The sequence below is a fragment of the Nodosilinea sp. AN01ver1 genome (assembly GCF_050565655.1).
Lineage (GTDB): Bacteria > Cyanobacteriota > Cyanobacteriia > Phormidesmidales > Phormidesmidaceae > Nodosilinea.
This window is the reverse complement of sequence record NZ_JBNXVS010000032.1, coordinates 1-55,965: the sequence shown is the minus strand read 5'-3', so window position 1 is coordinate 55,965 and position 55,965 is coordinate 1. Positions and strand designations below refer to the sequence as shown.

51 protein-coding genes and 1 pseudogene (1 of these 52 only partly in view) are annotated in these 55,965 nt (G+C 58.7%); 22 read left to right on the top strand and 30 right to left on the bottom strand.

The window, feature by feature from the left end; genetic code table 11:
• Positions 1–95, bottom strand: partial view of a peptidoglycan editing factor PgeF gene (gene pgeF / locus ACQ4N7_RS20860; protein WP_430713420.1) — the 5' end (the start) only. 718 nt of this gene lie to the left of the window's left edge; 95 of the gene's 813 nt are visible here — the first part of the coding sequence; the start codon lies at positions 93–95; its stop codon lies beyond the left edge, outside the window.
• A 374-nt stretch (positions 96–469) separates the two neighbouring features.
• Between pgeF and ACQ4N7_RS20855 the strand changes: the two genes are divergently transcribed.
• The 3 genes from ACQ4N7_RS20855 (at position 470) to ACQ4N7_RS20845 (ending at position 3,214) form a co-directional block, all read left to right on the top strand.
• Entirely contained in the window at positions 470–1,240 is a 771-nt protein-coding gene (locus ACQ4N7_RS20855) for a biotin--[acetyl-CoA-carboxylase] ligase (protein WP_430713419.1), read from the top strand.
• A 108-nt stretch (positions 1,241–1,348) separates the two neighbouring features.
• Positions 1,349–2,743: a peptidoglycan DD-metalloendopeptidase family protein gene (locus tag ACQ4N7_RS20850; RefSeq protein ID WP_430713418.1), complete on the top strand. Its 1,395-nt coding sequence runs from the start codon at positions 1,349–1,351 to the stop codon at positions 2,741–2,743.
• A 45-nt stretch (positions 2,744–2,788) separates the two neighbouring features.
• Positions 2,789–3,214, top strand: a complete 426-nt coding sequence (locus ACQ4N7_RS20845) for an acyl-CoA thioesterase (RefSeq protein ID WP_430713417.1) — start codon at positions 2,789–2,791, stop codon at positions 3,212–3,214.
• Between the two features lie 106 nt (positions 3,215–3,320).
• Here ACQ4N7_RS20845 and ACQ4N7_RS20840 read toward each other — a convergent pair whose 3' ends face one another.
• On the bottom strand, positions 3,321–3,848 hold the full coding sequence (locus tag ACQ4N7_RS20840) for a pentapeptide repeat-containing protein (protein ID WP_430713416.1): 528 nt from the start codon (positions 3,846–3,848) through the stop codon (positions 3,321–3,323).
• 458 nt (positions 3,849–4,306) lie between these two features.
• On the opposite strand from ACQ4N7_RS20840, the gene ACQ4N7_RS20835 reads away from it, so the two are divergent.
• Entirely contained in the window at positions 4,307–5,296 is a 990-nt protein-coding gene (locus ACQ4N7_RS20835; RefSeq protein ID WP_430713415.1) for a methyltransferase domain-containing protein, read from the top strand.
• Here ACQ4N7_RS20835 and ACQ4N7_RS20830 read toward each other — a convergent pair.
• Positions 5,257–6,339, bottom strand: coding sequence for a class I fructose-bisphosphate aldolase (locus ACQ4N7_RS20830; protein WP_430713414.1), 1,083 nt, complete (start codon positions 6,337–6,339; stop codon positions 5,257–5,259). The genes ACQ4N7_RS20835 and ACQ4N7_RS20830 overlap by 40 nt on opposite strands.
• Before the next feature lie 132 nt (positions 6,340–6,471).
• Positions 6,472–6,849, bottom strand: a complete 378-nt coding sequence (locus tag ACQ4N7_RS20825) for a hypothetical protein (RefSeq protein WP_430713413.1) — start codon at positions 6,847–6,849, stop codon at positions 6,472–6,474.
• Between the two features lie 196 nt (positions 6,850–7,045).
• On the opposite strand from ACQ4N7_RS20825, the gene moaA reads away from it, so the two are divergent.
• Positions 7,046–8,032, top strand: a complete 987-nt coding sequence (gene moaA / locus ACQ4N7_RS20820) for a GTP 3',8-cyclase MoaA (protein WP_430713412.1) — start codon at positions 7,046–7,048, stop codon at positions 8,030–8,032.
• Here moaA and ilvA read toward each other — a convergent pair.
• From ilvA to gyrA, 5 genes are all read right to left on the bottom strand, one after another.
• Positions 8,029–9,540: a threonine ammonia-lyase, biosynthetic gene (ilvA, locus tag ACQ4N7_RS20815; RefSeq protein ID WP_430713411.1), complete on the bottom strand. Its 1,512-nt coding sequence runs from the start codon at positions 9,538–9,540 to the stop codon at positions 8,029–8,031. The genes moaA and ilvA overlap by 4 nt on opposite strands.
• Positions 9,541–9,683: 143 nt before the next feature.
• Positions 9,684–9,821 (bottom strand): hypothetical protein, encoded by a 138-nt coding sequence (locus tag ACQ4N7_RS20810; protein ID WP_430713410.1) that lies wholly within the window; start codon positions 9,819–9,821, stop codon positions 9,684–9,686.
• Between the two features lie 113 nt (positions 9,822–9,934).
• On the bottom strand, positions 9,935–10,444 hold the full coding sequence (locus ACQ4N7_RS20805) for a hypothetical protein (protein WP_430713409.1): 510 nt from the start codon (positions 10,442–10,444) through the stop codon (positions 9,935–9,937).
• 58 nt (positions 10,445–10,502) lie between these two features.
• Positions 10,503–11,804 (bottom strand): ABC transporter ATP-binding protein, encoded by a 1,302-nt coding sequence (locus ACQ4N7_RS20800; RefSeq protein ID WP_430713408.1) that lies wholly within the window; start codon positions 11,802–11,804, stop codon positions 10,503–10,505.
• Positions 11,805–11,959: 155 nt separating this feature from the next.
• Positions 11,960–14,488: a DNA gyrase subunit A gene (gyrA, locus tag ACQ4N7_RS20795; RefSeq protein WP_430713407.1), complete on the bottom strand. Its 2,529-nt coding sequence runs from the start codon at positions 14,486–14,488 to the stop codon at positions 11,960–11,962.
• A 394-nt stretch (positions 14,489–14,882) separates the two neighbouring features.
• On the opposite strand from gyrA, the gene ACQ4N7_RS20790 reads away from it, so the two are divergent.
• Positions 14,883–15,284, top strand: a complete 402-nt coding sequence (locus ACQ4N7_RS20790; protein ID WP_430713406.1) for a response regulator — start codon at positions 14,883–14,885, stop codon at positions 15,282–15,284.
• A gap of 362 nt (positions 15,285–15,646) precedes the next feature.
• Here ACQ4N7_RS20790 and ACQ4N7_RS20785 read toward each other — a convergent pair whose 3' ends face one another.
• The gene (locus tag ACQ4N7_RS20785; protein WP_430713405.1) at positions 15,647–18,328 is read right to left on the bottom strand and encodes an MGH1-like glycoside hydrolase domain-containing protein; all 2,682 of its coding nucleotides are present in this window, start codon (positions 18,326–18,328) and stop codon (positions 15,647–15,649) included.
• Between the two features lie 260 nt (positions 18,329–18,588).
• Here ACQ4N7_RS20785 and ACQ4N7_RS20780 point away from each other — a divergent pair, with 260 nt between their 5' ends.
• Positions 18,589–19,293, top strand: a complete 705-nt coding sequence (locus tag ACQ4N7_RS20780) for a TVP38/TMEM64 family protein (RefSeq protein WP_430713404.1) — start codon at positions 18,589–18,591, stop codon at positions 19,291–19,293.
• Positions 19,294–19,362: 69 nt separating this feature from the next.
• Here ACQ4N7_RS20780 and xseB read toward each other — a convergent pair whose 3' ends face one another.
• From xseB to ACQ4N7_RS20760, 4 genes are all read right to left on the bottom strand, one after another.
• Positions 19,363–19,581, bottom strand: a complete 219-nt coding sequence (xseB, locus tag ACQ4N7_RS20775) for an exodeoxyribonuclease VII small subunit (protein ID WP_430713403.1) — start codon at positions 19,579–19,581, stop codon at positions 19,363–19,365.
• 47 nt (positions 19,582–19,628) lie between these two features.
• Entirely contained in the window at positions 19,629–20,870 is a 1,242-nt protein-coding gene (gene xseA, locus ACQ4N7_RS20770) for an exodeoxyribonuclease VII large subunit (protein WP_430713402.1), read from the bottom strand.
• 163 nt (positions 20,871–21,033) lie between these two features.
• On the bottom strand, positions 21,034–22,905 hold the full coding sequence (locus ACQ4N7_RS20765) for a diguanylate cyclase domain-containing protein (protein ID WP_430713401.1): 1,872 nt from the start codon (positions 22,903–22,905) through the stop codon (positions 21,034–21,036).
• Between the two features lie 244 nt (positions 22,906–23,149).
• Positions 23,150–23,425, bottom strand: a complete 276-nt coding sequence (locus ACQ4N7_RS20760; RefSeq protein ID WP_430713400.1) for a hypothetical protein — start codon at positions 23,423–23,425, stop codon at positions 23,150–23,152.
• A 158-nt stretch (positions 23,426–23,583) separates the two neighbouring features.
• Between ACQ4N7_RS20760 and ACQ4N7_RS20755 the strand changes: the two genes are divergently transcribed.
• Positions 23,584–24,144, top strand: a complete 561-nt coding sequence (locus tag ACQ4N7_RS20755) for a CPBP family glutamic-type intramembrane protease (protein WP_430713399.1) — start codon at positions 23,584–23,586, stop codon at positions 24,142–24,144.
• A gap of 131 nt (positions 24,145–24,275) precedes the next feature.
• Complete coding sequence (locus ACQ4N7_RS20750) at positions 24,276–26,165, top strand: AAA family ATPase (RefSeq protein WP_430713398.1); 1,890 nt, start codon at positions 24,276–24,278, stop codon at positions 26,163–26,165.
• A 173-nt stretch (positions 26,166–26,338) separates the two neighbouring features.
• Here the strand turns inward: ACQ4N7_RS20750 and ACQ4N7_RS20745 are convergent, their stop codons facing one another.
• From ACQ4N7_RS20745 to petH, 10 genes and pseudogenes are all read right to left on the bottom strand, one after another.
• Positions 26,339–26,908 carry a hypothetical protein gene (locus tag ACQ4N7_RS20745; protein ID WP_430713397.1) on the bottom strand — a complete coding sequence of 190 codons (570 nt, stop codon included), beginning with the start codon at positions 26,906–26,908 and terminating at the stop codon, positions 26,339–26,341.
• A gap of 89 nt (positions 26,909–26,997) precedes the next feature.
• The gene (locus tag ACQ4N7_RS20740) at positions 26,998–27,459 is read right to left on the bottom strand and encodes an MATE family efflux transporter (RefSeq protein ID WP_430713434.1); all 462 of its coding nucleotides are present in this window, start codon (positions 27,457–27,459) and stop codon (positions 26,998–27,000) included.
• 73 nt (positions 27,460–27,532) lie between these two features.
• A pseudogene (locus tag ACQ4N7_RS20735) lies at positions 27,533–28,249 on the bottom strand (MATE family efflux transporter); the annotation flags it as partial.
• 116 nt (positions 28,250–28,365) lie between these two features.
• The gene (locus ACQ4N7_RS20730) at positions 28,366–29,472 is read right to left on the bottom strand and encodes a hypothetical protein (RefSeq protein WP_430713396.1); all 1,107 of its coding nucleotides are present in this window, start codon (positions 29,470–29,472) and stop codon (positions 28,366–28,368) included.
• A gap of 2 nt (positions 29,473–29,474) precedes the next feature.
• Positions 29,475–30,194: an ABC transporter ATP-binding protein gene (locus tag ACQ4N7_RS20725; RefSeq protein WP_430713395.1), complete on the bottom strand. Its 720-nt coding sequence runs from the start codon at positions 30,192–30,194 to the stop codon at positions 29,475–29,477.
• Positions 30,195–30,198: 4 nt separating this feature from the next.
• Positions 30,199–30,474, bottom strand: a complete 276-nt coding sequence (locus ACQ4N7_RS20720; RefSeq protein WP_430713394.1) for a BrnA antitoxin family protein — start codon at positions 30,472–30,474, stop codon at positions 30,199–30,201.
• Complete coding sequence (locus ACQ4N7_RS20715) at positions 30,437–30,712, bottom strand: BrnT family toxin (protein WP_430713393.1); 276 nt, start codon at positions 30,710–30,712, stop codon at positions 30,437–30,439. The genes ACQ4N7_RS20720 and ACQ4N7_RS20715 overlap by 38 nt, the downstream gene beginning before the upstream one ends.
• A gap of 70 nt (positions 30,713–30,782) precedes the next feature.
• Positions 30,783–32,561: an ABC transporter ATP-binding protein gene (locus ACQ4N7_RS20710; RefSeq protein ID WP_430713392.1), complete on the bottom strand. Its 1,779-nt coding sequence runs from the start codon at positions 32,559–32,561 to the stop codon at positions 30,783–30,785.
• Between the two features lie 408 nt (positions 32,562–32,969).
• Positions 32,970–34,280: a homoserine dehydrogenase gene (locus tag ACQ4N7_RS20705; protein WP_430713391.1), complete on the bottom strand. Its 1,311-nt coding sequence runs from the start codon at positions 34,278–34,280 to the stop codon at positions 32,970–32,972.
• A 114-nt stretch (positions 34,281–34,394) separates the two neighbouring features.
• Positions 34,395–35,654: a ferredoxin--NADP reductase gene (gene petH / locus ACQ4N7_RS20700; RefSeq protein WP_430713390.1), complete on the bottom strand. Its 1,260-nt coding sequence runs from the start codon at positions 35,652–35,654 to the stop codon at positions 34,395–34,397.
• Between the two features lie 735 nt (positions 35,655–36,389).
• Here petH and ACQ4N7_RS20695 point away from each other — a divergent pair.
• Positions 36,390–37,394 (top strand): phosphoribulokinase, encoded by a 1,005-nt coding sequence (locus tag ACQ4N7_RS20695; RefSeq protein WP_430713389.1) that lies wholly within the window; start codon positions 36,390–36,392, stop codon positions 37,392–37,394.
• Positions 37,395–37,507: 113 nt separating this feature from the next.
• Positions 37,508–37,912, top strand: a complete 405-nt coding sequence (locus ACQ4N7_RS20690) for a DUF2721 domain-containing protein (RefSeq protein ID WP_430713388.1) — start codon at positions 37,508–37,510, stop codon at positions 37,910–37,912.
• Between the two features lie 154 nt (positions 37,913–38,066).
• Here ACQ4N7_RS20690 and ACQ4N7_RS20685 read toward each other — a convergent pair whose 3' ends face one another.
• Entirely contained in the window at positions 38,067–38,618 is a 552-nt protein-coding gene (locus ACQ4N7_RS20685) for a hypothetical protein (RefSeq protein ID WP_430713387.1), read from the bottom strand.
• A 205-nt stretch (positions 38,619–38,823) separates the two neighbouring features.
• On the opposite strand from ACQ4N7_RS20685, the gene ACQ4N7_RS20680 reads away from it, so the two are divergent.
• The gene (locus ACQ4N7_RS20680; protein WP_430713386.1) at positions 38,824–39,012 is read left to right on the top strand and encodes a CPXCG motif-containing cysteine-rich protein; all 189 of its coding nucleotides are present in this window, start codon (positions 38,824–38,826) and stop codon (positions 39,010–39,012) included.
• A gap of 12 nt (positions 39,013–39,024) precedes the next feature.
• Positions 39,025–40,464 (top strand): ion transporter, encoded by a 1,440-nt coding sequence (locus tag ACQ4N7_RS20675; protein WP_430713385.1) that lies wholly within the window; start codon positions 39,025–39,027, stop codon positions 40,462–40,464.
• Positions 40,465–40,532: 68 nt separating this feature from the next.
• On the opposite strand, the gene ACQ4N7_RS20670 is transcribed toward ACQ4N7_RS20675, so the two are convergent.
• Both ACQ4N7_RS20670 and ACQ4N7_RS20665 read right to left on the bottom strand, forming a co-directional pair.
• Entirely contained in the window at positions 40,533–42,476 is a 1,944-nt protein-coding gene (locus ACQ4N7_RS20670) for an iron uptake porin (RefSeq protein WP_430713384.1), read from the bottom strand.
• A gap of 339 nt (positions 42,477–42,815) precedes the next feature.
• Entirely contained in the window at positions 42,816–44,249 is a 1,434-nt protein-coding gene (locus ACQ4N7_RS20665) for a uracil-xanthine permease family protein (RefSeq protein WP_430713383.1), read from the bottom strand.
• A 490-nt stretch (positions 44,250–44,739) separates the two neighbouring features.
• On the opposite strand from ACQ4N7_RS20665, the gene ACQ4N7_RS20660 reads away from it, so the two are divergent.
• The 3 genes from ACQ4N7_RS20660 (at position 44,740) to ACQ4N7_RS20650 (ending at position 47,193) form a co-directional block, all read left to right on the top strand.
• Positions 44,740–45,588 carry an antibiotic biosynthesis monooxygenase family protein gene (locus tag ACQ4N7_RS20660; protein ID WP_430713382.1) on the top strand — a complete coding sequence of 283 codons (849 nt, stop codon included), beginning with the start codon at positions 44,740–44,742 and terminating at the stop codon, positions 45,586–45,588.
• A gap of 109 nt (positions 45,589–45,697) precedes the next feature.
• A complete protein-coding gene (locus ACQ4N7_RS20655) occupies positions 45,698–46,489 on the top strand; it encodes a YoaK family protein (protein ID WP_430713381.1) in 792 nt (263 codons plus the stop codon).
• Between the two features lie 86 nt (positions 46,490–46,575).
• Positions 46,576–47,193, top strand: a complete 618-nt coding sequence (locus ACQ4N7_RS20650) for a hypothetical protein (protein ID WP_430713380.1) — start codon at positions 46,576–46,578, stop codon at positions 47,191–47,193.
• A gap of 182 nt (positions 47,194–47,375) precedes the next feature.
• Here ACQ4N7_RS20650 and ACQ4N7_RS20645 read toward each other — a convergent pair whose 3' ends face one another.
• Complete coding sequence (locus tag ACQ4N7_RS20645; RefSeq protein ID WP_430713379.1) at positions 47,376–47,579, bottom strand: hypothetical protein; 204 nt, start codon at positions 47,577–47,579, stop codon at positions 47,376–47,378.
• A 205-nt stretch (positions 47,580–47,784) separates the two neighbouring features.
• On the bottom strand, positions 47,785–49,011 hold the full coding sequence (locus ACQ4N7_RS20640) for a DUF4336 domain-containing protein (protein WP_430713378.1): 1,227 nt from the start codon (positions 49,009–49,011) through the stop codon (positions 47,785–47,787).
• Between the two features lie 221 nt (positions 49,012–49,232).
• Between ACQ4N7_RS20640 and msrB the strand changes: the two genes are divergently transcribed.
• The 4 genes from msrB to ACQ4N7_RS20620 all read left to right on the top strand — a co-directional run bounded on the left by msrB (position 49,233) and on the right by ACQ4N7_RS20620 (position 53,280).
• A complete protein-coding gene (gene msrB, locus ACQ4N7_RS20635; protein WP_430713377.1) occupies positions 49,233–49,763 on the top strand; it encodes a peptide-methionine (R)-S-oxide reductase MsrB in 531 nt (176 codons plus the stop codon).
• A 177-nt stretch (positions 49,764–49,940) separates the two neighbouring features.
• A complete protein-coding gene (locus ACQ4N7_RS20630; RefSeq protein ID WP_430713376.1) occupies positions 49,941–50,387 on the top strand; it encodes a hypothetical protein in 447 nt (148 codons plus the stop codon).
• Positions 50,388–50,742: 355 nt separating this feature from the next.
• Entirely contained in the window at positions 50,743–52,092 is a 1,350-nt protein-coding gene (locus tag ACQ4N7_RS20625; protein WP_430713375.1) for a cytosine deaminase, read from the top strand.
• Between the two features lie 186 nt (positions 52,093–52,278).
• Entirely contained in the window at positions 52,279–53,280 is a 1,002-nt protein-coding gene (locus ACQ4N7_RS20620) for a DnaJ C-terminal domain-containing protein (protein ID WP_430713374.1), read from the top strand.
• Positions 53,281–53,532: 252 nt separating this feature from the next.
• On the opposite strand, the gene ACQ4N7_RS20615 is transcribed toward ACQ4N7_RS20620, so the two are convergent.
• Positions 53,533–53,946, bottom strand: coding sequence for a hypothetical protein (locus ACQ4N7_RS20615; RefSeq protein WP_430713373.1), 414 nt, complete (start codon positions 53,944–53,946; stop codon positions 53,533–53,535).
• A 187-nt stretch (positions 53,947–54,133) separates the two neighbouring features.
• Here ACQ4N7_RS20615 and ACQ4N7_RS20610 point away from each other — a divergent pair, with 187 nt between their 5' ends.
• Positions 54,134–54,778 carry an RraA family protein gene (locus ACQ4N7_RS20610; RefSeq protein ID WP_430713372.1) on the top strand — a complete coding sequence of 215 codons (645 nt, stop codon included), beginning with the start codon at positions 54,134–54,136 and terminating at the stop codon, positions 54,776–54,778.
• Positions 54,775–55,827 carry a ring-opening amidohydrolase gene (locus ACQ4N7_RS20605; protein WP_430713371.1) on the top strand — a complete coding sequence of 351 codons (1,053 nt, stop codon included), beginning with the start codon at positions 54,775–54,777 and terminating at the stop codon, positions 55,825–55,827. The genes ACQ4N7_RS20610 and ACQ4N7_RS20605 overlap by 4 nt, the downstream gene beginning before the upstream one ends.
• Positions 55,828–55,965: the final 138 nt, after the last annotated feature.

The following is a 55,965-nucleotide window of genomic DNA, read 5'->3' as shown; positions in this document are numbered from 1 at the left end:
AACTGCCGAGTAAAAAAACCGTGGGGCCAGGGCTGCAGCAGGTCACAGGTAAGAAAGTCTTGCCCCTGCCAGGTTTGCCATTGCCAGTCTGCCATTTTGCCCCCCAAGGCGTTGGTGATGCCAGTACGATGCTACAGCGCCTCTGGTCAATTGATTGGGTCAATCTCGCTGGTCGTCTCGCTGGCTAATGTAGAGCAGACGTTAAGCAAGAGCAGCGTTTTATCAAGTTCTATTTTGGCGCAGCCCAGGTCGCCTCTGCAGATTTTCTTCAGGTGGTAGCGTAATCGGTATTGCTGACGACCTATTTTGATTTCTATATCCAAGCCCAGCTTGGGTGCCGGAGTTTTTCCACCGGCAAAACTCCATTTCTGGGCTGGAATTTAACTTATACAAACTCCAGGATGATCATCGGGTGAGCCTAGATCGACTCCGTCAGGCTGTAGAGCAGCCCTCTAAAATGCTGGGAATAATGCCCTGTTACCAGGCATTGCGCCCGCGATTCTATCTTCACTGGGTCGAGCAAACCGACTCCACCAACCGGGCGCTGGCTGACATGATGGCGGCGGGCGCTCCGGCGGGTACGGTATTGGTGGCGGCAACGCAGCAGGCCGGGCGCGGCCAGTGGGGGCGGCAGTGGCAGTCTCCTGTAGGAGGGTTATACCTATCGCTGGGGCTAAAGCCCGACCTGCCGGCCTCCCGCAGCCCCTACCTGACGTTGGCCAGCGCCTGGGGAGTAGCCACCAGCCTGGCGAACCTGGGGCTGCCGGTACAGGTTAAGTGGCCTAACGATTTGGTGGTGGGGGGCAAAAAGCTGGGCGGTGTGCTGGCCGAAACCCACCTGGAGGGCGGCAGGGTTCAAACCGTGGTGATTGGGCTGGGGCTGAATGGCTTTAATCCGGTACCTGCCACCGGCACCTCCATTCAGCAGCTAATTCGACCGGAATTGGCCTCTGGCCCGCTGAATACCTTGGAGGACCTGGCCGCGATCGCCCTCTATGGCCTAATGCAGGGATATCTCCACTGGCAAAACCAGGGAGATGACGCCTTTCTGATTGACTACCAGGCTCGTCTGGCCAATCTAGGCCAGGGTGTGACCGTAGAAGGTAGGCCAGCAGAGGTGATTGGGGTAGCCCCCTCCGGGAATCTGCGAGTGCAGCTAACCCCTACCGCCAGCGACATACCAGCGGTCAAGACGCTGGAGATTGAACCAGGTAAAGTAACTTTGGGCTACAATGCGTAGCGGCTGATTATGGTGAAAAAAATTAACTTAGAGCCTATTCAAACGCGTAAACTTTCCGGAGTTTATCCGTCGGTAGCCTGGCTACAAGTAGCGATGTTAGTAGGTGGTATGGGAGTAACCCACAGCGGGTTAGCCCTCGCTGGAACCCCCGATGCCCCCGATGCGTCCAACAGTGTGTCTGGGCAAGCGGGGCCAGTCGAAACCTCCGCTGACTATCTCAAGCCGGGGATCAGCAGTGCCCACAGGCCCAGCGCCCAAACGACTCTAAGCTTACCTTTGCCCTCAGCAGCGCGACCTGACTTTACCCCTCAGCGTCCGTCTGCATCAGCCGTTGTGACATCCCCCCCTGCAGCGAGTTCGCCGATGTTCTCTCCGGTTCCCCCTCCCCCTCCAGCGGCTGTTACCGTTACCATTCCGGCTCAGCCGTCGGCCCCTACAATGGCTGAGAGCCTGCTGAAGCCCCCTGTGACCTCAGTAGCGAGCGAGACCACAGCCGAGGCTCCCGCTGCGGTCAGTGCCCCTGAGCCAGCGGCTGCAGCGGCCCCCGCCCCCGCGATGCCCGAAGCTGTCGTGCCACAGTCTACGGTACCCGAGGCGATCGCCGCCGATGAGTCAGTGCCCGCAGGCTACAACAGCGTCTTTATCGACCCCACCAACTACAGCCTCGGGGCTACTCAGGCCCCAACGGCTCAATCGGGTGGAGCGCCAAATGTAGTTTTTGCAGAACGCTCTAGCGGCTGCCAAATTACCGTCGCCGCCGGACAAACCAGCCCCAGCAATGCCTGTGCGGCTACAGCCGCAGCCGCACAGGGCTCTACATCCAGCAGCGCTGGACAGGGCGAAATTCGGGTAGGCCCCGTTGCCGTTAGCTCCCAAGGAGTAAGGCTGGGCAGTACCACCATCGTCAGTCGTGAGGCCCTCAACGAAAAGCTGCGTCCCCTCAATGTCTTGCGGCGCGGCAATGAAGAATACGTGTTTCCGCTGTCGGTGCCGGCGTCAATTTCGTCGCTGTTTGGCTGGCGTATGCACCCGATTGCCCAGAGCTGGCGGTTCCACTCGGGCACCGACCTGGCTGCCCCTCTGGGTACTCCGGTACTGGCTACCCAGGCTGGGCGGGTGTCGGTATCTGACTTTTTGGGCGGCTACGGCCTGACGGTGATTTTGCGCCACGGCGACGGCAGCCTAGAGTCTCGCTACGCTCACCTGTCTCAGCTGGCCGTACAGGCCGGAGAGTGGGTTGAGCAGGGCGAAGTGATCGGTCTGGTGGGCAGCACGGGCACATCCACTGGCCCTCACCTGCACTTTGAAATGCGCCAGCTTACCGCTGATGGCTGGGCGGCTGTCGACCCAATTGAGGTCTTGGAGTATGGCGTTGCCAACCTGCTCGAAATCATCGACAATCCGCTGCTGGCCCTGGGTCGCGACGGAGCCGAAGCGGCAGCCACCGAGGAGAGCCTACCGGCTGACTATCCCTTCCGTCCGGCCCAGCCCAATGCCAGCTAGGATGACCATTCGCCATCTGGCTGTCCCAGGGCGGACGTAGTTGCGATGGTCTACGTCGTCGAGCATCAGGTGCGGTTCCACGAAACCGATGGGGCCGGGGTGGTGTACTTTGCCAACGAATTGGTGATGTGCCACAGTGCCTACGAAGCATCCCTGGCCGCCGCTGGGATCGATCTGGGCACTTTCTTTAAAGCTGAGACCCTCGCCTATCCGATCGCCCATGCCAGCATTGACTACCGTCGTCCGCTGCACTGCGGCGATCGCGTTACCGTTCACCTGACCCCCGCCCGTTTGGATGACAGCAGCTTTGAGATTCAGTATCAGCTGAAGCTTGGGGATACGCTGGCAGCCCAGGCAGTGACTCGCCACGTCTGTATTTCGGTGGCCGACCGCCGCCGCCACCCGCTGTCTACCGAGATGGAGCAGTGGCTGACCCGCTGGGGCGATTTACCCCCTCAGGAGGAGCAGTAATGGAAGGTAGCTGGCAGGAGTGGCTGTTTGTGGGAGGCTATGTGGGGTTTCTGGTGACGATCGCGGCTATTGTGCTCACCTCTCGTCCTGGCCCCTAGCGCTGCTGTTAACGGCAGCCCAGTGAATCTCGCGTTGCGACCCCGGTAGTTGAATTTACCCCTGCCGCTGTCTTGCAGAGCTGACGAGCCTGGGCCCCGTCTAGAATGGCCCCCGAAAAATCGGCTCCGGCGATCGCGGTGTCGTCAAAGGTGGCCCGCAGCAGAATGGTGTCAACCAGCACCGCATCGCTCAAGTCGCTGCGGGTAAAGCTAACCGAGTCGAGCATGCCGGTGGTGAAATCTGCCCCGTGAAAATTGGCGTCGGTGGCGACCGAACCGCTGAAGATCGCTCCCCGCACGTCGGCATCGCTAAAGTTGGTCAGCTCCAGGTTGGCGTTCGAAAATTCTGCTGCCCGCAGCTGCTGCCCAGAAAAGTCTCTGCCCTTGAGTTCGGCGTTGCTGAAGGACAGGGGTGGTGGATAGTTGGGGTTCGCGGTGGCATCCCCCATCCAGAGGCTAAACCCCAGGGCTAGGCCCAGAATGGCCGCGAGGAACCGCTTGAGCAGATCAGGCGGCAAACTAGGTAACCACGGCATGGAGATACCTCAAGGCGAACTGTTTTAGTTTTAACATTCGCATGGGAACAGCGATCGCGCCAGCTCAATTCCCTCAGCACCAGGTACATAGAGAGTTTAGAGGCTGCAACCGGGGCCAGCCGCCGTCAAAGAACAGGGCGTGCTCCGCCGTCACCCCCGAATTTTGTAAGCAATTCTTAAAGATGGCCGTATTGTTTCCGTAAATTCTCGGTGGCGCGCTCCCCCAAATAGCCTGTAGTTCGATAGTCTGGATAGAAGCGCTTAAAGGGCGGCTTTGTTTTAACTTAAACGTCAGATAGGCGTCTCCTGATGGGGTTTCCCCCGGCTTCGGTCGGGGGTTTTATTTTGGGAGAAAAGGCTTTTCTAAACCCGCCCAAGTTGATCGCGGGGCGCAAGCTTGTCACAATAGGAATGCAATCAACGATACAAACCGTTACACGGCGGCCCTTCATACGTAAATGAATTCAATCGGCATTCTTGGCATTCTTCTGGCGCTGCTGGCGGCAGGCGCAGGGGCATACCTGCTTACCCCCCGTCGCTACGAGTCGTCTGACTCGGTGGCCAATTCCTACGACCAGTGGACCGACGACGGCATTCTTGAATTTTACTGGGGCGAGCACATTCACCTAGGTCACTACGGTTCCCCGCCCCGGCGCAAAGACTTTTTAGCGGCTAAGGCCGATTTTGTCCACGAAATGGTGCGCTGGGGCGGACTCGATCGCCTGCCTGCGGGCACTACGGTGCTGGATGTGGGCTGCGGCATTGGCGGCAGCAGCCGGATTCTGGCCCGCGACTATGGCTTTGCAGTTACTGGTGTCACCATTAGCCCCAACCAGGTGCGGCGGGCGCAGCAGCTTACGCCCCAGGGCCTGACGGCTCGCTTTCAGGTCGACGATGCCATGGCGCTGTCGTTTCCCGACGCCAGCTTTGACGTGGTGTGGTCGGTGGAGGCTGGCCCCCACATGCCCGATAAGGCGGTGTTTGCCCGCGAGCTGCTGCGGGTGCTGAAGCCGGGCGGTGTGCTGGTGGTCGCCGACTGGAACCAGCGAGACGATCGCACAATTCCCCTCAACGCTTGGGAAAAGCCGGTCATGCGCCAGCTGCTCGATCAGTGGTCGCACCCGGCCTTTGCCAGCATTGAAGGCTTTACCGAACAGCTGGAGGCCACTGGGCTGGTAGCCGGGCAAGTTACCACCGCCGACTGGACCAGGGAAACGCTGCCCTCCTGGCTCGACTCGATCTGGCAAGGTATTGCCCGGCCCGCTGGACTGGTTAAATTTGGCCTGCCGGGCTTCATCAAATCGGTACGAGAAGTGCCAACTCTGCTGCTGATGCGGCTGGCCTTTGGCGCGGGGCTGTGCCGGTTTGGCATGTTTCGCGCCGTGCGGGCCAGCCAGCCCGGTCAGCCTCAGGCAATGGTGACCGCGTCAGACAGGTACACATCCTGAATCAGGTGGAACAGCTTCACCCCTTCCTTGAAGTCGCGCTGGAAGGTCTTGCGGCCCGAAATTAGCCCCATGCCGCCAGCCCGCTTGTTGATGACGGCGGTGCGCACGGCTTCGGCAAAGTCGTTGTCGCCGGAGCCACCGCCGGAGTTGATCAACCCCATGCGTCCGGCGTAGCAGTTGAGCACCTGGTAGCGGGTGAGGTCGATGGGGTGGTCGGTGGTGAGGTCGCTGTAGACCAGCTGGTGGGTTTTGCCGTAGGGCTGGCCCAGCGCCTTGGCTACGGCTCCGTAGCCGTTGTTGTTGGTGGGCAGCTTTTGCTTGATGATGTCGGCCTCAATGGTGACGCCCAGGTGGTTGGCCTGACTGGTGAGGTCGGCGGCGGTGTGGTAGTCCTGGTCTTGTTTGAAGTCACTGCTGCGCAGGTAGCACCAGAGAATGGTGGCCATGCCCAGCTCGTGGGCCCGCTGAAAGGCGGCGCTGACCTCTTGAATTTGGCGGGTTGACTCTTCGGAGCCAAAGTAGATGGTGGCCCCGACAGCAACCGCGCCCAGGTTCCAGGCCTGCTCGACATCGGCAAACATGACCTGGTCAAAGCGGTTAGGGGCGGTGAGCAGCTCGTTGTGGTTGAGCTTGAGAATGAAGGGAATTTTGTGGGCGTAGCGACGCGATACGCTGCCCAGCACCCCCAGGGTGGTGGCGACGGCGTTGCAGCCGCCCGCGATCGCCAGTTCAACGATATTCTGCGGGTCAAAGTACATGGGGTTAGGCGCAAAGGAGGCCCCAGCGGAGTGCTCAATGCCCTGGTCGACCGGCAGAATGGAGAGATAGCCGGTGTTGGCCAGGCGGCCCGTGCTGTAGAGCTGCTGCAGGCTGCGGAGAACTTGAGGGTTGCGATCGCTCTGGGCAAAAATTCTATCCACCCAGTCTGGCCCTGGCAGGTGCAGCATCGATTTTGAAACTTTGGCCTCATAGTCGAGCAGCGAATCGGCCTCGGGGCCGAGCCAGTCGGCGATCGTACTGGGGGATGATAGGGCAGATACCATAGCATTGACCTGAATTACAGCGCAGACTACTTAAACCTTAGCCCAGAGATTGGCAAGCGTGGAACTACTCTTTAGGCGGGGTTTAATGCTGAAATCGGTTAATTTGCAGGGATAGAATTTGCAAGGATAGGTTTACTGGCAGTCACCGAGGTGGGGTAGCACGTCTATGACCTCTAGCTCAAGCACAGACTCACCTGTGCTCAGCGTAGAGCGCATCAACTCACCTCGCAGTCGCACAGTTTGCTCAATCTGCCCGTAAAGCTCGTTGATATCGATCGCCTTAGCCTTGGCCCTGATATAGAGCGGACCTTCTAGCGATGCGGCGGCTAAAAAGAGGCGGCTGTTCATTTGGCTGTCGGGGTGGCTGGCGCTATCGACTGAGACAAAGCCAGCCAAATCAACGTAGGCAGGCTGATTTAGCCCCCTCAACAAGCTGAGGCAAACCAGACCACCGACCACGGCCCCAAATATCGCGCCGAGCAGCATGCCCTTAAAAAGGGTTCTAGTCATCAGTTTTTTCCTCGTTTTTTTGCTTATTTTTTCTCGGGGAGCAGAGGTAAGCTTTATCGGCAAACCCTAACTCAAGCCCTAGCTTAGGATGATCAGAACGGGTGGGGCTCAACCAATCGACCCTTGGGTTTTGGTGAGGATGCCATAATCGGAGGAAGGCGACCTGCGGTTAATGATTCTCCCCAACCCATCCCCTATGCCAACCATTGACTATCTACGAATTAGCCTCGTCGATCGCTGCAATTTTCAGTGCCAGTACTGCATGCCCGAGGGGGCCGATTTGCAGTACCTGCCCCAGGGGGAATGGCTGACCCGCGCTGAGCTGCGGCAGCTGTTGCAGGAGGTGTTTATGCCGCTGGGGTTCTCGAACTTTCGGCTGACCGGGGGCGAACCGCTAGTGCGGCCCGGCATTGTGGATATCGTGCGCGACATTGCCGAACTGCCGGGAACAACGGATTTAGCGCTGACGACCAATGCTTTTTTGCTCAGCGGCCTGGCCCAGGATTTGTGGGATGCCGGGCTGCGGCGCATCAATATCAGCCTGGATTCGCTGGACCCGGTGATTTTCGATCGCATCGTCGGCGGGCGGGGCAGGTCGCGCTGGCCCCAGGTGTGGGAGGGTATTCAGGCGGCGCACCGGGTCGGGTTCTCGCCGCTGAAGCTCAACGTGGTGGTGATTCCCGGCGTCAACGACCACGAGGTGCTGGACCTGGCGGCGCTCACCCTCGATCGCCAGTGGCACGTGCGCTTTATCGAGTTCATGCCGATCGGCAACGACAGCCTGTTTGCCGAAAAGGGCTGGGTCGATTCAGAAACACTGCGCGATCGCATTCGGCAGCGCTGGGGCCTGAGCGAGGGCGCGGTGCTGGGCAACGGCCCGGCGGATGTCTTCCAAATTCCCGGAGCCCAGGGTACGGTGGGGTTTATCAGCCAGATGTCGGAGTGCTTCTGCGATCGCTGCAACCGCATGCGCCTGTCGGCGGACGGCTGGCTGCGCCCCTGCCTGCTCAACGAAACCGGCCAAATCGATCTCAAAACCGCCCTGCGCCAGGGTGTTCACACTGCCGAACTGAAGCGCCAGGTGGCGGTATTGCTGGCGGCTAAGCCTGACATCAACTACAAAATGCGCGAGTCGGGCACCACCGGAGCCTATGGGCGCACTATGTCGCAGATCGGCGGTTAGCCCAAAAACAGCTTGTAGGCAGGGTTTTGGTTTTCGTCCCAGTACTGGTAGCCGAGATTGTCTAGAAAGGCTTGCCACTGAGGCATTTCATCGGGCGGCACCTGAATGCCCGTGACGATGCGGCCGTAGTCGGAGCCGTTGTTGCGGTAGTGGAACAGGCTGATGTTCCAGTCGGGGCTCATGGCGCTGACGAACTTCATCAGCGCGCCGGGGCGCTCGGGGAACTCGAAGCGGTAGAGCAGCTCGTCGTGGGCCAGGGGCGACTTACCGCCCACCATGTGGCGCAGGTGCATTTTCGACAGCTCGTCATCTGTTAGATCGAGCGTTTTCAAGCCTTTGGACTCGAACAGCCGGGCCATCTGCTCGGCATCGGCGCGCCCCTGCACCTCTAGCCCCACAAAAATATGGGCCTCGTGGTTGTCGGCGATGCGGTAGTTGAACTCGGTCAGGTTGCGGGTGCCCAGGCATTCGCAAAAGGCTTTGAGGCTGCCCGGCGTCTCCGGGATGGTGACGGCAAAGATGGCCTCGCGGTGTTCGCCAATTTCGGCCCGCTCGGCCACAAAGCGGAGGCGATCGAAGTTCATGTTGGCCCCGCAGGCTACGGCCACCAGGGTTTGATCCACAATACTACCGCGCTCGACGTAGGCTTTTGCGCCTGCGATCGCCAGCGCCCCGGCGGGTTCCAAAATCGATCGCGTATCCTCAAAGACATCCTTAATGGCGGCGCAGATGTCGTCGGTGCTGACCAGAATGATGTCGTCCACGTACTGCTGACAGAGGCGAAAGGTTTCTTCCCCCACCTGACGCACCGCCACGCCATCGGCAAACAGGCCCACGGTGCTCAGCCGCACTCGCTCCCCGGCCTTGAGCGATCGCGCCATCGCATCGGCCTCGATCGGCTCCACCCCAATAATTTTGATCTCAGGCCGCAGCCGCTTGACGTAGGCCGCAATGCCCGAGATCAGCCCGCCGCCGCCGATCGCCACAAAGATGGCGTGAATCGGCTGAGGGTGCTGCCGCAAGATCTCCATGCCGATGGTGCCCTGGCCCGCGATCACGTCCGGGTCGTCGAAGGGGTGCACAAAGGTCAGGCCTTTCTCCTCGGCCAGCTGGCGGGCGTGGGCGTAGGCATCGTCGTAGGTTTCGCCAAATAGCACCACCTCGCCGCCGCGCGCCTTCACCGCATTCACCTTCATCACGGGCGTTGTGGTGGGCATCACGATAATGGCGCGGGTGCCCAGCTGCCTGGCCCCCAGCGCTACCCCCTGGGCGTGGTTGCCCGCCGAGGAGGCAATCACGCCCGCCGCCAGCTGCTCGGGCGACAGGTGGGCCATTTTGTTGTAGGCTCCCCGCAGCTTAAATGAAAACACCGACTGCACATCTTCTCGCTTCAGCAGCAGCCGATTTTGCAGCCGCGCCGACAGACTGGGGGCTATCTCCAGGGGCGTTTCCTGCGCTACATCGTAAACTCGGGCGGTGAGAATGCGTTCGAGGTAGTCGGTAGGCATTGCAGGAGAGACGAAAGGATAAACCCATATTTTAGAGCGGTGATGCCCTCAACAGTTCTCAGCGTCACGGATTCAGCATCGCACAATCGCCGTCTCGGCTGTCCATGGTTGGGCAGAGGTCTGTTGTAACCTGAGTTCGATAGCTAGAAAGCGGCTTGTGGCAGAGCTTGACGCGCGTAGTCTGGGATGCCCAGCGACGGCCCATTGGAGTGGTAGGCGTAGGCGACCAGACCGGAAACCAGGTTGACAAAGTCGTCAACATCGCAAAAGATTTGGGTCAAGTCGAGGCGCGCTAGTCTTCAAGACGTAGCTCAGGTGCTTGAATGTCAACACGTTGAGGGTACCCCTCAGCCTTTCTTTCGCTACTTTACTTGTCGTCTAATTCAGGCTGGTGTCAATTCCCCATGTACGACTCGCCCGTCAGCGCCAACAAAAACAGCAGCCCCATCCACAGCAGCAGAATGCTGTAAAACATTAGCGCCAGACTTTGCAGCAGCAGCTTGACCAACACCGGGCGCTGATTTTGTCTGCGGCGCATGGCCTGAACCAGCTCAAGGGCGGCAGTAATGACGAGAAGCAGGGTGGCGATCGCCGCCACAACCCAGCTGCTGTAGAGTACCGGCAGCGATCTGGCCCCCAGCAGCGCGATCGCGGCAGCGACCCCCAGCAGCACAGCCCCTAGCAGCTCGGCGTTCACAACCACCCCATTAAACCGGGCTACACGGCTTTGTTTAAGGGCATTGTGGGCCGTCAGGGCAGCCTGTGCACCGGGCAGGGCCAGCAGCGCCACGGCGCGAAGCGGGTGCGCCCAGGGAGCCTGCACCATTAAAAAAGCCACAACCATAGCGCCGATCAGCGTCAGCCCTGAGAGCAGCTGGATTTTACCAAAACGGGGGTTACGCAAGGTGTTTCGCTAGTGGGCGTGGATGGTTGCGGGTGCAGGTTTTTGCGAGTCTAAACGGCTAGCTGCACCAAAAAGAGACTTCGCTTTCAGGATCAAACAGATGGACTTTCTCAGGAGCGATCGCCAGCCAGACCTCGTCGCCAATGCGCACCGCCTCGTCGGGAGCAACCTTGGCCAGCAGCGTCAGCGCCTCGGTCTGCACCGTCAGGTAGGTCTCGCTGCCCAGAGCCTCCAGGTGGGTGATGTGGCCGCGAATATTTTTGGGCGCGGGCAGGGCCAGACTCAGGTGCTCGGGGCGAACACCAAGGTGCGCCTCGCGACCGTCGTAGGGTAGCAGGCGCTCATCCCAACTGCTGGGCAGCGACAGGCGAAACTCGGGGTGCACCAGCAAAAACGGAGCCTGCACCTGCACCGGAATGAAATTCATCGGCGGCGAGCCAATAAAGCCCGCCACAAACCGATTGGCCGGGCGATTGTACAGCTCCAGCGGCGTGGCCACCTGCTGAATCTGGCCCTGGTGCATTACCGCGATCCGGTGGCCCATAGTCATCGCCTCCACCTGGTCATGGGTGACGTAGATGGTGGTAATGCCCAGCTGCCGCTGCAAATTGACAATCTGGGCGCGGGTTTCCATCCGCAGTTTGGCATCCAGGTTGGAGAGCGGCTCATCCATCAAAAACACCTGGGGATTGCGGGCCATCGCCCGCCCCAGGGCCACCCGCTGCTTCTGCCCACCCGAAAGCTGGCGGGGATAGCGGCTCAAGAACCCGTCAATTTGCAGCATTTTGGCCACCGCCCGCACCCGCTCGTCGATCAACCGCTCGGCCTCAGAGACGTAGCGCAGGCTGGGGGGCAGGCGGCGGGTCACTGAGACCAGCGGCTTTTCCCACCAGCGGCTTTCGCTCAGCAGGCGCTCTAGCTCCTGGTTGGCAGGCAAATCGCTGAGGGGGGTAGGCTTTTCTCCCAGCTCTGGCAAAGATTGGCTCAGGTCGGCCCCCATGCGGCGCAGGCCAAAGGCCAGGTTGTCGTAGACGCTCAGGTGGGGGTAGAGGGCGTAGCTCTGAAACACCATAGCGGTGTCGCGCTGCTTGGGGGGCAGGTCATTCACCTTGCGATCGCCCACCCAAATGCTGCCGCCGGTAATCTCCTCCAGGCCCGAAATCAGCCGCAGCAGAGTGCTTTTGCCGCAGCCCGAGGGGCCAACCAGCACCATAAATTCGCCGTCGTCAATGGCGAGGTTGATGCGCTTGAGCACCGCCACCGCGTTGGGGTCGCTGTCGGTGCTCAATGCGGCTTCATCGTCCGACAGGCGCGACTTTGGAAAGGTTTTGTAGACGTTTTCAATTGCGACGTGGGCCACAGGGCAGTGAGAAGGTAGAGGGGCAAGACGAAGATGTTGAAGTGATGCTGAGGGATAAAGTAGCAAGTGGTGCATTGCTAGCGCTAATGCACCCTACGGCGAGTCGGCAACAGTCGGCGACTCCAAAATCGCCACTCTAAAATCCAAAATTTATCTTACTCTTCTTCTGCCGAAGCACTCTGGTCAGGTGGAGTAACTCGACGCACTTCAGTAACAGTTTCGCCTTTGTTGGGTTTGACGATGCGATCGCTCTCCCCGGTCCGTCCCTGACGCGGCACCGAATCTACAGGGATGACGGCGGTGCGATCAGCGCTGGTAAACAGCGTCACCGATTCCTTCGGCGTCGCGGGCAGCAGCGCCACCAGGCTGTCGCTCTTGAGGCTGAACTGGAACGACTGGGTGCCAATATCGCCGCGCTTGGCCACCCGCATCCCCTCAATGGGCAGGCGCTTGGCGTAGCCCGCCGCCGACACCAGCAGCAGGCAGTCTTTGCTCGACTGCACTCGCACGCAGCCCGCCAGGGTTTCGGTCTTGCCCATGCGAATGCCCTGCGGCCCCTGGGCGGCGCGGCCCATTACCTGCAGATTGTCGTCGTCGATGGGAAAGCGCAGCAGTCGCCCGCCCGTGGTGCCCAGCACCAGGTCATCCCCTAGCTCAGCCAGGGTGACGTAGGCCAGTTCGTCGCCATCTTTGACTTTCATCGCCGTCAGCCCGCGCCCGGTGAGGTTGGTAAACTCCTGCAGCGGAGCGCGCTTGATTTTGCCCCTGCGGGTGACCAAGATCAGGTCACGCTCCAGCAAGTCTTCGCGAATCACAAACTGGGCCACGATCGCATCGGCATCGGGCGGCACCGACCCCGGCAGCAGGTTCACCAGCGGCGCGCCCTTGCCCTGGCGCGGGTTGCTGGGGATGGCCTCCACGGCAACGGTGAAAGCGCGGCCATCGCGGGTCAGGGTCAACACCTCCTGGGTGGTCAGGGCGGGTTCAACCTGTACGATGGGGTCGTCGTCGAGATCGTGAAGTTTGGGGTTGGTGTCGGCCTCCAGCCGGGCCTGCCGGCGCTGGTAGGATTTTTGCGAAAACCGCCGCACGTAGCCCTTCTGGGTAAATTCCACCACGACGTCTTCTTCGATGGTTTCGGCGATGATCTCTTCAACCTGCTGCGATTCTTCGGCCCGCTCGGCCTCGGTTTGAATGCGGGTGCGGCGGGGGTCATTGAACTTTTTCTTCAGCCCTTTAAGCTCTTTTTTCAGCGCCTTGAGCAGCTCGCGGCGATCGCTCAGCAGCCGGGTCAGGTCGTCGCGACGCTGCGAAAGCTCGGCAAAATCAGTTTCTAAACCCTGGCGCTCCATGCCGGTCAGCTTACGCAGGGGCATGGCCAAAATGGCGTCCGACTGGCGCTCGCTAAGCTCAAACCGCTGCTGAAAGGTTTGTTTGGCGCTGGTGCCATCGGGGGCATTGCGCAGAATGTCGATAATGGCATCGAGGTTGTTGAGGGCGGCGAGTAACCCCTCAGTGATGTGCAACTTGGCCTCGGTTTTTTCGAGCTGGTGCTGGTAGTGGCGGGTGAGGGTGGTCTCGCGAAAGTCGAGAAACGCCTGCATCACATCGCGCAGGGGCAGCTGGCGCGGCTGACCGTCGTCGAGGGCCAGCATGATCACGCCGAAGTTGCTCTGCAAGGGGGTGGTGCGGTAGAGATCCTGTAGCACCCGCTGGGCCGGGGTGTCGCGCTTGAGTTCGATCACCACCCGCATGCCGTCGCGATCGCTCTCATCGCGAATATCGGCGATCCCCTCCAGCCGTCCCGCATTCACCAGCTGGGCAATTTTCTCAATCCAGCCGGCCTTGTTCACCTGGTAGGGCAGCTCGGTGACGATGATGGCGTTGCGCCGCTGCCGCCCCTTGCCGGGGTGCACTTCCTCAAACTGGCAGATGCCGCGCACCGGAATGCTGCCCCGCCCGGTGCGGTAGGCTTCCAAAATGCCCTCGGTGCCAATGATCTCACCCCCAGTCGGAAAGTCCGGGCCGGGGATGAGGCGAAACAGCTCGTCGTCGGTGATGGTGGGGCGATCGATCATCGCCACCAGTCCGTCGATTACCTCACCCATGTTGTGGGGCGGAATGTTGGTGGCCATGCCCACCGCAATGCCCGAAGACCCGTTCAGCAGCAGGTTGGGCAGCTGCGTCGGCAGCACCACCGGCTCCTGCTGAGAGCTGTCGAAGTTGTCGATAAAGTCGACCAGGGCTTCGCTGATGTCGCCCAGCAGCGCCTCGTTACTCACCGGCGACAGGCGGGTTTCGGTATAGCGCATGGCGGCGGGGGGGTCGTTGTCCACCGAGCCAAAGTTACCGTGGCCGTCCAGCAGCGGGTAGCGGCTGGAGAAGGTCTGCACCATCCGCACCAGGGCGTCGTACACCGCCTGGTCGCCGTGGGGATGGTACTTACCCAGCACGTCGCCCACCACGCGGGCACATTTGCGGTAGGGGCGATCGGGGGTCAGCCCCAGCTCGTGCATGGCGTAGAGAATGCGGCGGTGCACGGGTTTTAGGCCGTCGCGCACGTCGGGCAGGGCCCGGCCTACAATCACGCTCATGGCGTATTCCAGGTACGACCGCTGCACCTCGGTGTGGAGTGAGGTGGGCACAATTTGCCCGGAGGCAAGGATGTCGAGTTGGTCGGCCATGGGCGGGGTTCCTGGATGAGACGAAGTGCGGCGGTTTAGACCGGGCGGTAGTTGAGTTTAGCCATAGCGATGGCTCAAAACAACATGTTTAAATTCAATTTATGGTTCAAACATGGGTCAAATTTAATTGACCTTGATGGATTGGCCTTAACAATGCTGTAACTTATAGGCAAGCCTACCGGCATGGCAAGCATCTGGGCGTGTTTAGTCTGCTGTACTTGAGTTGCAAACCCTAAAGTGGCTGTTCTCAAGCCTCTGTGCTCAAGTATTCGGGCCTCAAGTGTTCGCAGGCTACCTGAAGATTAGTACGGCCTAGGGCATCAGCCACTTGCATCAACCACTTAATTTACGTTCTACTACCATATTTTTCCGATGACAGGGGTGAACATACGAGATGAAAACCGTCTTACTGGTTGAAGACGACTTGGTCAATGCTCGAGTGTTTTCTAAAATTTTGACCAAGCGCGGCGGCTTGGCGGTCAAGCATACCGAAGATGTCGAAGAGGTCATGACGATCGCCCGCAGCGGCGAGGTCGACGTTGTTTTGATGGATGTGTCGCTGGCCCACAGCATGTACCAGGGCAAACCGATGGATGGCATCAAAATTACTCAGCTGCTGAAGGCCGACCCGGCTACGGCCTGCCTGCCGGTCATTTTGGTCACGGCCCACGCCATGGAGGGCGATCGCGAGAATTTCTTGAGCCAGAGCGGTGCCGATGGCTATATTTCTAAGCCGGTAATCGACCATCAGGAATTTGTAGACCAGATTAAGGCCACGATAGAAGGGGTTAGATAAGTACACTTGTACTTTATCTGTGCTATTTTCGCAAGCCGCGATCGCAGGCTTACCTACGGAACAAGACTTGGGGCATCTTGATTTATACCAATCGTCCATGCCGCTGGCGCAGCACCCCCAAAGATAAAAATAGGCCGTTCCCTGAGCGGAGTCGAAGGGACCGGCTATTTGGAGTCGAAGGGAACGGCTATTTTTAGGGCAAATCCTGTCTGTACGCCCCCGGTTTGTAGAGGCATTGCAGTGCAATGCCCCTACGGGGTACCTATTTTGAATCGGGGTTTGTCATGTCGGATTGCGTATAAGCCTCAAAGTCAGAGCCGTACTCGCCGCGTTCGAGCACCGACTTGGCCGTAGTATTTCTCTCAGGAGTCGCGGCTATACTCGGCCTGCTGCTGAATCAGCTTGGCCACCAGCCCCGTCCAGCCGGTCTGGTGGCTGGCCCCGAGCCCGGCCCCGTTGTCGCCGTGGAAGTATTCGTAAAACAGCACGTAGTCGCGCCAGTGCGGGTCGTTTTGCAAAAGGGCCGTGCCGCCGTTGACGGGGCGATCGCCCGCCCCATCGCGCTCAAAAATGGCCATCAGCCGCTGCGATAGCACGCTGGCCACCTGCCACAGGTTCATCCACTGGCCTGAGCCGGTGGGGCACTCGACCTGGTAGTCGTCGCCCAGGTAGTGGTGAAACTTTTGCAGCGCCTCGATGATCAAGTAGTTGACCGGAAACCAGATTGGCCCCCGCCAGTTGGAGTTGCCGCCAAACAGGCCGCTGCGCGACTCGGCGGGTTCGTAGGCGACCCGGTAGTCTTCGCCATCGGCGTGAAAGCTGTAAGGGTGCTCGGCGTGGTACTTTGACAGGGCGCGAATGCCGTAGGCGCTCAAAAATTCGGCTTCATCCAGCAGCTTTTCGAGCAGGCGGCGCAGGCGATCGCGCGGTTCGACATGGCCCAGGGTGGCGTAGCACAGGGCCAGCATTCGCCGCGCCCCCTGCCCCTTCGTTTCCATGCAGGCGACGTTGCGTTTCAGGTTGGGGCGGTTTTGAATAAACCACTCCACTCGCCGGGTAAAGTTGGGCAGCTTGGCCAGGGTGTCGGGGTCCAGGGTCATCACCGCGCAGAGGGGGATTAAGCCCACCATCGAGCGAATTTTAAGCTGAATGCGATCGCCCTGGGGCAGGTACAGCACGTCGTAGAAAAAGCCGTCTTCCTCGCTCCACAGACGGGTTTGGTCGTCGCCGATGTGGTTCATGGCGTCGGCGATGTAGATGAAGTGCTCAAAGAATTTGGTGGCCATGTCTTCGTAGACCGGGTTGTCGAGGGCCAGCTCCAGCGCCATTTCCAGCATGTTGAGGCAGTACATCGCCATCCAGCTGGTGCCGTCCGACTGCTCCAGGGTGCCGCCCGTGGGCAGGGGGGCGCTACGGTCAAACACGCCGATGTTGTCGAGGCCCAAAAAGCCGCCCTCAAACACGTTTTTGCCGTTGGCGTCTTTGCGGTTGACCCACCAGGTAAAGTTGAGCAGCAGCTTTTGAAAGACGCGCTCCAGAAAGGGGCGATCGCCTTTGCCGGTCATTTTTTGGTCAATCTTGTACACCCGCCAGGTGGCCCAGGCGTGCACAGGCGGGTTGACATCGCCAAAGGCCCACTCGTAGGCGGGCAGCTGTCCGTTGGGGTGCATGTACCACTCCCGCGTCAGCAGGTCGAGCTGATGCTTGGCAAACTCGGGGTCGACCAGCGCCAGCGGAATGCAGTGAAAAGCCAGATCCCAGGCGGCAAACCAGGGGTACTCCCAGGTGTCGGGCATAGAGATAATGTCACCGCTGTCGACGTGCCGCCAGTGGGTGTTGCGGGTGCGATCGTCCGGGGGGGCCGGCATGGTGGGGTCGCCTTTCAGCCAGCGATCGACCTCGTAGCGGTAGACCTGCTTACTCCAGAGCAGGCCCGCGATCGCCTGCCGCTGAATCTGCCGCTGGTCGTCGCTCAGCTCAAAGGGCGTGAGAGCGGCGTAGAAGTCATCCGCCTCCTGCCGTCGAGCGTGCAGAATGTGGTCAAATTCGGGGCCGAGGGGATGCTCTAGATCGGGCTGGGATGTCAACCGCAGGCGTACCGTTCGGTGTTCCCCCGGTGCCAGGTCAAATCGGTAATGAGGGGCCACCTTGGTGCCAACATGCTCTGGATTTACCGCCGACCTCTGGCCGTGAATGACCGCGTTGTGAATGCCGTCTTTGACGTAGGGCGAGGCGTTTTTGGCCCCATATAGAGCTTGATTGTTAGTCTCGTTTTCGGTGAAATACAGCTCAGCTGGTTCGCAGTAGAACCAGTAGTTGCCCAGCGTGGGATGGGTGGCTTCAACCACAACATCCCCTGTCGGGGCAAACGGTTGTTTGCCCTTGGATAACCTCGGCTTTTTGCAGTCTTCATACCAGGACCAGGTGTTGCGGAACCACAGGGTCGGCAACAGGTGGAGGGTGGCTGACTCGGGGCCGCGATTGACGACCTCAATAGCGATCGCGATATCCTCCGGGTCGGCCTTGGCGTATTCCACAAACACGTCAAAGTAGCGGTTTTCGTCGAACACGCCGGTATGCAGCAGCTCGTACTCGGGCTGGTCGTAGCCCCGCCGCCCGTTTTCGGCCACCAGGTCGGCGTAGGGGTACTCGGCCTGGGGATACTTGTAGAGAAACTTGAGGTAGCTGTGGGTGGGGGTGCTGTCGAGGTAAAAGTAGTATTCCTTGACGTCTTCGCCGTGGTTGCCCTGGTTGCCGGTGAGGCCAAACAGGCGCTCTTTGAGCACCGGGTCGCGGCCATTCCACAGGGCCAGGCCAAAGCAGAGCCGCTGCTCGTCGTCGCAGAGGCCGCCGAGGCCGTCTTCGCCCCAGCGGTACGCCCGCGCGTGGGATTGCTGATGGGAAAAATAGTCCCAGGCAGACCCTGTGTCGCTGTAGTCTTCGCGCACGGTGCCCCATTGGCGATCGCTCAGGTATGGCCCCCACTTTTTCCACGGCATCTGTGCATTTTGGGCCGCCTGTAAGCGCTGGTGTTCTGGGGTCATAGAGCTACGGAAGAATCAGATCGTCGGCAGGGATGCGTTTCGTTCAGGATGTGGCCTAAAGCTGAGAATCGGGTGACGTTCACGCCAGCACGCTGAACCTCTCTCAGCATAACGGGTGCTCCAGGTGAGCATCCATGAGAATCAGCCCAAGCGATGCCGACGGTACAGTTTTCTCAGGTAGCTCAAAGTTTGCGCTCAGGTCAGCGGCCTAGGCTGGCGGTAGTGCGATCGCGAAACCCTATCCCTACGGCAAGCTAAAGATGTTGACGTCAACTCCTCTGCCCTTGAAGCCCGTTTGGCTACGTTCCCATAGCCTGGCCCTGGCGATCGCGATCGCCAGCCTGCTGATCTGCGGCTGGCTACTGCACCACTCCAGCCCCAACTTGCTCAACCCGGCAGCCCTCAAGCCCGCGCTTCGGCAAATGGGGCCGTGGGGACCGATCGCGTATATCGCTGTTTTGGCCATCACGGTGGTGGTTAGCCCTGTCCCCGGTGCTCCCCTGGCGGTGGCGGCAGGCATGGTCTGGGGCATGCCGTTGGCCGGGGTCTACAGCGTGGTCGGCGGCTTTTTGGGCAGCTTAGTCGCCTACTTCATTGGGCGCACCCTGGGCGGTGCGGCGGTGCGCGCGCTTACGGGCAAGTCGATTGCTGTGGTCGCGCAGCGGGGCGATCGCACCCTGGGCTGGCTCGTTTTCTTCAGCCGCCTGCTGCCGGTGCTGCCCTTCGACGCGGTGAGCTACGCCGCCGGTATCGTCAAGCTCCCGCTCAAGAGCTATGCCGCCGCTACCCTGGTGGGCATGGTGCCCTCCACGTTTTTGCTCAGCTACGCGGGGCAGTCGCTCACCACCACCCTGCCGCAGAAACTGGCGATCGCGCTGCTGCTGGTGCTGGTACTGGCGGCGTTGCCCTGGGCCGCCCACCGCTACAACTGGTTCAGCTTTCGCAACATTATCCACATCGAGTGAGCTGCTGACGGGTTAGCGATACTTGGGGTTAGGGAAGTTGAACCGGCAGCCCGCCGCCCAGCGCTGAGTTCAGGAATCGGTCAGTGTCTCAATTAACAGATCAACCTGCTGCTGCTTTTCGTGCAGGTAGGTTTCGCACTGCTGGAGCGCCTGCACCGCCTGCTCAAACTGACTCAGCACCGCCGCCAGGGGCAGGCTGCCCGATTCCAGATCAGCGATGATGCCCTCGACAGTGGCGACGGTGGCTTCGTAGTTCCAGGTTTCGGCGGGGGTGGTTTTTTTGGGCATGGGGGGAGGTGGATGGGTGGATGGGTAGGCGGGTGGGTGGGTGGAGGTTATTCGGGTGGGGAATGGACCTGGGTGACCTGGACGGTGAGGTGGCCCTGGGCGAGCTGGATCTGGAGGGTTTGGCCAGGGGTAGTGGATTGGGCCTGGGTGACGAGCTGGTCGGCTTCGTCGCGCACCAGGGCATAGCCGCGTCGCACTACGGTATCGGGGTCGAGGGTCATCAGGTGGCTGCGCAGGGCGGCGGTGCGATCGCTCGCCTGCCTGAGTTCTACCTGGACTCCCTGCACCAGGCGACGCTTGAGCTGCTTGAGGTGGAGCTGCTGCTGCTGCACCCGCTGGTCGAGTCGGGTGCGCAGTAACCGCTGGCTTAGGCGGTGAACGTGGCTCTGGGCATCGAGCAGGTGCTCAGCGGTGAGGGTTTTGAGCAGGGCAACGCGCTGGTGGTGAGCATCGATCAGATCGGTGAGAGCAGGGACGGCGGCGATCGCAGCAGCGGTCGGCGTATGGGCACACAGATCGGCGGCCAGATCGGCCAGAGACTCGTCGCGCTGGTGGCCAATGCCGGTCACTACGGGAATGGGGCAGTTGGCCACGGCCCGCACCACCCGCTCGTCGTCAAAGCATTCCAAATCTTCGCTGGCCCCGCCGCCCCGCGCCAAAATCAGCACCTCGGCCCGACCATCGGCGGCGACGCGATCGATCGCCGCCACGATGGAGGCCGGAGCGCTGTCGCCCTGCACCGTGGCGGGCGAAAACAGAACCTGCAGCCCCGGATGGTGGTGGCGCAGCGATCGCTGAATATCCCCCCAGGCCGCCGCCTGAGGCGACGACACCACCGCAATGGTCTGGGGCAGGGCGGGCAGCGATCGCTTAAACTCAGGGTCGAACAGGCCCTCGGCGGCAAGCCGCTGGCGCAGCTGGCGATAGCGCAGGGCCTTGAGCCCGTCGCCGCTGGGCAGCACCTGCCACACCGTCAGCTGGTAGCTGCTGCGCTGGGGGTAGACCTTCACCGTGCCCAGGGCAATCACCTGTTCACCGACGGCGGGCAGGGTGGTGAGCCGCGCCTGCTGACTGCGCCAGGCCACAGCATTGATGGCGGCCCCGGTGTCGGGGTCGGTGAGGGTAAAGAACAGCCCCTTGGCGTGACTGTTAGCGCTAGAGACTTCGCCCACCACCCACACCTGGCGCAGGGTAGGGTCATCCTCCAGCACCGCTTTGATGTAGTCGACGAGGCCGCCAACGCTGAGGGCGGCGGGAGTGGTGGCCGAGGTGAGATCGAAGTAGGTCATGGAAAGGCGGGGAAGCTAACCCCTAGTGTGGGCCAGCGGGCGCTGAACATCAAGGTTAGCTTGGCAAAACTCGTTTGGCTCAGTGCCCCCGCTCATCAACGGCGTCGTTCTAACCCTAGATCGCCGAAAGACTCTGAGCAACCGCTACACCACGGGGCCGCCCTTAGCCCAGGCTCTCGCCCACCGCATAGCAGTTGCGCCCCTGGGCCTTGGCCTGGTAGAGAGCCAGATCGGTGCGGTGAACCAGCTCGCGGGGAGAATGCTCTTTGACCGAGGGGCGATGGCAGACCACGCCAAAGCTGAGAGTGATCACCGACGCGACGTCGGAGTAGGCGTGGGGCAGATGGCACTGGGCGATTGCCGCCTGAATTTTTTCAATGATGCCAATTGCCCCCTCCAGGGTCGTGTCGGGCAGCAGCAGCACAAATTCTTCGCCGCCGTAGCGGGCCGCCAGGTCGCCGGGCCGCTGCACTACGGTATTTAATACCTGAGCCACCTGGCGCAGACAGTCGTCACCGGCCAGGTGGCCGTAGTTGTCGTTGTAGGGCTTGAAGTAGTCAATATCGCAGAGAATTAGCGACAGCGACTTCTGCTGGCGGCGGGCCCGCTGCCACTCCAAATCGAGCGCCTGATCAAAGCTGCGGCGATTGGCAATTTCGGTCAGGCCGTCCACAGTGGCCAGGCGGTTCAGCTCGGCGTTGACCCGCTGGAGCTTCTGGTTGAGGTCAGCCTGAATGGCTTCAGCCTGCTTGCGATCGGTAATGTCGCGCACAATCACCAAAACCTCAGCCTCATTGATGGGCACCACCCGCGATTCTTCGTAGCGCAGCTCGCCATAGAGGTCTAGGGCATGTTCGTAGCGCTGTGGGGTGCCGGTGTCGAGGGCGAGCCGCACGTAGTGCATGCGCTGATCGGCTAGATCGCGAGGAAACCCCTGATAAACCGACTGATGGGAGTAGGGCTGAATTGGGCTGTAGAGCGTAATCTCACCGCCAGAAATAAGGTTGAGAATGTAGCCATTGCGGTTGACCCGCATCATTAAGTCGGGGATGGCGTTTAGAATCAGCTGCTGGGTGGCCTGGTTTTCTTTGAGGGCAAGCTCAGCCTGTTTGCGTTCACGCAGGGCCGCCTGCTGCTCGCTGATATCGGTTGTAGTCCCGTCAATGCGGGTCGGCTGACCAGCGGCGTTGCGCACGAGGCGGGCCTGTCCTCGCACCCACCGCTGGGTACCATCGGCCCTAAAGATGCGGTACTCGCGATCGATTTTAGTGTCATCCCTGAGGGTTCTAACATCAGCCATGAGCAACGGCTTATCTTCGGGGTGAAGGCAGCTAAACCAGAGGTCAGGGTCGCTCAAAAAGGCCTCTGCAGGGTAGCCGTAGATCGTCTCGACGGCAGCGTTGACGTAGATGGTTTCGAGGGTGGTGGGGTGCACCGACCACACAACACACTCCAGCGAGTTGAGAATGCTGTCAACTCGCTGCTGCTGCATGCGCAGGGCGGCCTCGGTGCGCTGCAGCTTTTCAGAACTGCTGACCACCCACTGCTCTAGCTGGTGAGACAGGGCATTGCGCTCGGTCTCGCTGCACTTACGCTCGCTAATATCTCGCAGAATCGCCAAATGGTGGTTGGGGTAAACGTGGGCCGTAGCGGCGAACTCCACCGTTTTGAAGACACCGCTGTCAAGCCGCAGCAGTTGCTCGCCCCGCAACTGCTCAGCAGCTATAAATGTTTGCCACAGCTCCTCAAAATCGGTGCCTGGCAGCAAAAAATCGGCTATTCGTCGCCCCAGCAGGGTCTGGCGAGGTAGCTCCAGCAGCGCACAGGCGGCCCGATTGACCTCAATGTAGACGCCGTCATTGTTGACTATCAGCATGGCGTCGAGGGCCGCCTCAAACAGCGTCTGCCAGGGCAGGTCTGGAGCAGGTGGCTCAGGCGTTGCGATCGCCTCTGCGGCCTCCACATCCGCCTCTACCCCGGGCAAGTTTCCCAGGGTCGAATCTAACTCGGGTGATGAACGCGATTCAGCAGGCAAGAGACTACAATCCGAAGAACTTCATCACACCAATGTCTTACCTGGCCCGCACCGACAGGCCACTCTTGTTAGAACACCGTTCTAGAAAGGATGACTGCAATTGTCATCGCCCGCGGGATTTGAGTTAACGTTCCCCAATAGTCAGTACTTCTTTCTCTAGCTGGCGGCCTCCACTGACCGGCACAGTATTCACCAACAGCAATCAATCAATAACGTTTGGCTCACAAGAGCTAGCCATGCTGAGTTAACAGCCATTGGGGCCAGCACCCGGCAGCTGCTGGTCTAGGGCCTGTAGCAGAGCAATATAGTCGGCCTCATGATTTACCGGGTACCGCTGCCAGTTGCCCTGCACTTTCAAATCGGCAAACAGCCCGCTGGGGTCGTCGTGGAAATGCAAAAACGCCGCCGATTTTAGGTAAAACGTCCCAACCTTGGGTTCTTTCAGTGGCGGTACACGCTGGCGCACCTGATCTAGCAGCGGCCTCAGGCGGGTCAAGGTGTGACTGTCAGCATGTTTCATAGCGGTCACCCTGGGGGCGATCTGTTTACTATTAGATTATTCGAATTATTTGTTCACAACGAGGCGCGTCTCTGTAACCTAAAGCACAACCCGCTGCTGCGCCAGCGCCTCAGAGACCGCGCCAGGTTCCTGTTTACTGCTGCTACGGTGTTTTAACGTTGCCCTACCTCCGCCTGCGCGCCTACATCGCCCTCAAGCTTACCCTGCATCGTCTGCGGCAGGCAGCCACCACCTGGCCCCAGCCCCAGGACTGGCTTTTGGCGGTGGGGCTAACGCTGGCCCTGGGTGCGGTCATGGTTCCTGTAGGGCTGGGCAGTGATTTTCTCTCGCCAGTGATTGCCGATGTTGGCTGGGCAGGTGGCCTGCGGCTGGCGGCGCGGGTGCTGGTGGTGCCAGCCCTGCTCGAAGAAGGGTTTTGGCGGGTGCTCATGCTGCCTCACCCGAGCGAGATTATCAGCGATCGCAAGCGCTGGCGGCTGGGGTTGCCCATGCTGGGGCTGTTTGTGGTCATGCACCCGCTCAATGCGATGACGCTCTACCCGATCGCGTTTGCCACCTTCACCAACCCCGTCTTTTTGCTGGCGGCGGCGCTGCTGGGCCTGATCTGCACCATTGTCTACTGGAAGTCGGGGTCGCTGTGGGTAGTGACGGCGATGCACTGGCTGGTGGTGACGGTGTGGCTGCTGTTTTTGGGGGGCTACCAGGCGCTCAGGCTGTAGGCTCAACCCCTGTTTCTCAACTTTTATAACGGCTTGAGGCCGGGGCTGTGGTTTTGCCGGTCGGTAGTGAACTCTGGGAGCAGGGCATGCTGAAAAGCGCCCACCTCTCTGCTGTTCGTCCTAAATCTGCCATGACTGACTTCTTTAAAGGCTTTGAACAACTGCTCGAACTGGCCAAAACCCTGGAAGAAAAGGCTGAAAACGGCGAACTAAAGACCAACGTGCAGGTCAACGCACGCGGCTTCAGCAGCATTCCTCGCCAGGGCAACATCCCCGACATCGGCGTCAGCCGCATGAACCGCAACCCCGCCGCCAGTGCAGGGACCGATCCCGCCGTCGAAGAAGTCATCATCACCCCACCCCCCTTCGACTCCGCTCAGGGGGCGTCTTCCTCATCTCCCTGCGACTCCGCTCAGGGATCGCCCTCGCATCACCCCACCATGCGCGACGTCGGCGGCCTCGCCACCACCCTGCAAGAGCTGCGCGAACTGGTGGAAATTCCGCTCAAGCGGCCCGACGTGCTGGCCAAGCTGGGCCTGGAGCCGACGCGCGGCGTGCTGCTGGTCGGCCCCCCGGGCACCGGCAAAACCCTGACGGCGCGATCGCTGGCCGAAGACCTGAGCGTCAACTACATCGCGATCGTTGGCCCCGAAGTCATGGGCAAATACTACGGCGAGGCCGAACAGCGGCTGCGGGCCATTTTTGAGAAGGCTAAAAAAGCCGCCCCCTGCCTGGTGTTTATTGACGAGATCGACAGCCTCGCCCCCGATCGCAGCAAGGTCGAGGGCGAAGTCGAGAAGCGCCTGGTCGCCACCCTGCTGGGCCTGATGGATGGCTTTGCCCAGACCAAGGGCGTAATTGTGCTGGCCGCCACCAACCGCCCCGACCACATCGACCCCGCCCTGCGCCGCCCCGGTCGCTTCGATCGCGAGGTGCAGTTTCGGGTGCCCGATCGCGCCGGTCGCCTGGAGATTCTTCAGATTCAAACTCGCGACATGCCGCTGGATGGGGTGGACTTGGATGCGATCGCCGATCTCTCAGTCGGCATGGTGGGGGCCGACCTCAAGGCCCTCTGCCAAAAAGCCGCCTACTTTGCCCTGCGCCGCCAGGTGCCCGACCTGAGCGGCCCCGTCCCCGACACCATGACCCTGGTGCAGGCCGACTTTCTTCAGGCGATCAAAGAAATCAAGCCCTCGGTGCTGCGATCGGTGGAGGTGGAGTGCCCCGCGATCGCCTGGGACGACATCGGCGGTCTGGAGAGCGTCAAACAAACCCTGCAGGAGTCGGTTGAAGGGGCGCTGCTCTACCCCGAACTCTACGCCCAAACCGGGGCCAAAGCGCCCCGTGGCCTGCTGCTGTGGGGGCCGCCCGGCACCGGCAAAACTCTGCTGGCCAAGGCCGTTGCCGCCCAGGCCCGCGCCAACTTCATCGCTGTCAACGGCCCCGAGCTGCTGAGCCGCTGGGTGGGGGCCGCCGAGCAGGCCGTGCGCGAACTGTTTGCCAAGGCCCGCCAGGCCGCCCCCTGCGTGGTGTTTATCGATGAGCTCGACACCCTGGTGCCCGCTCGCGGCCAGTACATGGGCGACTCTGGAGTGAGCGATCGCGTCGTCGGCCAGCTGCTCACCGAACTCGATGGCCTCCAGGGCTGCCCCAACGTGCTGCTGATTGGGGCCACCAACCGCCCCAGCGCCCTCGACCCCGCCATTCTGCGGGCGGGCCGCATTGACCTACAGCTAGAGATTGACCTGCCCGATGCGGCGGGGCGGCTGGCGATTTTGCAGGTACACAACGGCGATCGCCCCTTACAGGCCGTTGACCTGAATGATTGGGCCAGCCGCACCGACGGCTGGAACGGAGCCGACCTGGCCCTGCTCAGCAACCAGGCCGCCCTCGAAGCCGTGCGCGAGTACCGCACCCAGGGCATGGCCGACCCCAGCCAGATTCGCATTGCGCCCCACCACTGGGAGCAGGCCCACCAGGCCATTCTCAGCCAGCGCAGCTCGGTGGCCAACCGGGGGTAAATCAGCGACCAGTACCGCCTCAATTAAGACAATCAGGCAGGGGCAAGCGGCGTTTGCCCTCTTGTCTCGGAGTAGGTTGCTGCTTTCAGGGACTTTGCTTCGAGCGCAAGTGTTTTGTCTTAAGCCAGGCCAGAGTTAAATTTCAGCATCTTGTAACCCCGATTCACCTTAGATTAAGCGGCTTCGCTAAAGATGACCTCAGACCTGCGCAGCCGTTTGTAGGTGCGATAGCGGTTGTACAAGTCCCGATTCGAGAAAAAGAATAGGGAAACCGCCTCCCACAAAAACACCCAGCCGCCGATGAAAAGCCCCTCGGTGAGCACCGAGGTCAATATGTTGATGTCGAAGGGTTCTGCCAGCCGAGCGAGCAAAAGCGTGCCCAAACCGGCGATGATGTACCGGGCGGTGCGAGTGTTGATCAGCCGAATTTCTTTTTTAAACAAATAGAGCTTAAAATCGACGCTGTTTTTCAGGCCCGCCCTGACATCCTTCTCCAGAGTTTCGCTGCGGGTGCCGGGGGGTAGCGTAAAACACACCTCGATCGCATATTTTGCCGGAATTTCGTCGGCGCTGCTCTCCAGGTAGAGCTGCAAATCTGGGTCGAGTTCTCGCCGCTTAAAGGGGGCTGGGTCCCACTCGCTAAAAATATCGGTGTAGTGGTCGAGGGCCACCTCGATCATGTAGGCGTTGTTGGTCGTATCGATCGCATAGATTTCGTCAAAAAGCTCGGTTTTTAGCGCCATGACAACCCCAGCTAGGCTAGCCAGCACTCACGTGAATGCGACAGTAACTTACGTTGTAGCCGAACGATGTAGGAAAGTGGTAAGAACGCTCAGGGCAGTGGTGAGGCCAGAGATTTGGGCACAGCCCAGAGCAGCGTGAGCGCGCGGGCGGCCATCAAACCGACTAACGCCAGCCAGAGCAGATGGGCGCTACCGACAGATTGAGCCAGGAAGGCCAGGGGCAAAAAGCCGACCCCAGCGGCTAGAACGGTGGCGTTGCGCAGCACCGAACCGGCAGTGAGGCCAAGGAAATAACCGTCGAGCATGTAGGCGATCGCCCCCAGCCCCAGCACTGGAATCAACCACAGCACATAGGTCTGCACCGTAGCGATCACCTCCTGGTGGACGGTCAGCAGACCAAACAGCGGCTGCGGAAACAGCACAAAGGCCAGCGCGAAGGATAGCCCCAGGGCAATGCTGGTGCATCCTCCCAGGGTCAACAGACGGCGCAGGTGAGTGCGATCGCCGCGGCCAAAATACCGACCCGCAAAGCTCTCGGTGGCAAAGGCAATGCCGTCGGATAAAGTAGGCCGACAGCGTTACCACCTGGAGCAAGAGGGTGTTGGCGGCCAGGGTTTGAGTGCCCAGGGCCGAGCTGAAGTTGGTGAACAGCGCAAAGCTCAGCACTAGCGCAAACGTGCGCACTAAAATATCGCGATTCAGCAAGAACAGGCCTTTGATCGCCTGCGGGTTCCACCCCTGGGGCAGCACCGCTCGCAGTTTTTGCCAACCGCCTTCTTTAATCAACAACCCCAACCCAACGGCTAGCGTCAGATACTGGCTCAGGGCGGTGCCCAGCCCGGCCCCGGCACTGGCCAGCCCCATCTGGTTGATGAACATGTAGTTGAAGACCACGTTGCTGCCGTTGCCCACCATCGACAGGGCAATCACCCGCCGCCCCTGCTCGCGGCCCAAAAACCAGCCCATCAGCACCAGGTTCAGCAGCACCGCTGGGGCATCCCAAATGCGGGCGTTGTAGAAGGCGATGCCCGCTGCTCTCACCTCAGGTTCACCGCTGAGTAGACCAAACCCCAGCTCGCGAATGGGGGCCTGGAACAGCAGAATGATCAGGCCGAAGCTGAGCGCGATCGCCCCGTTGCGCAGCAAAATCAGCCAAAGTTCCACGGCATCGCCGCGCCCCCGCGCCTGGGCCGCAGTGCCCGTGGTGCCCATGCGCAAAAAGCCAAAGCTCCAGTACACCACGTTAAAAATTACCGTCGCCAGGGCCACCCCACCCAGGTGGCGAATGTCGTCGAGGTGGCCCAAAAAGGCCGTATCGACCAGGGCCGCCAGCGGCACCATCAGGTTTGAGATGATATTGGCCACCGCCAGCTTCAAGAAGCTGGGCAAAAAGCGCGAAGCATCTACTTCGGCTGCCGAGGATGTTTGGGCAGTGGGGCCAGTATCAGGCATGGTATTTAAGGCAGAAAATTCGTCTTTTTGAGCAGGTACTGTAGCTCTACATCAGGAAACTCTGTATCTTTTCTGGGGTTGTCTACCATATCGGCAAAGAAATTTTGCATCAAGGCGGTAATGTTGCGATACTTTAGCACGCTGTCGACATAAAAATCGCCTAGTTTTATATCCCCATCAGCCTGTATCTGTTGAATATTTTCGAGTAAAATCAGAGAGATTTGATAGGGCTTTAACCCATCCTTAATACCATATTTGCTTATGATTTTGAGCCTGTCGCTCTCTGAGCATAAATCGTAGGATAAACGCATCAAATATCCTAGATTTCGCAGAACTTCTCCATAGTCATAAAGGGCGTTGCGATCAAAGAATGCTTTTTCTTTTTCGGTCAGGTCAAAACTTCGATCAAGGACCAGGCCAAAGTCGGTTAAATAGGTCTGTTCGCCGTCGGTCAGAGCATTAAAAAAATGGGCATCGAAGTGAATAATTCCTTTCGCGCTTAAAAAATCAATTGTTTTACGCAAATCGCACAATGGCTTTTGCAGTTTGTCTGGGTTGTCTCGCAGCCATTCGCCTAAAATGTAGGGTATGTGCTCCAGAAATAGCACTAGCTCACGGCTGGCGATCGCTCGGTCGAGCAGGTATTGTCCAGCATTTTCACTATTGCCCCAGCAGGCTACATAGCGCTGGAGCTGGTCGGCATCCACCTGCGATCGCAGCTCAGTCGATGGCAGAATTCGGTAGTGGTACATCAGAGGAAACATAGAATGCTCTCCTTCGAGTACCCAGTGAGTTGTTTTGATGTGGGTTATAAGCTCACGGAAAACTCCAATTCCTGTGGAGCCTAAGCCATAGTTGCAGTAAGTCGGTAAATCGTAGAGATTTCTGGTAGAAAACAGGTTGTTATATTCGAGATCGGTAACCGGAATCCGTTTCACAAAAACCTTTGATTGTCCAAAAACAAGGGTCTGGTTTACGCCCCAGCCCGAATTAGACGTGTTGGCCGCATTCGCCTCCAGTAAATGGCTCAGCTGAGCATTGTTCAGCTGAGCAATGCGTGAGCTGAGCTGGAAATACGCCTCCCTTCTGCGTTCGATAGCGTTTTGAGGCATTTTTAATGAAGGGCTATAGACTCGGCCAGGTCGGCGGGGCTGAGGTGGTCGTTGAGCACTTCGCCGTCTTTGAACCAGATGATGCGCTGGCTGGCGCGGGCTACGTCGGGCTCGTGGGTGACCATCACCACCGTAATACCAGCGGCGTGGAGATCGGCAAAGATACCGAGCACATCTTCAGTAGTGCGAGTATCGAGCGCCCCGGTCGGTTCGTCGGCCAGCAATAACAGGGGATTGTTGACGATCGCCCGCGCGATCGCCACCCGCTGCTGCTGCCCCCCCGAGAGCTGGGTGGGCTTGTTGTTGATGCGATCGCCTAGCCCCACCCGCACCAGCGCCTCCGTCGCCCGCTGGTGGCGCGCCTCGCTGCGCACGCCCGAGTAGATCATCGGCAGCTCGACATTTTCGCGCGCCGTCAGCTGGGGCAGCAGGTGAAACTGCTGAAACACAAAGCCAATTTTTTGATTGCGAATGTGGGCCAGGGCGTCGTCGTCGAGGGTGGCGACGTTCTGGTTGTCGAAAAAGTACTGCCCGGCGGTGGGGCGATCTAGGCAGCCGATCATGTTCATCGCCGTCGATTTGCCCGAACCCGACGGCCCCATGATGGCGCAGTATTCACCGGGGTAAATAGATAGATCCACATTCCACAGTGCCCGCACCTCGGTATTGCCCGAGCCGTAGACCTTTTGCAGCTGGCGAAACTCGATTAGAGGAGTAGGCATGACGTTACTGATGGGCATCCATGTAGGCTCGAAGCAACTGATTGATGCGGGTTTGATATCCCTGTCCTTGAGATTTAAACCAATCCAAAACATCGCTATCGATACGGAGCGTAACCTGAGCTTTGGATTTAGATGCAGGCAAACCGTGCCGCACAACGGCCTTAGCAAACATCTCTGGCGTTACTTCTGGACAATCTGACAAATCAATGTCTTCATCTGTCATGGCATCTAAGCGTTGCCAGTCAGTTTGAGAGTTGCTCAAAGTAGATTCGTTGTTCATATCTCGTTGCCTTTCTAGCAGAAATCAGGCGAATTCGATTTTCACGTTCGGTATGGACAACGGCAACCACCCGGCCTTGAAGTAAGCCGAAAGTGACAAACCGTTGCTCTCCGTAGCTGTAACGATCATCTTCTACAGTCAAGATATCGCCATCAAATAAGGCGGTAACGTCGGCAAAATCAACCCCATGCTTCTGCAAGTTGGAAAGGCGTTTGGCGTCGTCCCACGCAAAGTCCATGGATTGATAGTAGCAACGATGATCATCTGTAGTTACGCAATGTAGTTACAGCTTCGACTCATCCACTAGGCTAACGCAGGCCCGACTGCACCCGCCACAGACTGGCATAGAGGCCGTTTAACTCCAGCAGTTCCTCATGGCGGCCCTGCTCGACGATTTCGCCGTAGGCCATCACGTAGATGCGGTGGCAGTGGCGAATGGTGGAGAGGCGGTGGGCGATCGCAAGCGTCGTCCTCCCCTGGGTGATCACCGCCAGCGATCGCTGGATTGCCGCCTCGGTCTCGTTATCCACCGCCGAAGTGGCTTCATCCAGAACTAGAATTGGCGGGTCTTTGAGAATGGCGCGGGCGATCGCCAGCCGCTGCCGCTGCCCGCCCGAGAGCTTCTGGCCCCGTTCGCCCACAATGGTGTCGTAGCCCTGGGGCAGCTGCACAATAAACTCGTGGGCCTCGGCCAGCTTGGCCGCATGCAGAATTTGATCAAAGCTAGCGTCAAAGCTACCGTAGGCGATGTTCTCCGCCACCGTGCCCGAGAACAAAAACAAATCCTGACTGACCAGGCCGATGCAGCGGCGCAAATCCTGGGGCAGCAGGTCCTGAATCTCCTGCCCGTCGATCAAAATGCGGCCCTGCTGGGGCTGATAAAACCGCAGCAGCAGCTTAACCAGCGTGCTCTTGCCCGAGCCCGTCGCCCCCACTACCCCAATGCTCTGCCCAGCCGGAATGTGGAGAGAAAGATGCTTCAGAACGGGCTGCCGATCGCGGTAAGCAAACGTGACGTTCTCAAAACGCACATCCCCCTTGACCTGGTGCACCGGCAGCGGGTTGCGACCGGGGATCAGCTCAATCGGCTCATCCAGCAGGCCCAGCACCCGCCGCACCGAGGCCATCGCCCGCTGGTACTCATCCATAATTTCGCTCAGCTGGGTAAACGGCCACAGCAGCCGCTGCACAATAAACACCAAAAAGCCGTAGGTACCCGCCGACAGCGTGCCGTTGGCTACCGCCATACCGCCCAGAAACAGCATGGCGGTAAAGCCTACCAAAATCACAATTCGAATCAGCGGAATGAATGCAGCGCTAAGAGCGATCGCCCGACGGTTGCTGTAGCGGTAGGCATCGCTGTCCTGCCACACGCGATCGCGCTCATACCCCTCCGCTGTAAAGCTCTTGATTGTGGCAATACCCGACAGATTATTCGCTAACCGACCGCTAATTAGCCCCGCCTTATCGCGCACCTCCGCGTAGCGGGGAGCCAGCCGCCGCTGAAACGCGATCGACCCCCACAGCACAAACGGAATCGGCAGCATCGCCATCCACGACACCCCCGGTGCCAAAATCAAGAATGTCGCCCCCACCCAGATGACCGTGGTAAAAAACCGCAGCAGATTGTGCGCTCCGGTATTGAGAAACCGCTCCAGCTGATTAATGTCGTCATTGAGAATCGACAGCAAACTGCCCGTGCTGCGGTCCTCAAAGTAGCTGAGATCCTGGCTTTGCAGGTGACTATAGGTATCGATCCGCAAATCGTGCTGCAAATTTTGAGCCAGGTTGCGCCACAGCCGCGCGTAGATATACTCGCTCAGCGACTCCAGACTCCAAATCAAAAACGTCAGCCCCGACAACACCCCCAGCTGCCCCGCAATGCTCGTAATCCCTATCCGAGCAATCAGCGAACTTTGCTCATTCACCACCACATCAATGGCAATGCCGATCAGGTAAGGCGGAGCCAGATCAAAGATGGTGTTGAGAATAGAGTTTGCGATCGCCCCCCAGATCTGCGATCGGTAGTTGTGCCCGTAGCGCAGCAGTCGCTGTAGAGGATGGCGCACCGATTGAATACTGGCCATAGATGCCCTAACCGCAAAAGCTAAAGTGTAACTAACCCAAGATCGGTTTTGGACTGGCGATTTTGGATTGGCCCCCGTTTAGGATGAGCGTCAGAGGTGGAAGGTGGGCAGTGCCCACCCTACGATCGGCCTTTCATGTTCGTAAATGCGCTTCACCAAAGCCTCCCACCCATCAATTTGCAGGACAGAGGTTTAAACCGATGATCAGCCAATCCTTTCCGTTGGGTCCAGGGCGGCGGAACGGCCCTGGTCGACGGGGGTCTGGGGCCTGCGAAATGGCCCCAGCAGTAGATCTGGCTTTTGTTCCCAATTGTGCGCCGCTAAGCCTAGGCAAGATACTCAATGCGGTGCATTGCGGCCCCGAGATCTCAGGCCAGAGCATAGTAAAGTTCAAGCCGCGAATGCACCCTACAGCACTCGCAGCACACTCGCCACGCTGTGAATCTCAGCATAATCCCGCAGCTCATCCAGCGCCGTCTGAAACTTCGCCTCCGTCACCTCATGGCTCACAATCACAATCTCCGCCCGCGTCTCATGCTGCCCAATCTGCACAATCGACTCCAAACTCACCTGGTGGCGACCAAAACAAGTCCCTAGCTTGCCAATCACCCCCGGCGCATCCTCCGCCAGCAGCCGCACATAAAAGCGACTGACAATATCCGCCATCGGGCTAACCTTGCAGTAGTGCTGATGACTACAGGCCAGCAGCGGATTGGTCGCCTGAGGCGTCGTCCCCGCCCGCAGATTAGCCGCCAGATTTAGCAAATCAGACACCACCGCGCTCGCCGTCGGCCCTTCCCCGGCCCCCGGCCCAAAGAACATCACCTGTCCAATCGGTTCGCCCTCGATCAAAATCGCGTTGTAGACATCATTTACTGAGGCCAGGGGATGACTTACCGGCACCAGCGTCGGATGCACCCGCAGCTGCAGCTGATCCAGCGCCTGGTCTGAGCTTTCGTCAAACTCCCCTTCCCGACGGGCGATCGCCAGCAGCTTAATCACAAACCCCAGCCGCTCAGCGTAGGCAATATCCGCCGCCGTCACCTGACGAATGCCCTCGCTGTACACCTCCGACAGCTTAATTCGCCCCCCAAAAGCCAGCGACGCCAAAATCGCAATCTTATCCGCTGCATCCAGCCCGTCCACATCGGCACTGGGGTCAGCTTCGGCGTAGCCCAGCCGCTGGGCATCGGCCAAAATTGGCTCAAAGTCGCCCCCCTCCCGCTGCATGCGGGTGAGGATGTAGTTGGTGGTGCCGTTAATAATCCCCGTCACCGCGCGAATGCGGTTCACCCCCAGCGCCTGCTTCAAGGGCTGGATCACCGGAATCCCCCCCGCTACCGCCGCCTCCAGCAGCACGTAGACCCCCGCCTCGTTGGCGGCAGTAAAAATTTCGTCCCCGTAGCGAGCAATCACCGCCTTGTTGGCCGTCACCACGTGCTTACCCTGGGCAATAGCTTTGAGAATCAGCGATCGCGCCGGTTCCAGCCCCCCCATCACCTCCACCACCGCATCGATCGCGGGGTCGCTGACAATGCTCTCCAGGTCAGTGGTGAGGCGATCGCCCTCAATCGCCACCGATCGCGGCTTATCCAAACTCCGCACGCCCACCTTAGCCAGCTCAATCTGCCCCACCAGCGGGTGGCGATGGGCCGGGTCCAGCAAAATTTTGGCCGTTCCCGACCCCACCGTTCCCAGCCCCAGCAGCCCAACACGCATAACCAATGGCCTGAATTCCTTAACTGCGATCGCTATGCCCAATTGTAAAGGGATTGCTGCAAGGCAAAAAAAAGAAGGGCCAATTCGGCCCTTCTTTTTTACCTAACGTGTGACCTAGTAGGTTTCTACGTGCCAGCGGTGCTCTTTCTTCATCTGCTTGCGGAACTCAATCCAGTCGACCCCATGCTTGTTAGCCGCCACGGACATCCCTTCGTCGATGCCGTCTTCCATACCCTTCAGACCGCACATGTAGGTGTGGGTATTGGGCTTCTGCATCAGGTCCCACAGCTCATCAGCATGCTCAGCCACGCGGTGCTGAATGTACATGCGGCCACCCTCGGCATTTTGCTGCTCGCGGCTGATGGCGTAGGTAAGCCTGAAGTTATCGGGGTACTGCTCTACCATCTGCTCCAGCTCCTCTTTGTAGAGGATGTTGGGCGTGTAGGGCACCCCAAAGATCAGCCAGGCCATGCCCTTAAACTGGTACTCGGGGTTCTTCTGGCGCTCAGCGTCTTTGAACATGCGCCACAAATAGGCGCGGAAGGGAGCAATCCCCGTACCCGTCGCCAGCATGATGACGGTGGCCTCAGGGTCGTCGGGCAGCAGCATTTCCTTGCCCACCGGCCCGGTAATCTTCACATCAGCGCCGGGCTCGATGCCACAGAGGAAGGTGGAGCAGGTGCCGTAGACGGTTTCGCCCGTCTCGGGATGCTTGTACTCCAGCTGACGCACGCAGAGCGACACGGTTTTATCGTCCATATCGTCACCGTGGCGAGTCGAGGCGATGGAGTAGAGGCGCAGCTTGTGGGGCTTGCCTTTATCGTCGGTGCCATCGGGAATAATGCCGATACTCTGACCTTCTACATAGTGGAGATCCCCACCGGACAGGTCAAACTTAATGTGCTGCACAATCCCCGACCCCCCCTCTTGAACCAAAGGTTCGTTCGACAATACCTTGCCGACGTAGGGGCTGTTGGGCTTGTAGAGGTTAATGGGCACGCTCGCAGCGGCCTTGGGTGCGGCTTGAGTCATGGGCTTTTTGTTGGTTTGGGTTGGCGCGGTCTCTGCTGGGGCAGCAGCTTCGGCGGACGCAACCACGGGAGCCGTGATGGGCGTAGGCTCAGCAGCGTTAACGGTACCCACCTCTTCAATGGGTCGAATGCTGACAATCTTGCCGCCCATGCGGGTAATGCGCTGCATTTCCTGGTTCATACGGTCGTAGGGCACCGTGATGAAAACACTGCCACTCTTGCGAATGGGGTTATTCATCTGGTCGGTTTCTGCATTTTGGCGCAGGCCCTGCACTTCGTATAAAAACAAACGGCTTCCGGCCACAGTACTGGCGTTGCCGCCGCTCACACTTGGATTGTACATATCTAAAATTCAGTGACTCTCTAGACCCAACTAAGTGCGACGGAGGCACACCGTCATGACCCGTCGCATAACTTCTAATGCGCCTGCTCGACCAGCCGTAGGGCCAACCCAGAGACGGTGACATCAGAAATACTTTTAGCTTAGGGTATCACTGTAAGACGGTGTAATACTGAGGGTTGAGAGATATCGCAGACCGGGCGGCCTGCATCTAGCTCCGCATCCAGCCAATGCCCCAGTGAATGGTTGCACTCTATTACATCCTGCGGGAAAGATTGTGTTCTTTGCAGCAGTGAGCGTTAAGTTAATCTAAAAATCTCTCTTCAGGCTAAAACCCTCGACCGTGGCGGTCGAGCTGATCCCCACTAAAAACTGTTGTGAAGGATACTAGCTTCTGATAGGATGAAGCTACTCGCGGTAGAAATACTTATCCACTGAGCTGGCTCGATGCCATCGGCGGTTTGGGGAGGGTAGGAAGTGTCGACGCTTAGGCTGAGAGCCGGTTGGTCTTAGCTGCATGGGCGACGGTGGTTGGCATTTGAGGGGGCAGGTTCGCTTCTTCGGCTGAGCATCTTGGGCTTCACGGTCGCGACATTTACGGGTAATGTGCCGCTTGGGGCGATCGCCCTAGAGCATCGAGAAAAGGGCCAGACCAGAGCCACCTCTGAAGTCGATGAGTCCTTTGCTAGGTTGCAACGCTGGGTTCTATTTTTATAGAAGGTTGTTTAGAGGGAATTTATGATCAGCAAGCCAGACAAAGTAGTTCTAATTGGTGTCGCCGGCGACTCTGGGTGCGGCAAGTCTACGTTTCTACGACGACTGAGCGATTTGTTCGGCGCTGAGTTCATGACTGTCATCTGTCTCGATGACTATCACAGCCTCGATCGCAAGCAGCGCAAGGCGGCTGGGGTGACCGCCCTCAACCCCAAGGCCAACAACTTTGACCTCATGTATGAGCAGATCAAAGCGCTGAAAGAAGGCAACAGCATCGACAAGCCCATCTACAACCACGAGACCGGCGAACTCGACCCCCCCGAGCGGGTTGACCCCAATCGCATCGTCGTGATTGAAGGTCTGCACCCCCTCTACGACGAGCGCGTGCGCGAGCTGCTCGACTTCAGTGTTTACCTCGACATCAGCGACGAAGTCAAAATCGCCTGGAAGATTCAGCGCGACATGGCCGAGCGCGGCCACACCTACGAAGACGTGCTGGCCTCTATCAATGCCCGCCGCCCCGACTTTGAAGCCTACGTCGATATCCAAAAGCAGTACGCCGACGTTGTCATTCAAATTCTGCCCACCCAGCTAATTCCCAACGATGAGGAGAAGAAGGTGCTGCGGGTGCGACTCATGCAGCGCGAAGGTATCGAGGGCTTCGACCCCGTCTACCTGTTCGACGAAGGCTCGACCATCGACTGGATCCCCTGCGGGCGCAAGCTCACCTGCTCCTACCCCGGCATTCGCATGCACTACGGCCCCGACTCCTACTACGGGCACGAGGTCTCGGTGCTAGAGGTGGACGGCCAGTTCGATCGCCTCGAAGAGATGATCTACATCGAGAGCCACCTCAGCAACACCTCTACCAAGTACTACGGCGAAATGACCGAGCTGCTGCTCAAGCACCGCGAGTACCCCGGTTCTACCAACGGTAGCGGCCTGTTCCAGGTGCTGGTGGGGCTCAAAATGCGCGCCACCTACGAGCGCCTGACCGCCGCCAATCGCGAAGTGGCCACCACCGCATAACCGGCTACGTCAACCTATCTTGACGTAATGGCTTAGCTAAACCTGTCTGACTTAACCTGTCTGGCATAACTGGGAGAGGATATCCATGGCGATGTCCTCTCTTTTTATTTGCTATGGAACTCACGACTCCGGCCCTGCTGTTTCCGGCGATTTCGCTGCTGCTGCTGGCCTACACCAACCGCTTTTTAGTGCTGGCCCAGCTGATTCGCCAGCTCCACAGCTCTGAGCGCGACTATTTTGAGAGCATGGTGCAGCGCCAGATCTCGAATCTGCGCCAGCGCATTGCCCTGATTCGTCTGATGCAGGCCCTGGGCGTATCGAGCTTTATTGTTTGCACCCTGTCGATGCTGGGATTGTTTGTCAACCAACAGCAGCTGGCGGAAGTTTTATTTGGCCTCAGCCTGCTGCTGCTGGTAGCTTCACTGCTGACCTCGCTCTACGAAATTGCCATCAGCACCAGAGCGATTGAAGCAGAACTGGCCGATATCGACGCCAAGTGCCGCTACCCCAAAACCTAGACCAATAGGACAGCAGCATTTCCCTCACCGATCGAGCAAATCCGAGGGTTGAGCGGAGTCGAAACCCGGTGACTGAGCCAAGTCGAACTCCCGAGGGTTGAGCGGAGTCGAAACCCGCTGACTTCGACTCCACTCAGTCAGCGAGAGTCCAATGCTACTGGGTCTTCAGCGTCAGAGTTTGGTTGGGCTCAACTACGACCACCCGCTGGGCGGTGGTGTTGCCAATAATGGCCCCCGCCGCCGCACCGCCGAGAATGCTGCCGACGGATACCCGACCACTGAGAATGCCGCCCACAGCCGCCCCGCCTGCGGCCCCAATGCCAGCATCGGTCAGAATGGCCCCTGTGCTGGTTTCTCTGGGGTCTTTAATATCGCGCAGCAGCTCAGAAGCAGCGTTGACGGGGTAAACCTGGCTGCCGACTTCAACGGCGGTGGCAACGTAGCGTACCCCGCCCTCGGCAGGCTCAAACCGACCGCGAACAATCGCCCCCGCCGGAATACTGCGGCCGTTCAGGGTGGTGGCGGCCCCCACTCGCAGGGTTTGTTCGACGGTGGCGTTGGTGTTGAGGTAAAGAGTTTCGCTGTTGGGGGTTACCGCTTGAATGGGCGACGATACAAACAGCTGCGCCTGGGCAATAGGGGCCGGCACCAGAGCGCCGATAGGCATTACCGCTAAGGTGAGAGCCGCTAGGTGACTTACTTTCATCGCAATCTCCAGAAACGAAATTGAAGTTGTAGGGGTGCCTTGTTCGTGAAGCGGGCACAGAGACAGCGGGAATGATAGGTTAGTTAGGCCGATAAAGCCCGCGATCGCTTAAAGATTACCTCTTAAATGTGAAGACGGTCCGCTAATTGTGAAGACGGTCCGCTAATTCAAATGTTCCTGTCCAACTGCGACCTTTCTGCTATCTATGCAATCTACCGCTGAGTACATCTGTGCCTTTTGCGGCGAGCCCAACACCACATTTGTCGATCTCTCGGCTGGGCTAAGCCAGACCTATATCGAAGACTGCCAGGTGTGCTGTCGGCCCAACCAGCTCTACGTCACGGTAGATGATGTTTCGCTAGATATCGATATTGCCACAGACTTTGTGGAATAGCGCTGCCTGACTATGCCCGCCCTGCTGCTAACGCCGACTGCTGCCCTGAAGGCCCGACTCAACAAACTGCTGCAAACCTCTGCCGTAGAAATGGCGCTCATGGGGCTAATTTTGCTGTCGGTGGTGCTGATTTTTTTAGAAATTGCCGCTAGCCCGACTCGACCTGGCTACCAGCGACTGCTGCACCTGCAAGGGGCGCTAACGGCGATATTTTGGCTAGAGCTAGCCGTCCGGGGCTGGGCCGCCAACAACCGCTGGCGGTTTTTGCGCCTCTACTGGGTCGATATTCTAGCCGTGCTGCCGTTCCCGCTGCAGTTTCCCATTCTGCGGCTGCTGCGGCTGCTGCGACTGCTGCGAGCTACCGCGCTGCTGAACCGCAACCTGGCCCGCGTCTCCCCTACCCTGGCTTTGGGGCTGGGGTCTCAAATTGGCGTGCTGTCTACGATTGGGGTAATTGTGCTGATGGGGGCGCTGGGGCTCTACCTGCTGGAGTCGAGCAGCAACCCAGCCGCCGACACGCTGACTAAAACCTTTTGGTGGAGTCTGTTTACCCTGGTGGCCTCCGAGCCAATTGGGGCCGAGCCCGAAACGCTGCTGGGGCGACTGCTGATTCTGACCTTAATGCTGGGCGGCCTGACCTTATTTGCGGTTGTGACGGGCCTGGTCTCTGCAATTATGGTGCAACGGCTGCGTTTTGCAATGGAGTTTCGCACCATGGAACTGGATGAACTGGCGGGCCACACGGTGATCTGCGGCTGGAACCGCAACGGTGCCCACGTCGTCGAAGAAATGCTGTTTGACCCCGACATGCGGCACAGCGCCATTGTGGTCGTGGCCGAGTTTACCGAGACCCCCGAACAAGAGCTGCAGCACCTCAACCTATCAAAGCTGTATTTCCACTCCGCCGACTATACGCGCATGGACGTACTGCGAACCGTGGGTATCGTCCACGCGTCGCGGGCTATTTTGCTGGCCGACACCTCGCGATCGCGCAGCGATCAAGACATCGACGCCCGCACGGTGCTGGCCGCCCTCACCATCGAAAAACTCAACCCAGCGATCTACACCTGTGCCCAACTGCTCGATCGCATCAACGACATCGAGCTTAAAGCCGCTGGAGTCGACGATGTGATCGTAGCCGACGAAATTACCAGCCACATCATTGCCACCTCGGCCCGCGCCCAGGGATCGGTCGACGTGCTGGCAGAACTGCTTACGGTGCAGGTGGGCAACCAAATTTACAAAGTTCCGGTTCCCCCCAGCTGGGTCGATTTACCCTTTTGGCAGGCGGTAGACCGCATGAAGCAGCGACAAGATGCTCTGCCCATCGCCGTAGAGGTGAGCCAACCCAAGCGTCATACCCTGGTCAACCCTCCCGCTAACTACCGATTGGCCGCAAAAGACCAGCTGGTGGTTATTGCCCGCAAAATGCCTGCGGTGCTTGAAGACTAAAAAGCCCCGTCTGTCAGCAAACGGGGCGAAGACACTATAGGCCAATCTGACTAACAGAACAGCCCATTTTAGAAGCTCAGCTGGGCCAACATGTTAAAGATGAAGATGTCAGGGTTGTTGCTGAAGTTGTTAGCTTGCTGGATCCAGTAAACCGAGGGCATAAAGGCAATGTTTCGGCTCAGCGGATAGCGGTAGGAAAACTCTAACTCCTGCTGCCGTCCGCCATTGCCATACCCCGAAGCCAGAAACTGCTCTCCGTTCAAGACGCTAAAGGGCACCAGGTAGGAGATTGTCGCCAGTGATCCTTCCTTAAGTAAGTTAGGAAAGGCAAGCCCAAGCTGGAAGGACTGGGAGTCGATACTGCCAATCCCCGATCGGCTAATGGCAGATGTTAAGTTGACGCTCCCGTAGCTATAGCGGCCGAAGATACCAAGCCAGTTCAGGGGTGTCCAGTCGAAATTCACCAGAAAGGTGTCAGCCGGAGCATTGGTCAACGGGCCGCCAGCACCATCGTCGGCCAGACCGTAAATCGGTTCACTAAAGGTACCGCCAATCAGCCCAAAACTATTGGGCATCAGGTTAGATCGGGTATACAAGAACCGTAGATTCAAGTTGTCAAAGGGCCTGATGCCAATCTGGCCAGTAAGGGTGCTGGTGCCGCCAAACAAGCCAATGCTGGGGTCACTAGGGGCTTTATTGCCACCGATAAACTCGGTATTTTCGGCTAGATAGCCGACGCGAATATCGAGCCAGTCAGCCACGTCCCAGACCACAATCGCACCTGTGCCCCGGTCTACGGCGTTGACCTGGGTGCCGCCACTGGAGTTAAAGCTGTTGGCTCCGGTTAAGAAGAAGGTGTAGCGGTTGTTGTCGAAGTAGGCGTACCAGTTAATTCGGGGGCCGATATCAATGGTCAATCGGTCCCCGACCGGGAAGGCATAGCTCAGCTCTCGGATGAACACGCTAAAGTCTCGCCCGGCAGGTACACCACCCTGGTTTACAAAAGTTGTACCAAAGGTGTTAAAAAGACCCGCCGAGCCATAGAGGTTGGCAGGTCCGGTACCAGCACCGGACAATAGCTGCAGCTTAAGGCGATCGGACCCACTGAAGGAGGTATCCAGGTTGAGCCAGACCAGGTTAGTGGTGCTGAGAGCAGGGTCGCGAGTGACAGTACGCACCACGCCACGAGGATTAGGGTCGAATATGCTGCGACCCTCAGCCAAAATATCGCCGTTGGTGAAACCGCCGCCCAGGTTGGAAAATACCTGCCCCCGCAGCTTGGTGACGGTGGAAAACTGCTGGGCGCGCAGTTCTGCCGTTTCGGCCTCTAGCTGATCGACTCGTCCGCGTAGGGAGGTCAGTTCAGCGGCAAACTCTTCTTGCAGGCGGCTAATAACCGCCAGGTCTTCCTCTGAAACGCCTGTGCCTAGGGTGCTGACAATCACATCCAGGCAGGCGTTGAGGCCAGCGGCAAACTCAAAGCGGGTGAGGGAGCGCTGCCCTCGAAAGGTGCTGTCGGGGTAGCCCTGAATGCAGCCATAGCTTTCGACCAGATTGCTCAGCGCCTGAAAGGCCCAGTCGGAGGGCTGTACATCTGAAAAGTCGCTGACCTGGGTGACTTGAGCCAGGCCGTCGGCGGCTACCGGCTGTACCGTGGCGTCGTCAGCTAAGCTGGCTTCGAGATCGTCAACGCGAAGCATGCCGGGGGCCTCTGGCTCGATCGCGGGCAGGGAGTCAGCCGCCAGCAGCAAATTCGGTAGCGTGGCCGCCTGGGGGGCAGTTTCAGCGATCGCTAGCCCTCCATCCGCCGCTTCCCCATTCTCGGCGATAGGTTCAAAAGCAGCGGCGATCGCGGCCTCGGCCTCGCTGCCCTCTTCCAGCGGTTCAGCCGCAGGGGCACTGGCGATCGCCGCCGTGGTTGACAGCAGCAGCACCGCAGCCGCCACCAGGCTGCGCCCACAGCTCTCTAAACAGAGGCGCGCCGCAGCCCGCCCAAACAAAACGTTCACCATCAATCTTCCTCACACCTAAACACATCCACACGTTCGTCGGCCCCTGGGAACCAATTGGGCAGAAACCCGCCTAGTATTTCTAGACCCAAAAGTTCATAGGTGATGAGAAACGGAGTCAAAAACCAGGCAATGCTCTAGTTCGCCCGGCCTTCTCTACCGTTGCCGACCTCTCAAACTCGTTCACGAGATGCCATCGGGTGCGCCAACGGTCTGGTAAAGCTGACGTTGGCTAACCACAGCAACTCGACAATTCACGGCCTTGCGGCGCAGAATCTAAAAAAATCGCTCCTGTCACCAAAGCAGACTGAACGCCACTCTGATGACAGAACAAATCATTTACTAGGCCTCAGAAAGCTCTGGGCTAGTCTTTGTTGCGACTCTGGGCCGCCCAGGCAGCAAGATGTTCAGCAGAATAGCCGTTAGACCGCCGGTAGAGATACCCGAGGAAAACACGTTTTTAATCAGGGCAGGCTTATCGGCGAAGATATCAGGAGAGTAAACTACCCCTAGACCCAGCGCCAGGGAGACAGCCACAATTACGGCAGAGCGGCGATCGAGCCCGGTAGAGGCCACAATGTTTAGGCCTGCTGTCGCGATCGAGCCAAACATGACCAGCGTGGCCCCGCCCAAAACCGACTGCGGAATCACCTGAAAAACACCGCCAACAATGGGAATCAGGCCCAGAATGGCGAAGATACCGGCCACGTAGAAACCCACGTAGCGGCTGCCCACCCCAGTCATTTGAATCACGCCGTTGTTTTGGCTAAAGGTAGTATTGGGGAAAGTGTTGAACACTGCCGCGATGGCCGAGTTGACCCCGTCACCCAGCACGCCGCCCTTAATGCGGCGGAAGTAGAGCGGGCCAGAAACCGGTTCGCCCGACACCGCCGAGGTCGCTGTCAGGTCGCCAATGGTTTCAATGGCGGTGATGACGTAGAGAATAATAAAGGGCGCAAAGGCCGCGAAATTAAAGTCTAGACCGTAGCGCAGAGGCAGAGGCAGGCGAATCAGCGGCAGGCTGCTGAGAGAGCTAAAGTCAACCAGGCCCAAAACGATCGCGATAATGTAGCCGACCACCAGACCAATAGCGATCGCCCCCATTCTTAAAAAACGGTTTTGCGACAGGGTTAAAAAGACCACAATGGCCAAAACGAGACCGCCCAAAGCCAGGTTTTGGGTGCTACCAAAAGTCTCACTCGCAAGCGCCGGGGCACCGCCAGCCAGGCTAAAGAAGCCGGTCTTGATCAGGCTGAGGCCAATAATCATGACCACCGTACCGGTCACTACCGGAGTAATGATCTGCTGGAGCAGGTGCAAAAATCGGCTCAAAATAATCTCGATCGCGGAGCCAAAAAAGCAAACGCCAAAAATTAGCGCCAGCGCCTGCTCAGGGGTACTGCCGCTGGCGATCGCCGCCGTACCGACGCCAATCACCGGCCCCAAAAACGCAAAGCTAGTGCCCTGCAGGCTCAGCAGACCAGACCCAATTGGTCCAAACCGGCGACACTGAATAAATGTACAAATGCCGCTGGCAAACAAAGACATGCTGACAATAATGCCGGTGTCGGCAGGGCTTGCCCCCAGGGCTCCACAGATTAGCAGCCCTGGAGTGATAATGCCGACAAAGGAGGCCAGCACGTGCTGAATGGCTACAAAAATGGATTCCCCAACCGGCGGCTTATCGTTCAAACCGTAGAGTAATTCAGATTGAAAACTAATTCTTTCGCCGTCCATTTCCTGCTCAATGGTGCTTTCGCGGTCTGCCTGTGCCATGTGCCCTCCCAAAATGTTCTTGTAAAATGCTTGGCTTTGCGACCTAACAAAGAATTACAACCAAAAATGTGTTTGTTTGTTTACTGAGATACAAATGAGAAGGCTTTGCCGATTTGCTTAGCAGAACTTAAGCAAATCTGCGGATTTCCCTCTTCGCAGTACCCCATGTCTCGTTTAAGGCAAAAAGCAGACGAACAGAACACCCCCATGCATACGGTGTACTGTATACATTTGCTTTAGGATGTTATATAAAGAAAAGCCTGGCGCGTTCTGTAGTTAAGAGCACAGGATGTCATAACTCTCCCCAAAGGGGTAGCACAGTGACCAAAAATCCTTCTCAAGAGGGTTGTGCTTTAATTTATGCCCTCAGAGGATATCGAAAACGGTATTGAAACCAACAAAACACTCCAGCCCCGGCCCTATAGGATGTGGCGTTAAGCCAGTCGTCGGGATCCTAAACTGGCCTGGGGTATCTCCTTAGCGATTTTTTATGATCAAGGGTTTGGCAAAATTCCTGGGACTATGCCTGTTGGGCCTGTTGCTGCTGCCCGCTGCCCCCGGCTGGGCCGACAAGGCCGTTGAGCCCCTGGTCTTTGAGGCTAATGGTGGTGCGATCGCGGTGCTCTCATTCTATGAAACCGACCCTGCGACTCAAGCCGATGCGGTCAAGTCGTTTTACAAAACCACCAAGTCGTTTTACAAAACCATTCCCGGCTTTCTCGGGCTGGCGCTTTTCTCCAGCGTGGACGGGGTACGGGCTGTAGAACTAAGTCAGTGGACCGACCAGGCTAGCTACGACGCCTTTCAAAGCTCGCTGGTCAGCGGCGATGGCGACAGCAAAGACTACGAAAAGTACTACGAGCAGTACACCCAGGGCGGCTTCAAAAGCGGCCAAGGCCAGGCCAAAACAAGTGTCAGCCTGGCCGACCCCAGCCTGACCACCGTCTTCACCATTGCCGAAGTGGTATCACCACCGGGGATGGTATCGGCTATTCCTGGCAGCACGGCCCTGGTTCAAATCAGCGATATGGCCACCGACACCCCTGAGCAGCAGGCCAACCTGCTGACGGCGGCCCAGGCGGCCCTGGCGACGATTCCCCAGCTCTACCCCGCTCCGCGTACCGCCATTTTGCTCAAGGGCATCGATACGCCCCACGTTGCCCTGCTTACCCACTGGGGCAGTGCTGCGGAGTTTAGCGACCCCGGTCAAGTTCCTCAGCTAGTGCTAGATACCGCCCAACCGGACGAGGAGGCCGAAGCAGTGGCGTTTACAACCGAAAGCCACCTCTACCAGGCGATTAAGGTAATTACCCCCAAAGCCGAGTATGGCAAGGGGTAATTCGTTATGCCTGTTACTGACGACGGACGGGCAAGCGCCCATGATGAGCCTAGGCGGTTCTGGCACTAGGTCTTTGTTGTTTCACCGCTGCACAGTTTAGATAGTTACCATGGTTGCGAGTTCTCCGACTAAATCTGAGTTTAGCCTCGGCAGCTACCTGCTCAGCGACGGCCCAGCCGGGTTTATGCTGAGCTGGGTAGCGGGGTTTGTCGATACCTCTGCCTTCATTATTTTGTTTGGCATTTTTACGGCTCACGTAACCGGCAATATTGCCCTGGCTGGGTACGAGTTTGTGCAGTCTGACGAAGAATCTACCATTACCCACCTGTTAATGTTTCCGGCCTTTATGGTGGCGGTAGCGGCTACATCTCTGCTGGCTCGCTATGCCCGCAAGAAAGAGTGGCCTGTGTTTGCTGTTTTACTGACAGCCGAGGCGATCGCCCTGACTGTTTTTTTGATTGTGGGAGTCAACCTTTCTCCAGCGCTCATCTTTAACATTCAAGAAGAATACATTCTGCCGATTGGCATTGCTGGAGTAGTGGCGATGGCCATTCAAAATGCTTTAATGAAGGAGGCTAAAGGGGTCTTCAAGAGCTATATTCCCACCACAGTGATGACCGGCAATACTACCCAGCTCACCATCGATTTAGTGCAGGTAGCCGTCTCTAAATTTGCCCCTGCGGGTGACGAAAAAGCGGCTTTAGCTGCCGCCGAATCGGTTGAGCGTATGGGCCGTATTTTACCCATTTTGCTGGGCTTTGCTCTGGGCGGTTTGGGGGCAACTTACTTTGTGTTAATTTCTGAAACCTGGTGGAGCCTGGTTATTCCAGTGATTGTGATATCGTTTATGGCAGTTGTAGCTTTTTCAGAGCACTTTAAAGCCGTTGCCGAAGATCGCTAGCCAGCCTAGCTCAGCAGCGTGAGACCAGTTTTTCCTTGAGTTGTGTCAATTAGTGTTGTGTTGGTTAGTACGGAGATTTTCTAAGCATGTTGCGAAAGCTTTTTGCCCCTGTACTGTGCACGCTGTTGTGTACAGTGCTGTCACTAATTCTGGTTGCTAGCCCGGTGAGCGCCAAGCCATTCCCTTTCTCGCTGCCCCTCTTTGAAAATGTTGACTTAACCGCAGAACAGGAAGCTCTCGTCGAGGATCTGCGCTCAAAGTATGTGCCCCAAATTGAAAGTATTCTCTTCCCCGAACAGCGGAAAAAGTTTGAGCAGTCCATTCAAGACGGCTACAGCTTGCGCAAAGCTTTTAAGGCGATGGCGCTGACAATGGAGCAGAAAGCCGAGTTGTCCGCCACGCTAAAAACCGTTCCTAAGGGGAATTTGTTTGCGGCCCTCACGCCTGAACAGAAGAAGGAGGTCTTCATGAACAAGAAGGAGATGTTCATCCCGACCCCCGACGAAATTGCCGATCGCATTAAAGCCGGGATGGAGAGCAAAGCATCCTTTGCCCCCGATGCGCCTGGGTCTGAAATGTCTCCTACCCCAGAAGAAATTGCGGAAAAGGTAAAGCTGGGCTTTGAGAAGAAGAAAGAGTTTATGCCCAGCCTGGAAGAAATTAAGGAGAAGATTGCCGCCAAGATGGAGGCCATCGCCGAGTAAGTTTGGCGACAGCGCTGCCCTTGAGTTTTTCCCCGCAGAGGTCTAAACGGCCTCTGCTCAGCAATTTAAATTTGCCTATCGTCACCTTCTAGAGGAAGGTGGCATTCACCCAAAACAATCGGGGATAGCAGGTAGAATTTTGTATGCCTAAAAATACCAGCGATCCGTCCAGAATCGCAGCATCAACAAATTCCCCGTTCTTGTTCCCAAAGCGCCTTAGCAACTTGCCACCAGTAAGGCTTTTGGGGGTGCTGCATAGCTACCAATTTAACCAAAATATCCAGTTGCTCACGGTTTAGCGTGTGGCGGCTGAGCTGCTGCTCCATCATTGCTACGCCGTCGGGGGCAATTTCCTTAGGGAGCCGTAGTTTTTTCGGTACGGCCATACACTGCTCTAGATCATCCATTAGCAAGGAGTAAACTCTTTGCCAATAATTCCCCCTATTGCAATACCTCAACCAGCACCACGACCAGGGCTATCAAGCCAGCGGCCACCAATAGCCAATAGATGTTTCCCGCTGCCGTCCTAGCGAAAAACGCCTACTTAAGCGTAAAGTAAGCAAAATTTTTGAGTTGATAGATTGAGACCGTTTAAGCCTCTGTTTTTTGGTCGATCGCGGGTGCAGGCTGGCGGGGACGAGAAATACCTCGGCTCAGCAAAAGCCCCTCGATCTGGCGCAGCAGGCCGAAGTCGGCATCGGGCAGGCTCTGTACGGCCTCTGCCGTCGGCTCGGCATACAAAAACTCAAATGCCGCCAAAAACTGCTCAGGAGTCGCGCTGATAGGCGCTGCTAGATGAGCTGGAATAATGCGCTCGAACTGCCAGCCAGCCACGGCTTTGGCCCAGTCTAAAACCTCCTGGGGGCCACGGTTAAAGATCAGCGTTTGCAAGATGGGAGCCACCTGGAGCTGGCCGTGGTTGTGCAGCGCCCGAAACGACTCGCGCCAGCCGGGCCGCCAGCGAAAGGGGTAGAGGCCAAAGTAGTGGCGGCGCGATCGCACCGGGGCCTGTTTCGCCTCTTTGAACATCTCTCCAGTAGTCGCAACATCCAGGGTGCTGGGGCGAAAGTAAAAGGCAAACAGCGCAATCCGCTGCCACCCCTTGCGCCGGTTAGCAGGGGTGTCAACAATCGCCTCGCTGGCGCTGTCGCGGGCGTGGAACAGGAGCGGAAAGGGATCGATCTGCACGATCGCGGGCGGCTCCTCGGGCACCGCCACGATCGCATCGGTGAGCAACAGGGTGCGGCTGGCCCGGTGAAAGCAGGCGGTTTCGCCAAACGGCCCCAGGCCCAGGTCAATGGGGGGTAGCAGGGCGTAGTCAACCTGGTCGGCAAAGGGAGCCTGGGAGCTGTCGGCGGGCAGCAGGTGGGTGCGATCGCGCGGTAGACCCAGCCAGGGCAGCGGCAAATTGAGCGGAAAGCTCCACTGGTTGGGGGTGACATAGACCTCGGCTTGGGGGAAACGCCGGGCAAAGGGGCCGACAAACACCTTGTGCTCAATACCCGTCACCGTAGACATAATGATGTACTTGACCGGGCCGTAGCGCTCCTCTAGCTCGCGTACCAGGGCGATGCATTCGGGCGTGGGGGCGACGGGCGAGTACACCAGCAGCCCCGTCGGCTCCAGGCGCACCACCGTCATGCGAATGGGCACCACCACGTAGAAAATGCCCTGAAACTGCTCAAAGGTCCAGACCTGGTCTTTGACCACCTCAACCCGCAGCGTGGGCCGCTGGCCGTAGGGGTAGAGGGGCACCACGGGCCAAAAGGGCCAGGCCTGGTCGCGGCGTTTAGAGGGGGCAGAAGCGATAGCTGACATAGGGGCGAAGCGGCAATCCCTGGGAGATATCAATAGTAGTCATAGCCTACTAAAGAACCGGGGGTTCAGACGAGGGGAAGCAAATTCTCACCGGGCTATCAGCGTGGCCTGGAGCAGATACGTTAAGTTAAATAAAACGAGCCGCTGGGCGATGGCGAAGCCTCCCTTTTAGGGAATCGCCCGCCCTACGTTACCTAACCCACCGATGGTTTAACCTCGCCATGAAGCGACGTAAGCTCCTCGAAGCCGGTACCGCCGTGGTTGGCGGCACCTGGCTGTTAAGCAACTTCACCGCTGAACTTCTTTCCCAGCAAGTTAATTCCCAATCCGTAGACACTATGGCAACCTCCAACGAGCAATTTACCGTTAACAAAACCGAAGAGCAGTGGCGCGAGCAGCTCACCCCCGAGCAGTTTCGGGTGCTGCGTCAGCACGGCACCGAGCGGGCTGGCTCTAGCCCCCTCGACAAGGTGTACGAACCGGGCGTGTTCAAGTGCTCGGCCTGCGGCACCCCGCTGTTTACCTCCGACACCAAGTTCAACAGCGGCACCGGCTGGCCCAGCTTCTACGCGCCAATTGAGGGCGCGATCGCAACCACTGTCGATCGCTCATTCTTTATGACCCGCGTAGAAGTGCACTGCGCCACCTGTGGCGGCCACCTGGGCCACGTCTTCCCCGATGGGCCTGCTCCCACCGGCCAGCGCTACTGCATGAACGGCGTCTCGCTAGAGTTTGTGCCCGAACAGGCTTAGTCGCTCATCCCGGTTTCTTCCTCAAAAGTGCAAGCCCCTCGACTTCATCACCAGCTTGAGGTCGGGGGGCTTGCTGTTGCAAATCTCGTAACCCCCAGCCGTGGGCACAGGCTCGCTCCCTAAAATGGCAACAGTTAGTTAGCGATAAAAGTAGTTAGCGATAAAAAGGAGACGGTGATGAATAGGCAATCTTTGTGGCAGCGGTGGTCTGGCCTGGCTGCTGGCGTTAGTTTACTGGTTGTAGGGGCGGCCTGGATGCCTGCCGTCGATGCCAATACAGCTGAGAGCAACTTAACCCAGGCGGAGGCCAATTCTGCCCTGCCTGAGGTCTGGCAACCCGCTAGCGCCGAGGATGAGGAGCAGATCTGGCGTGTTGTGCTGCAAAGCCCGCTGGGAGTAGCCGCCCTCAACCAGCTGGCGATCGAAGGGTTTATCAGCCCGGTTTGCGAAAAAACGCTGTACACCCACGCCGAGTATGAGACGTTTCAAACCCTGTTGCAGGTGCAGTGCCCCACACCGGGCGGCGTTTCGACCGCTCGCGCCTACGACGAAATGCGCGTTACCTTCAACCGATTTGAAGACACCATCAACGACTTCTCGATTGAGCGCATCTACGTGGATTGATGTGGGTGGATTGATGTGGGTGGATTGATGTGGGTGGATTGATGTGGGTGGATTGATGTGGATGGGTTGGCCACGGCGGTAGTCCTGACACTAACGAATCGGATAGCCCCGCTTTCAAATAGGCGGCTTGCGTAGAGGCAAACGGTGTTTGCCTAGCCCAATCGGGGGGTAGCTGAGGCGAATTTAGTCTGAGCCAGCGTCAGGGGATCAGCAGTCGGTGGGTGCCATATCTGTTGGGGAATTAAACCCTGAAATCAAAGGTTCTATCCGACGGGGCAGTGGCTATCTGGGTGAGGCAGGATGCTACCTAATCAGGGTTGAGAGAATGCTGACCCCTTAGTGATACCTTGATGCCATGACCCAACCCCTCACCGATCTGCTGTCAACACGGCCCGACGACTACTGGCTATGCAACGCCCGGCTGCCCCTGGCCTGTCTGGATGCGGCGGCCCCGCTGCGCACCCCCATTGCAGAACTAGCGGCCCCGCCCCGCTCAGAAAACTGGGTAGCGGCTCACCTGCATGTGCAGGGTGGGGCGATCGCGGCATTAGCTCCCATCACCTCGTCTCCCGACGATGGCCTGCCCCGCTACGATCTGGGCCAGGGCCTGGTGTGGCCCTGCTTTGCCGACTGCCACACCCATCTCGACAAAGGCCACACCTGGCTGCGTAACCCCAACCCCAAGGGCACCTTCGATGCAGCCCTTGAGGCCGCCGCCGCCGACCACCGCCACTGGAGCGCCGCCGACCTCTACCCCCGCATGTCGTTTGGGCTGCGGTGCAGCTACGCCCACGGCACCCAGGCGGTAAGAACCCACCTCGACTGCCTGGACGGCCAGGAAAAGATTAGCTTTGCAGTGTTTGACCAGCTGCGGCAGGAGTGGGCCGATCGGCTGACGCTACAGGCCGTCTGTCTGGTATCGATGGACTACTATGATCGCCCCGAAGCTGAGGACTTGGCCGATACCGTCGCCCAGTACGGCGGCATTTTGGGCGGCGTGATTTACCCGCAGCCCGGTCTGGAGGCCCAGATCGATCGCGCCTTTGCCCTGGCCGAGGCGCGGGGGCTAGACCTCGATTTTCACGCCGATGAGAGCCTCAACCCCGACGCCGAGGGGCTGCGAATTGTGGCCGAAACCAAGCTGCGCCGCCGCTTTACGGGCCAGGTCAACTGCGGCCACTGCTGTAGTCTTTCGGTGCAGACCACAGGTCGCGCCCAAGACACCCTGGCCCTGCTCAAAACCGCCGGGGTGAGCGTGGTCAGCCTGCCCATGTGCAATCTCTACCTGCAAGATCGCCAGCCGGGCCGTATGCCCCGCTATCGAGGGGTCACGCTGCTGCCCGAGCTGCGCCAGTTTGAGGTGGCCGTAGCCCTGGCCAGCGACAACTGCCGCGACGCCTTCTTTGCCTACGGCGACCACGACATGGTGGAAGTGTTCAACCAGTCGGTGCGCATTGGTCAGCTCGATCGCCCGATTGGCGACTGGCCCCAGGCGGTCACACGCACCCCGGCTCAAATTATGGGGTTAGATGTGGGGCTGATCGGGGTGGGTCGCCCTGCCGATTTGGTTATCTTTAAGGCCCGCAATCTGAGCGAGCTGCTGTCGCGGCCCCAGAGCGATCGCATTGTCATTCGCCAGGGCACCGCGATCGATACCACCCTGCCCGACTACGCCGAGCTCGACGCCGTCGTCGGAATTTACTAAAGAATGTGCCAGCCATACCGACCTCGACCTGGAAAACCGAACTTCGTTGAGGCATTGGGTTTGCTAGGCTAAATCCAGTAGTCAAGGTTGGGAAAATAGTGGCAGTGCCGCTGCCCAAGCCTGGAGTTGACTACAATAAAGTCGCCTTTGGGGCGATGGCTGGCGCGGGTTTTTAGGAGGATTGGAATGGCTGCTACGGGCTTTAAAGACTACTATGCGGTGCTTGGCGTCAGCCGTACGGCGAGTGCTGATGAAATCAAACAGTCGTTTCGCAAGCTGGCCCGCAAGTACCACCCCGACGTTAACCCCGGCGACAAAGCCGCCGAAGCCAAGTTTAAAGAAGTCAGTGAGGCCTACGAGGTGCTCTCTGACGCCGACAAGCGCAAAAAATATGACCAGTACGGCCAGTACTGGCAGCAGGCCAGCCGAGCCGGGGCAGGCGGAGCCTACGGTAGCCCCTTTGGTGGAGCCTACGGCAGCCCCAGCGACGGTGGCTTTGACTTCAGCAACTACGGCAGCTTTGACGAATTCATCAACGAGCTGCTGGGCCGCTTTTCGACCACAGGCGGCGGGCGATCGTATTCCTACGGCACTCCTGGCGGCGGGGCGGCGGGCCCTGGCTTTGGCTACGACGCAGCGGGGGCTAGCCAGTCCTTCGATCAGGAGGCCAGCATTCGCCTCACCTTCAGCGAGGCCTTCCACGGGGCACAAAAGCGCCTGCGGATTGGCAACGACAGCGTCGAGGTGCGCATTCCGCCGGGGGCCAAGCAGGGCAGCAAAATTCGCCTCAAGGGCAAAGGCCCCATGAACCCCTACAGTAAGCAGCCCGCCGACATTTACCTGGTGGTGCAGCTCGATACCCACAGCTTCTTTAAGCTGGAGGGCGACAGCCTCACCGCCGAAGTGCCGATTACCCCCGACGAAGCCGTGCTGGGCGGCAAAATCGACGTGCCCACCCCCGACGGCAGCGTCACGATGAACCTGCCAGCGGGCATTCGCTCGGGTCAGAGCCTGCGGCTGCGGGGCAAAGGCTGGCCCAGCCCCAAGGGCGATCGCGGTGACCTGCTGATCAAAGTGGTGATCACGCCGCCCAGCAGCCTGAGCGATACCGAGCGCCAGCTCTACGAGCAGATTCGCGCCAGCCGCACCAGAAGCCCTCGCCAAGACCTGACGAATACGCGGCTATAGGCTGCCTTAGCTCCGTTGGCCCAGGCTCCAGGTAAGGGATTTGCCAATTTAATGAAGCCCCATTGTCATTGTCCTGAAGATAGGGCCTGCTTGTCACTCCCGCAGAAGCGGGCATCCATTCACTGAGCTGCTCTCGATTGGATGCCCGTCTGCACGGTCATGACGGGTGTCTGTTAGGGCGCGGAAATAGGCGGGCTCCAGCAATGCTGGTGGGTAGTGCCCACCCTACGGTACACAACGGTTTCGGTCTGCTCAGGGAGTCAGATCGTTCTCGCGATCGCCCGCATTGAACGGGTCATTGCTGATATCGATATCGTCGGCGTCGTTGACGTAGTTGCCATCGGCGGGGCCGGGCTGCTCTTCGTAGAAGTCGGCTTCGTAATCGGTGTTAATCACAAAGTCGTCTGACTCAAAGACATCGAATTCGTCCTCAGACCAGACATTGAAGGTGTTCCGGGAGTCTTCGATCGCGGGGGGAATGCTTTCTTCAATTTCGGTTTCGACGGGCTCCAGCTCCTCGTCGGTAAACGGAGCTTCGGGGGCAGAGGTCTGTGCAACAGCGGCGGTGGGCATACCAAGGCCCATCAGGGTCGCTACGGGCAGGCCCAGCAGCAGGCCAAAAAAGGTAGAGCCAGCGGGTGGAAAAGGGACGTTTTGAGGTTTCAAAACTAATTCACCTCCTGTTAAAAGTTAGCTGTGTCATGTATAAAGTCATCCTAAAATTTTGGGGCTAAACCCTCATCATTCCAAGGATCCATTTTGGTGAACCCATTTGAAGCCCCCAGGGGGAGTCCTGCGATCGCGGCCATGACAGGTAGTATTTGAGCAATGTTTTGGGCCAAGATGAGCACCGATGACGAAGAACGACATACCTAAATTTGCGGCCCTTTCGCCGACAGACTACGCCGATGTTCTGGGGCGATCGCAGGTGATGGAGTTTGGCATTCGAGAACTGTGGCCCCGCATTCCTCGGCTAGCAGGCCCCGCCTACACCGTTCATTGCCCAGCGGGGGATAATCTGATGCTGCACGCCGCTATCTACCGGGCCGCTCCCGGTTCTGTGATCGTGGTGCAGGCGGGCGATGTGGACTACGCTATGGCCGGGGGCAATGTCTGTGCGATCGCCCAAAACCGAGGCATTGCTGGCTTTGTGGTCGATGGTGTGATCCGCGACCTGGCCGAAGTGCGCGAAGCCCAGTTCCCGGTGTTTGCTCGCGGGGTAATGCCGGTGCCGGGGCACAAAAAGCAGTTGGGCACGATCAATCAGCCCGTCGTGTGCGGTGGCGTGCGGGTCAGCCCTGGAGATATAGTAGTCGCCGATGAAGAGGGTATTGTGGTGATTCCTGTCGCGCAGCAGGAGGCGGTTTGGCAGGCGGCCCGCCAGCGCAGCGAGGCCGATGCCGCCCGATCGCTCACCGATTGGGAAGCTAACCACCGCGCCAAAGTAGAGCAAGCGTTGCAGTCTCTAGGCTTTACAGAGGTGGACAGCGCCCTATGAAAGTTGATGTTTTTAAGATTGCCCAGAGCGGCCCCGACGACCTGAGCGGGCTGATGGATCTAATTGTGCAGCAGCGGCTCGACCCCAAAACCATTGTGGCGGTGATGGGCAAAACCGAGGGCAACGGCTGCGTCAACGATTTCACTCGGGGCTTTGCCGTCGCCACCCTCAAGGGGTACCTGCAAAAGTTGATTGGCGACGCCCTCACCAGCCAAATTGTGTTTGTCATGTCGGGGGGCACCGAGGGGGTACTGAGCCCTCACCTGACCGTGTTTACTCGCCAAACTGAGGGTTTAGCGGGGCCAACTCAGCCCGGCCTGGCGCTGGGCGTTGCCCACACCCGAAATTTTGCAATGGATGAAATTGGTACGCTGACGATGGTGCAGGTGGTGGCTGAGGGCGTGAAGGGGGCGATCGCCGCCGCTGGTCTCACCCCGGCAGCGGTTCACTTTGTTCAGATCAAATGCCCGCTAATTACCGCCGCGCGCCACACTGAGGCCGCCGTCACCCCAGACAGCTACAAGTCGATGGCCTACTCGCGCGGGGCCTCGGCCCTGGGCGTGGCCGTAGCCCTGGGTGAAGTGCAGCTCGACCGGCTCACCAATGCCGATATTTGTCACAACTACGGCCTCTATTCGGCGGTGGCCTCGACTTCGGCGGGGGTAGAGCTGCAAAACTGCGAAATTTTGGTTTTGGGCAACGCTCCCAACACCCACAGCCACTACCAGATCGGCCACAGCGTGATGGCCCACGCCCTCGATGTGGCCGCCGTCAGCCGGGCGATCGCCAGCGCCGGAGGGCAAGACAGCGCCCCCATTGTAAATATCTTTGCCAAGGCCGAAGCCGATCCATCAGGCCAGATCCTTGGGCACCGCCACACGATGCTCGACGACTCTGATATTAACCACACCCGGATGGCCAGGGCCGTGGTGGGGGCCGCGATCGCCTCGGTGGTGCAAGACCCCATGATCTACGTCTCTGGCGGCAGCGAGCATCAGGGGCCACCAGGGGGCGGCCCGATCGCCGTCATTTTAAGCGATCGCAGCTAATCAATCCCCAGGTAATTGCTCAACTAGGTTGACGGGTACCGGCGAATGAGAGAGGGTGGTAGACTTTTGCCATGAAAGACCTGCCGCCCTTAGAAGGCCTTAGTTCTGAGGAGAAAGATGCTCTGATTCGAGAGCTGT

What these genes read in the sequence shown, in the direction of transcription:
- ACQ4N7_RS20855 (WP_430713419.1), top strand. Translation starts at nt 470, where the DNA reads ATGCCCTGTTACCAGGCATTGCGCCCGCGATTCTATCTTCACTGGGTC.
- ACQ4N7_RS20850 (WP_430713418.1), top strand. Translation starts at nt 1,349, where the DNA reads ATGGGAGTAACCCACAGCGGGTTAGCCCTCGCTGGAACCCCCGATGCC.
- ACQ4N7_RS20845 (WP_430713417.1), top strand. Translation starts at nt 2,789, where the DNA reads ATGGTCTACGTCGTCGAGCATCAGGTGCGGTTCCACGAAACCGATGGG.
- ACQ4N7_RS20840 (WP_430713416.1), bottom strand. Translation starts at nt 3,848, where the DNA reads ATGCCGTGGTTACCTAGTTTGCCGCCTGATCTGCTCAAGCGGTTCCTC.
- ACQ4N7_RS20835 (WP_430713415.1), top strand. Translation starts at nt 4,307, where the DNA reads ATGAATTCAATCGGCATTCTTGGCATTCTTCTGGCGCTGCTGGCGGCA.
- ACQ4N7_RS20830 (WP_430713414.1), bottom strand. Translation starts at nt 6,339, where the DNA reads ATGGTATCTGCCCTATCATCCCCCAGTACGATCGCCGACTGGCTCGGC.
- ACQ4N7_RS20825 (WP_430713413.1), bottom strand. Translation starts at nt 6,849, where the DNA reads ATGACTAGAACCCTTTTTAAGGGCATGCTGCTCGGCGCGATATTTGGG.
- moaA (WP_430713412.1), top strand. Translation starts at nt 7,046, where the DNA reads ATGCCAACCATTGACTATCTACGAATTAGCCTCGTCGATCGCTGCAAT.
- ilvA (WP_430713411.1), bottom strand. Translation starts at nt 9,540, where the DNA reads ATGCCTACCGACTACCTCGAACGCATTCTCACCGCCCGAGTTTACGAT.
- gyrA (WP_430713407.1), bottom strand. Translation starts at nt 14,488, where the DNA reads ATGGCCGACCAACTCGACATCCTTGCCTCCGGGCAAATTGTGCCCACC.
- ACQ4N7_RS20790 (WP_430713406.1), top strand. Translation starts at nt 14,883, where the DNA reads ATGAAAACCGTCTTACTGGTTGAAGACGACTTGGTCAATGCTCGAGTG.
- ACQ4N7_RS20785 (WP_430713405.1), bottom strand. Translation starts at nt 18,328, where the DNA reads ATGACCCCAGAACACCAGCGCTTACAGGCGGCCCAAAATGCACAGATG.
- ACQ4N7_RS20780 (WP_430713404.1), top strand. Translation starts at nt 18,589, where the DNA reads ATGTTGACGTCAACTCCTCTGCCCTTGAAGCCCGTTTGGCTACGTTCC.
- xseB (WP_430713403.1), bottom strand. Translation starts at nt 19,581, where the DNA reads ATGCCCAAAAAAACCACCCCCGCCGAAACCTGGAACTACGAAGCCACC.
- xseA (WP_430713402.1), bottom strand. Translation starts at nt 20,870, where the DNA reads ATGACCTACTTCGATCTCACCTCGGCCACCACTCCCGCCGCCCTCAGC.
- ACQ4N7_RS20760 (WP_430713400.1), bottom strand. Translation starts at nt 23,425, where the DNA reads ATGAAACATGCTGACAGTCACACCTTGACCCGCCTGAGGCCGCTGCTA.
- ACQ4N7_RS20750 (WP_430713398.1), top strand. Translation starts at nt 24,276, where the DNA reads ATGACTGACTTCTTTAAAGGCTTTGAACAACTGCTCGAACTGGCCAAA.
- ACQ4N7_RS20745 (WP_430713397.1), bottom strand. Translation starts at nt 26,908, where the DNA reads ATGGCGCTAAAAACCGAGCTTTTTGACGAAATCTATGCGATCGATACG.
- ACQ4N7_RS20730 (WP_430713396.1), bottom strand. Translation starts at nt 29,472, where the DNA reads ATGCCTCAAAACGCTATCGAACGCAGAAGGGAGGCGTATTTCCAGCTC.
- ACQ4N7_RS20725 (WP_430713395.1), bottom strand. Translation starts at nt 30,194, where the DNA reads ATGCCTACTCCTCTAATCGAGTTTCGCCAGCTGCAAAAGGTCTACGGC.
- ACQ4N7_RS20720 (WP_430713394.1), bottom strand. Translation starts at nt 30,474, where the DNA reads ATGAACAACGAATCTACTTTGAGCAACTCTCAAACTGACTGGCAACGC.
- ACQ4N7_RS20715 (WP_430713393.1), bottom strand. Translation starts at nt 30,712, where the DNA reads ATGGACTTTGCGTGGGACGACGCCAAACGCCTTTCCAACTTGCAGAAG.
- ACQ4N7_RS20710 (WP_430713392.1), bottom strand. Translation starts at nt 32,561, where the DNA reads ATGGCCAGTATTCAATCGGTGCGCCATCCTCTACAGCGACTGCTGCGC.
- ACQ4N7_RS20705 (WP_430713391.1), bottom strand. Translation starts at nt 34,280, where the DNA reads ATGCGTGTTGGGCTGCTGGGGCTGGGAACGGTGGGGTCGGGAACGGCC.
- petH (WP_430713390.1), bottom strand. Translation starts at nt 35,654, where the DNA reads ATGTACAATCCAAGTGTGAGCGGCGGCAACGCCAGTACTGTGGCCGGA.
- ACQ4N7_RS20695 (WP_430713389.1), top strand. Translation starts at nt 36,390, where the DNA reads ATGATCAGCAAGCCAGACAAAGTAGTTCTAATTGGTGTCGCCGGCGAC.
- ACQ4N7_RS20690 (WP_430713388.1), top strand. Translation starts at nt 37,508, where the DNA reads ATGGAACTCACGACTCCGGCCCTGCTGTTTCCGGCGATTTCGCTGCTG.
- ACQ4N7_RS20685 (WP_430713387.1), bottom strand. Translation starts at nt 38,618, where the DNA reads ATGAAAGTAAGTCACCTAGCGGCTCTCACCTTAGCGGTAATGCCTATC.
- ACQ4N7_RS20680 (WP_430713386.1), top strand. Translation starts at nt 38,824, where the DNA reads ATGCAATCTACCGCTGAGTACATCTGTGCCTTTTGCGGCGAGCCCAAC.
- ACQ4N7_RS20675 (WP_430713385.1), top strand. Translation starts at nt 39,025, where the DNA reads ATGCCCGCCCTGCTGCTAACGCCGACTGCTGCCCTGAAGGCCCGACTC.
- ACQ4N7_RS20670 (WP_430713384.1), bottom strand. Translation starts at nt 42,476, where the DNA reads ATGGTGAACGTTTTGTTTGGGCGGGCTGCGGCGCGCCTCTGTTTAGAG.
- ACQ4N7_RS20665 (WP_430713383.1), bottom strand. Translation starts at nt 44,249, where the DNA reads ATGGCACAGGCAGACCGCGAAAGCACCATTGAGCAGGAAATGGACGGC.
- ACQ4N7_RS20660 (WP_430713382.1), top strand. Translation starts at nt 44,740, where the DNA reads ATGATCAAGGGTTTGGCAAAATTCCTGGGACTATGCCTGTTGGGCCTG.
- ACQ4N7_RS20655 (WP_430713381.1), top strand. Translation starts at nt 45,698, where the DNA reads ATGGTTGCGAGTTCTCCGACTAAATCTGAGTTTAGCCTCGGCAGCTAC.
- ACQ4N7_RS20650 (WP_430713380.1), top strand. Translation starts at nt 46,576, where the DNA reads ATGTTGCGAAAGCTTTTTGCCCCTGTACTGTGCACGCTGTTGTGTACA.
- ACQ4N7_RS20645 (WP_430713379.1), bottom strand. Translation starts at nt 47,579, where the DNA reads ATGGCCGTACCGAAAAAACTACGGCTCCCTAAGGAAATTGCCCCCGAC.
- ACQ4N7_RS20640 (WP_430713378.1), bottom strand. Translation starts at nt 49,011, where the DNA reads ATGTCAGCTATCGCTTCTGCCCCCTCTAAACGCCGCGACCAGGCCTGG.
- msrB (WP_430713377.1), top strand. Translation starts at nt 49,233, where the DNA reads ATGAAGCGACGTAAGCTCCTCGAAGCCGGTACCGCCGTGGTTGGCGGC.
- ACQ4N7_RS20630 (WP_430713376.1), top strand. Translation starts at nt 49,941, where the DNA reads ATGAATAGGCAATCTTTGTGGCAGCGGTGGTCTGGCCTGGCTGCTGGC.
- ACQ4N7_RS20625 (WP_430713375.1), top strand. Translation starts at nt 50,743, where the DNA reads ATGACCCAACCCCTCACCGATCTGCTGTCAACACGGCCCGACGACTAC.
- ACQ4N7_RS20620 (WP_430713374.1), top strand. Translation starts at nt 52,279, where the DNA reads ATGGCTGCTACGGGCTTTAAAGACTACTATGCGGTGCTTGGCGTCAGC.
- ACQ4N7_RS20610 (WP_430713372.1), top strand. Translation starts at nt 54,134, where the DNA reads ATGACGAAGAACGACATACCTAAATTTGCGGCCCTTTCGCCGACAGAC.
- ACQ4N7_RS20605 (WP_430713371.1), top strand. Translation starts at nt 54,775, where the DNA reads ATGAAAGTTGATGTTTTTAAGATTGCCCAGAGCGGCCCCGACGACCTG.